This is a genomic window from Pseudomonas sp. 2835 (genome assembly GCF_050435905.1).
Lineage (GTDB): Bacteria > Pseudomonadota > Gammaproteobacteria > Pseudomonadales > Pseudomonadaceae > Aquipseudomonas.
Genome location: NZ_JBNDLE010000001.1, coordinates 115,344 through 173,014, shown reverse-complemented (window position 1 = coordinate 173,014; position 57,671 = coordinate 115,344). Strand labels below are relative to the sequence as shown.

The following is a 57,671-nucleotide window of genomic DNA, read 5'->3' as shown; positions in this document are numbered from 1 at the left end:
CCAGCGCACCGCCCCCGGCGAAGTGCGCCGCCTGCAACTGGCCGATGGCAGCCAGTTGCTGCTCAACAGCCGCACCAGCGTCAACATTCGGTTCAGCACCCAGGAGCGGCGGATTCGCCTGCTTGAGGGCGAACTGCTGCTGACCAGCGGCAACGACCCAAGGCCGCTCAAGGTCGAGACCGCGGCAGGTGAAGTGCAGGCCCTGGGTACCCGCTTTGCAGTGCGCGAGCTGCGCAGTGGCAGCCGCGTCGAGCTGTTCGAAGGCGCCTTGATGATTCGCCCAGGTGCCGGCCAGGAGCAGTTGCTCAAGGCCGGTCATGGCCTGTGGTTCAACCGCCAAGGCGGCGGGCCACAGCATGCCGCCGACAGCAACAGCATCGCCTGGGAGCACGGTCGGCTGATTGCCGAGCGCCAGCCGCTGGGGCGCTTTCTCGAGGAACTGGGCCGCCATCGGCGCGGGGTCATCCGCTGCGAGCCGGCCATCGCCGAACTGCCAATCACCGGCGTATTTGCCCTTGCCGACAGCGAGCGCACCCTCGCCGCCCTGCAAGACAGCCTGCCGATCCGCGTGCACTACCTGAGCCGCTACTGGGTAACCGTCACCGCGCGTTGACCGCCCTCGCATCCTCTTTTTGCAAAATAAATTGCGCAAGCCGTTGTCGGTTTGCGCCGCTCGTTCGGGTTAGTCATCAAAGCTAACCAATACGCATTCTCAAAGGAGTCTTCGGAATGCCGAACCTGCCGCCCCCCTGCCCGTCCCGCCTGAGCTTGGCCATCCGCAGCGGATTGCTCGCAGGCCTGCTCAGCAGCGCCTGCTGCAGCCTGGCCATGCCGGCCCAGGCCGAACCTGCCCGCCAGGAACAACGCCTGTACCAGATTCCCGCCGGCACCCTCGACCAGGCCCTGACCCAGTTCGCCGCCAGCGCCGGCCTGCTGCTGTCGGTGGATGCCCGCCTGACCGCCGGCAAGCCGTCGCTGGGCCTGCAGGGCCATTACGCGCCGGCCCAGGCCCTGGGCAAACTGCTGGCCGGCAGCGGCCTGAGCGCCTACTTCAGTGACGACGGCCGGGTGCTGATCGAAAAGGCCGCACAAGCCAGTGATGCCCTTGAGCTCGGCGCCACCCGGGTCAAGGGCCAGGCTGAAGACGACGTCCTCAAGGACTACGGCGTGCCGCGCTCGGTGGAAACCCGCAACCTGGAGCAACTGGAGCGTTTTCGCGGCCGCTCCAATGCCGACATGCTCGCGGGCATCGCTGGCGTGCAGACCTCCGACGGGCGCAACGGTGGTGGGATCGAAGTGAACATCCGCGGTATCCAGGGCCAGGGCCGGGTGCCGGTCAAGGTCGATGGCAGCCAGCAATCGCTGGACGTCTACCGCGGTTACGCTGGCACTGCACAGCGCGCCTACATCGACCCGGACCTGATCAGCAGCGTCACCGTCAACAAGGGCCCGAGCCTGGACGCCGGCGCTTCCGGTGCCATCGGCGGCTCGGTAGAGATGCAGACGCTGACTGTCGACGACATCCTCAAACCCGGCGAGACCACCGGCTGGCGCCTGCGCGGCTCGCTGGCGGACAACAGCAGCGCCGATGTTCCCAGCGATTACCGGGTGCGTCCGCGCACCGATGGCAACGACCTGCTGCACGCGCATGACTGGTCGCGCAGCCTGGCCTTCGCGCACAAGGACGAAGCCTTCGATGTGGTCGCCGCCTACGCCGAGCGGCGCAATAACAACTACTTCGCCGGCAAGCATGGCTACTCGCGTTACGACACCTCGGTGATCAGCGGCGGCGCCCTGGTCGATGCCAACACCGTGGCACGCAACTACTGGCCCGGCGAAGAGGTGCTCAACTCCAGCACCCACAACAAATCCTTCATGCTCAAGGGCACCCTGTACCGCGACAACGGCCTGGAGCTGGGCCTGGGCTACCGCTACATGGATTCAAGCTTCGGCGAAATCATGCCCTCGCAGATTGGTCGCAGCGGCCCGTCGATGAGCTGGCCACTGGGCGACTTCAAAAAAGACATCGACCGCTACGACGAAGCCTTCTGGATGAGCGCCAACCCCGAGTATTACCAGCAGTGCTCGGCCATCGATGCACCGGTGCCGGACGGCGACAACATGTGGGACAGCACCGGCTGCTTTGTGCGCGAGACCCTCGACCCGGTCTACGACTACAGCGACGCCAACCAGATGATCCAGTTCAAGCCCGGCAACATGAAGCTGCACACCCTCACCAGCGAGTTCAAATGGCACCCCGAGGACGACAGCCTGGCGCGCTATATCGACCTCAACGGCCATGCCTGGGCGACCTTCGGCCGCAGCATCATGTACAACAATGTCGGCTTTACCGCGCCGCAACGCGGCCAGGGCTACCAGGACGAGCAAAGCGAGCACTACCGACAATCGCTCAAGTCCGACCTGAGCAACCTCAAAGTCGGCACCGACATCAGCAACACCAGCCGCTTCATTACCGGCAGCGGCGACTATGCCCTGACCTATGGCGCCTCGTACCAATACGAAACCATCGACCCGAGCCGTAAGCCGTGGCAGGACGACCTGGAGAACAACCGCATCGAACGCAACGGCTATCGCCACGAATACAGCCTCAGCACCGCCCTGGAATACAAGCCGGTCCCGCAGCTGACCGTCACCGCCGGCGGGCGCTACAGCGGTTACCGTATTTACGACCGCAACCGCCAGGCGCTGTATGCCGCCCCCGCCGGGGCCGGCCCCGACGAGCCGTGGTGGAACGCCGAGTTTGCAGGCTTCGCCGATAATGCCCAACTGTCTGGCCACGGCTTCGCCCCGGCCTACAGCGTCAGCTATGCCTTTACCCCCAATGTCATGGCCTACGCCCTGTACAACCAGGGCCTGCGCATGCCGTCGCTGTTCGAGACCACCCTGGGCAGCTGGTCGGCAGAACCCAACTACGACCTGCGCCCGGAGCGGATGAAAACCTTTGAAGTCGGCGCATCGTTCAAGGGCAGCAACCTGCTGCTGGACAACGACCAGGCCGGGATCAAGCTGGCCTACTTTCACAACACCATCGACGACATGGTCACCCGCAACTACCGCTACAACCCCAAGGGCCGCCCCGGCTTCAATGGCGAGCTGAAGATCCGCAACGTCGACAGCTTCACCACCCAGGGCATCGAGCTGCAAACTCACTATGACAGTGCCTGGTGGTTCGCCGACGCCTCGTACGTCTACAACATCAAGGCGGAAACCTGCGACCGCGCCTTTGCCCAGGCCCTGCGCGACGGCGGCAAGAGCGAAACGCCGGACTGCACCACCGGCGGTTTCCAGGGCTCCTACACCAATACCCAGAACCCGCCACGCTACAGCGTCAACCTGGTGCTGGGGGCCAAGGCCTTCGAGCAGAAACTGGCCAGTGGCATACGCATGCGCTACACCAGCGGGCCGATGTACGTGCTGGATAAAAGCTGGCACGTGGGCACCACTACCCCGCAGCAGCACTACCTGGAAGCGCGCATCTATGATTTTTTCGCCGACTACCAGGTCAACGATGAACTCAAGGTCAGTTTCAATGTTTACAACTTTACCGACCAGTACTACCTCGACCCGATGTCGCAGAGCATGATGCCGGCCCCCGGCCGCACCTCAAGCCTGGCTGCATCCCTACAGTTCTAAAGGCCTTTGGCCATTAATCTGCTGTACATTGCGTAGCAGGGTTTTAGCGCCCTGCTTCGTTAATATTTTATTTTTCTCCTGAAGGGTTTACACGCGAATGGTAATTCTTATCATTCTCGACTTCCCGAACGGCCCGGCCCTTCCGTCCAGGCCGTTCACCCTTTGTTTCAGGAGAGATCTGACATGGTGTCGCGCTTCAACCTCAGCCGCATGAGCATTGCCTTGCTGGCCACCCTGGGTTCCACGGCACTGGCCGCAGCGCCCCTGGAGCTGCAGCCGGACGAAGTCCAGGTGCAGCCCACCGACCTGCCCGTGGACGGCAGCCGGCAGGCGATCGAGCTGGAGAACACCCGGGTGCTGGGCACCGCCGAAGAGGAACTCAAGCAGGCGCCAGGCGTGTCAATCATCACCGCTGAAGACATCAAGAAGCGTCCGCCGGTCAACGATCTTTCCGACATCATCCGCCGCGAGCCGGGGGTCAACCTGACCGGCAACAGCAGCAGCGGCGCACGTGGCAACAACCGCCAGATCGACCTGCGCGGCATGGGCCCGGAAAACACCCTGATCCTCATCGATGGCAAGCCGTCGACTTCGCGCAACGCCGTGCGCTACGGCTGGAGCGGCGACCGTGACACCCGCGGGGAAACCAACTGGGTACCGGCCGAAGAAGTCGAACGCATCGAGATCCTCCGCGGTCCGGCCGCCGCGCGCTACGGTTCGGGCGCCATGGGCGGTGTGGTCAACATCATCACCAAGCGCCCGACCCAGGACCTGCGCGGCTCCATGACCCTCTACACCATGCTCCCCGAGGACGACTCCGAGGGTACCGGCAAGCGGGTCAACTTCAGCCTCAGCGGGCCGCTCACCGACAGCCTGATCTTTCGCGTGTACGGCAACCTGAACAAGACCGACGCCGACGACATGAAGATCAACTCGGCGCACCAGGCCTATGCCGAATCCTTGATGGCCGGCCGCGAAGGCGTGCGCAACAAGGACATCAACGGCCTGCTGAGCTGGAAGATCGACCCGGCCAACACCGTCGACCTGGAGTCCAGCTACAGCCGCCAGGGCAACATCTTTGCCGGCGACACCATGCTCAACGCCGGCGGCGAGTTCGTCGAAAGCCAGGTGGGCAAGGAAACCAACGTCATGCAGCGCTCAAGCTTTGCCGTGACCCACCGCGGCGACTACGACTGGGGTACCTCCACCGCCTCGCTGTCCTACGACCTGACCCGCAACGGGCGCCTCAATGAAGGCCTGGCCGGCTGGGGCGAAGGTGCGCCATCGGGTGGTGCCGGGCGCTTCGAGTCGCGCCTGCGCAATACCCGCGCCACCGGCGAGGTCAACCTGCCGCTGAGCATGGGCCTGGAGCAGGTACTGACCCTGGGCGGCGAATACCTGTACGAGTCGCTCAACGACCCGGGCTCGCTGCGCCCGCAGAGCTATGACCCGGGTGCCGAACTGCCGAATTTCGACCGTACCCAGACCAAATCCACCGCGCGCAGCTTTGCCCTGTACGCCGAGGACAACATCGAAGTCGGTGAAAACACCATCGTCACCCCCGGCCTGCGCCTGGACCACCACGAAGACTACGGCGACAACTGGAGCCCGAGCCTGAACGCCTCGCACCAGATCACCGAAGCCCTGAGCATCAAGGGTGGCATCGCCCGTGCCTACAAGACCCCCAACCTGTACCAGGCCAACCCCAACTACCTGCTGTACAGCCGCGGGACGGGCTGCAACTCCGGTGAAGTCAACAACGGCGGCTGCTACCTGCTGGGCAACGCCAACCTCGACCCGGAAACCAGCGTCAACAAGGAGCTGGGCCTGGCCTACGACAAAGGCACCTGGCGCACCAGTGCCACCTACTTCCGTAACGACTACAAGAACAAGATCGAGGCCGGCAACCAGACCTTGTTCCGCCTGCCCAACGGCCGGCGCATCCTGCGCTGGGAAAACACCGGCAAGGCCGTGGTGCAAGGGGTCGAGGGCAACCTGTTCGTCGAGCTGACCCCGGCGCTGGACTGGAACACCAACTTCACCTACATGATCGAGTCCAAGGACAAGAAAACCGGCGAGCCGTTGAGCATCATCCCCGAGTACACGGTCAACTCGACCCTGGACTGGAATGTCACCGACAAGCTGTCGTTCCAGCTCAACGGCACCTACTACGGCAAGCAGGAAGCGCCGACCTACAACGCCCGGGCCAATGAAACCCTGGACAAGAAGGTGCAGAAGGACGTCGATCCCTATGGCATTGTCGGCATTAGCAGCGGTTACGAGTTCAGCAAGAACCTGAGCATGCGCGTGGGGGTCAACAACCTGTTCGACAAGCGCCTGTACCGCGAGGGCAACTCGGATGAAGCCGGGGCGCTGACCTACAACGAAGCGGGCCGGGCGTACTTCGCCTCGTTTACCACGTCGTTCTGAATCAGCGGGCCGCTTCGCTGCCGTCGCCGGCAAGGCCGGCTCCCACAATAGATCGGTGTACACCGAAACGGTGGGAGCCGGCCTTGCCGGCGATAGGCCGGGCAGCGGCCTTTATCTAGCAGAGGCGTAGGAATTTTCTACAATTCCTACCACAATTTTCAACGCTTCTATACTTCCCATACTTTTGCAACCTGATTCGACGTATCGTTGGCGGCTCGCCGGCTCCGGCCCGACTCGTCTTCCTGAATGATTCAGGAAACGGCTTACCCTCTTCGTCAAGGAGTTGCGCCAATGCCTTCGGTACTGATCGTCGATGATCACCCCACGATTCGTCTTGCGGTGCGTATGCTGCTCGAACGTGAACGCTACGAAATAGCCGGTGAAACCGGCGACGGCGTGGCCGCCGTGCAGATGGCCCGTGAGCTGCGCCCGGACGTAGTGATCCTCGATATCGGCCTGCCCGGCCTTGATGGCCTGAGCGTGATCAAGCGCCTGCACCTGCTGGAAAACACCCCTAAAATCATGGTTCTGACCGGTCAGCCGGCCGCCTTGTTCGCCCGGCGCTGCCTGGATGCCGGCAGTTCCGCCTTCGTCCACAAGGACGAAGACCTGGAAGCACTGATCTTCGCCTTGAAAGCCATGGTCAAGGGCTACTCGACCTTCCCTGACATGTCGGCCAACCGCGGCCCGCTGGGCAGCGAAGAGGAACGCCTGGCCAGCCTGTCGCACCGCGAAATGGAAGTGCTGCGCATGCTCGCGGCGGGGCTTTCAAACAATGATATCGGCGAACGCATGCTGCTGAGTCCAAAGACCATCAGCACCTACAAAAGCCGGATCATGGAGAAACTCCAGGTAGGATCTTTCGTCGACCTTATGGGTCTGGCCACTCGCAACCAGGTGATCTGAGCTGGCCATGAACATTCGCCCCGCTCTGCTGGCCCTGGTGCTGGGCTGTTTGCCGGTGTTGCTGCTCGACAGCAGCCTGGCCGATGAGCCCGGCGAGCCGCGCACCCTGCTGGCCCGCTCAGTGGTGGGTGGCGAAGGCGTCGCTCTGTCGGCGGTTGACAGGCGCTGGCTGAAGGAAAAAGCCGTGCTGCGCCTGGGAACCTCGAGCCCGGACTACCCGCCCTTCGATATCAATGTCAGCCAGAGCGAGTACGAGGGCCTGACCGCCGACTATGCCGGGCTGATCAGCGAACTGCTGGGCATCCCCGTTGAAGTGCGTCGCTACAACAGCCGTCAACAGGCGATCGCCGCCCTGCACGCCGGGGCCATCGACCTGCTCGGCAGCTCCAATGGCTTTGAGGCTGCCGATGCGCAACTGGTGCTCAGCCAACCCTATGCCGACGACCTGCCAGTCATCGTCACGCCCCAGGGCAAGACCCGCGCCGTCGATGACGAACTGGACGGGCTACGTCTGGCCATGGTCGATCACTACCTGCCGGATGAAGAAGTCCAGCACCTGTTTCCCAAGGCCCACCTGCAGTTGTATTCCTCGACCATGGCCGGCTTGTCGGCGGTATCGCTGGGCCAGGCCGACGCCTTTCTTGGCGATGCCATCAGCAGCGACTACCTGATCGGCAAGAGCTTTCAGGAAAACGTGCAGATCTCCCACTTCGTCAAACACGAGCGCGAGACCTTCGCCTTTGCCCTGGCCCGTGGCAACGACCGATTGCTGCGCTTGCTCAACCAGTCGCTGGCCGTCACCAGTGAAACCGAGCGTCTGAACATCCTGCGCCGCTGGAGCAGTGGCAGCACCAGCATGCTGCTCAATCGCGGCGCCCTGCCGCTGACCCGCCAGGAGCAGGCGTGGATAGAGCAGCACCCGGTGGCCAGGGTCGTCTTCAACAAGTACTACGCGCCGCTGACCTTTTACGACGACCAGCAGCAACCTCGCGGCATCAGCGCCGACGTACTGGAGCAGATCAGCTTGCGCACGGGCCTGAAGTTCGAGTTCGTCAAAGCCGACCCTGGCGCTGCGACCATCGCCTTGCTCGACCAGGGCAGCGCCGATATTGCCAGCACCCTGGTCCCGAGCAAGCAACGTGAAGCCAGCTTGAGCTTCACCCGGCCTTACATGCTCAGCCCGCGGGTGCTGGTCACCCGTGCCGAGCCCGACGCCGTGAACAGCATTGAGCAACTGCAGGGCAAACGCCTGGCGATCATCCGCGACTATCCGTTGAAGCCGCTGTTGCAGGCGAACTTTCCCGGGGTCCGCCTGATCGAGGTCGATAACCCCCTCTCACTGATGGAGCATGTCGCCCAGGGCCAGGCCGATGCCGCCATCAGTTCGCAGATCAACGCCGCCTACTTTATCAGCCGGCTGTTCAAGGATCGCCTGCGCATCGCTTCGCTGTTCGGCGATCAACCGGTGATCGGTGCCTTCTCTACCTCACGCTCGGCGCCCGAGCTGCATGGAATTCTCGACAAGGCGCTGCTGAGCATCGAGCCGGACGAGCTGGCGCAACTGACCAACCGCTGGCGCACCAACGCGCTGATCAGCGACAGCCCCTGGTACAACTACCGCTCGCTGATCCTGCAGATCCTCATCGTCGCCAGCCTGCTGATCGCCGCCGTGGTGTTCTGGAACCGCTACCTGCGCAGCCTGATCCGCCAGCGCAGCGAAGCCCAGCAAGCGCTGCAACATGAATTGGGCTTCAGCAAGCGCCTGCTCGAAGAACTGCGCCTGGCCAAGGACCAGGCCGACGATGCCAGCCGCGCCAAAAGCACCTTTCTGGCGACCATGAGCCATGAGATCCGCACGCCGATGAACGCGGTGATCGGCTTGCTCGAGCTTGCGGTCAAGGACGCCGAACAGGGCCGCGCCGACCGCGCCTCGTTGCAAGTAGCGTTCGATTCGGCCAACGGCCTGCTGGCGCTGATCGGTGACATCCTCGACATCGCCCGCATCGAGTCGGGCCACATGCAACTGAATGCCGAAGCCACCGACCTGAGTACCCTGGTCGCCGCCACCGTGCGCGTGTTCGAGGGCAATGCACGGCTCAAGGGCCTGGCTTTGAGGACCGACCTGCAGGCCCTCGGCGAAGGCGTCATGGTCGACCCGCTGCGGGTCAAGCAAGTGCTGTCGAACCTCTTGGGCAATGCCCTCAAGTTCACCGAACAGGGCCAGGTAAACGTCACTCTGCGCTATGGCCCGCAACAGCCCGGGCAGTTACGCCGGGTACTGCTGAGCGTGGAAGACACCGGCATCGGCATCAGTGCACAAGACCAGGCGCGCTTGTTCCATCACTTCGCCCAGGTGGGCGAGCAACCGGCGCGCCAGGGCACCGGCCTGGGCCTGGTGATCAGCCGCACCTTGTGCGAGCTGATGGGCGGCCGCTTGAGCCTGAGCAGCAGACCGGGCCACGGCACCCGGGTCGACATCGAGTTGCAATTGCCGCTGGCGGCGGTACCCCACGCCCCCCTGCCGGCAGTCGAGCCTGCGCCGGCCACTGCCGCGCTGAACATCCTGGTGGTGGATGACTACCCCGCCAACCTGATGCTGCTAGAACGCCAACTGACTGTCCTCGGCCACCAGGTCAGCCAGGCCGGCGATGGCCAGGCGGCGCTGGCGCTGTGGCTGCAAGGGACGTTCGAGGTGGTCATCACCGACTGCCACATGCCTGGCATGGACGGCCATCAATTGACGCGCCGGCTGCGCAACGAGGAACAACAACAGCAACGCCAGCCCTGCCTGATCCTCGGCCTGACCGCCAACGCCCAGATCGAAGAGCGCGAACGCTGCCTGGAAAGCGGCATGAATGATTGCCTGTTCAAGCCGATCGGCCTCAACGAACTGCGCCGCCACCTGGCAGGTTTCGACAGCCCGGTTGCACCGGTACCGAGCAGCGATAGCCTTGACGAACACGCCAGCGGCTTCGAGGTCGACAACCTCAGGTACCTGACCCTGGGCGACCCGCACCTGGTCGAACGCCTGTTGCGCGAACTGGCCCAGAGCAACAGCGACGACCTCAAGGCCCTGCGCGCCCTCGGGCCGACACCTGCGCGCGAGGCCTTGCGCACCCTGGCTCACCGCATCAAGGGTGGCGCCAAGATGCTCAAGGCCCGTGGCGTAGTGCAACGCTGCGAAGCGCTTGAGCAAGCCTGTGTCGGCGATGCCGATGTCGAACAGTTGCAGGCTCTGGTCCGCGCCCTGGAGCTGAGCTTGCAGACCCTCGACAGCCAGCTCACCCAGCGGGTCAGTGCAACTGCAAGGTCGAGTTGATCTGGCTGATCGCATCGACCACATGCTGCGACCCCTGCTGGATCTCAAGGATCACTTCGCCGGCCTCGTTGGCCAGTTCCACGCCCAGGCCCGTGCGACTGAGGCTTGACTGCATGCTGGCCACGGCGGTCAGCGACAGGTCGTGGTTCTGACGCACCACTTCGACGATCTCAAGGGTGGCCTTGCTGGTGCGCGCCGCCAGGTTGCGCACCTCATCGGCAACCACGGCAAAGCCGCGCCCGTGCTCGCCGGCGCGGGCCGCCTCGATGGCAGCGTTGAGCGCCAGCAGGTTGGTCTGGTCGGCGATGCTGCGGATGGTCTGGACGATCTGCCCGATCAGCTCCGACTGCTTGCTCACCGCATCGATGCTGCGTGCGGCGGCGTTGAGGTCCTGGGATATTTCCTCGATCACCTGCACGGTCTGCTGCACCACCTGCGAGCCCTTGCGCGCGCAGGCGTCGTTCTGCACCGAGGTGGCATGGGCCGATTCGGCAGCGGTCTGCTGGGTGCTGACTTGCCGGGTAATATCACTGGCGAACTTGACCACCTTGTACAGGCGCCCGCGGGTGTCGAAGATCGGGTTATAGGAGGCTTCCAGGTAGACCATCTGCCCGAGTTTGTTGACCCGTTCAAAACGGTGGGAATGGTACTCGCCGCGGTTGAGCGAGGCCCAGAAGGCCTTGTACGCCGCCGACTCGCTTTCGCTCTTGTGGCAGAACAGGCTGTGGTGCTTGCCCACCACCTCGTCGAGGCGGTAGTGCATGGTGTTGAGGAAGTTCTGGTTGGCTTCAATGACCTTGCCATCCGGGGTGAACGCGATCATCGCCATGGAGCGGCTGATCGCGTTGATCAGGCTTTCGGTCTCGTGCTCGTGCTGCACCCGCTGGGTGATGTCGGAGGCGACCTTGATCACGCTGGTGACCTGTTGCTGGGCGCCGAGCACCGGCATGTAGCTGGCCTCGAGCCAGACTTCGCGGCCCTGCTTGTCGACCCGGGCAAAGGTGCCGCTGCGCGGCTCGCCCCGACTCAGGTCACGCCATAGCTGGCGGTATTCCTCGCTCTTGCTGAAGGCTTCCTCGCAGAACAGGCGGTGGTGCTTGCCGCGAATCTCTTCGACGCCGTAGCCCATGGCCTTGCAGAAGTGTTCGTTGGCGTCGAGGATGACCCCGTCGGGGCTGAATTCGATCATCGCCATCGAGCGACTGATGGCGGCCAGCTTGGCGGTCATCTGGCCCAGGGCCTGGGTGCAACGCTCGATTTCAGCCAGATCGGACTTACGATGCAAATCAAACATTTTGCAACACTCCATGCTCGGGATTTGCTGAGCATAGATGGCGATTGGCACCGTGCAAGCACTCTGATATCACCTTGCAGCGCCCGCCGACTGGCGGTTTCAGCTGCTTTCGCGAACCATCAGCTCAAAGCCCAGGTCCTGGCACTGCAACTGCCCACGTTTGCCATCGAGCAGGCCCAGCAGCGCCTGCGCAGCGCAGCGGCCAATGGCTGCACGCGGAGTGCGGATCGAGGTCAGGCGCGGGACCATGTGCGCCGAGGCCGGCAGGTCGTTGAAGCCGACCATGGCCACCTGCTGCGGCACCTTGATGCCCTGGCGCAAGGCTTCGAGTATCGCCCCCTGGGCCAGGTCGTCGTTGCAGAAGAAGATGCCATCGACGTCGGCATGACGCTGCAGCAACTGCGCAAACAGCTCCCCGCCCAAGCCGATCGACGACGGCTGCGGTGCCAGCAGCTCGCGAGCGTGGGCATTCAGGCCGACTTCAGCCAGGGCCTGGCGAAAACCCTCGGCGCGCTGCATCACCCGTGGGTCGAGTTGCGCGGCAATAAAGCCCGGGCGCTTGCAGCCGCGCTCGAGCAGATGCCGCGCCGCCGCCCTGCCCGCTTCCTGCTGGGAGAAGCCCACCGACATGGCCTGGGCTTCACCGCCCAGCTCCATCATGTGCACGCACGGCACGCCACTGGCGGCGAGCAGCTGCTTGGCGGCGTCGCTGCGATCAAAGCCGGTGAGCAGGATACCGCGCGGCTGGTAGGCCAGGTAGTTGCGGATAAGGTTCTCTTCTTCGGCAATATCGTAGTGATAGTTGCCGATCAGCACCTCAAGCCCACGGGGGCGCATGACCTCGTGGATGGCTTCGAGGGTGTCGATGAACAGGTGGTTGGACAGCGACGGGATCAGCACCACGATCGACTGGCTTTGCTTGGACGCCAACGCCCGTGCAGCCGGGTTGGCCACATAGCCGAGGCTGGCGGCGGCGACCTGGACTTTTTCCACCAGCTGCGGGGCAACCGTGCTGACCCCGCGCAGTGCCCGCGAAGCGGTAATCGGGGAAACCCCGGAGAGCCTGGCCACTTCAGCCAGGGTGGGACGACCGGTAGTACGAGAGCCGATGCGGGTCATGACGGGTTTTATTTTCGACTTGCAAAGAATGGGGAACGGGCACTAAGGTAGCGCTGTCTCAGACCACAGGCAATGCAAAACTGCATGAGGCCAGGAATGAGCATCCAGACTGCTTTTACAAGATCAATAACATCTGGGTGGGAAGCGCTCGAGACGTTAGCCGTCTCGCTTCAAGATAGCGCTATCTTGCCCTGCAGGAGGTACCGATGAACCCACCCCTCTCCGCGATTGTGGTCATGGGCGTCGCTGGCTGTGGCAAGAGCTACGTCGGTGCTGCCATTGCAGGCCTGAGCGGCGGTCGCCTGATCGAAGGCGACGACTTCCACCCCGCTGCCAACATCAAGAAAATGAGTGCCGGCATCCCCCTGGACGACGACGACCGTGCCGGTTGGCTGATTCGCCTGGGCGAGGAACTGCAAGCCTGCCTGAAAGCCGGCGAGCGCCCCATCCTCACCTGCTCCGCGCTGAAGAAGCGCTACCGCGATGCCCTGCGCCATGCCGTGCCGGACCTGGGCTTCGTGTTTCTCGATCTCTCCCCTGAAGAAGCCAGCCGCCGCGTGCTCGCCCGCCCCGGCCACTTCATGCCCGCCAGCCTGATCGACAGCCAGTTCGCTGCTCTCGAACGGCCCAACAGCGAGCCATTGACCCTGGCGCTGGACGCCACCCTGGCGGTAGACAAGCTGGCCATCGAGGTAGACCAGTGGCTAAAGCCCTGCGGTGAACCGCTGCTGGCGCGAACGGCCTGACCCTGGCTGTTTTTTCGGCTCACCCAAGATAGCGCTGTCTCGACCCGTAAACGCTGTAATAGTTCCGCCCACAAAAATGACAATACGAGGCACTGAACCATGTTTGGTTTGGCAACTGATACCTACCTGCTGCTCGATGCGGTGGTCACCATCATCGGCCTGGTGCTGCTGATCACCCACTTCAAGGTCCACCCTTTTGTCGCCCTGACCCTGGCGGCCGGTTTTCTCGGCCTGACCTCGGGCATGCCGGTGGCCAAGGTAATGAAATCGTTCCAGGACGGTTTTGGTGGCGTGCTCGGTTTCGTCGGCATCGTCCTGGCCCTGGGCACCATGCTCGGCAAGCTGATGGCCGACTCCGGCGGCGCCGACCAGATCGCCCAGACGCTGATACGCGCCTTCGGCAAACAGAAGGTGCATTGGGCAATGATGTTCGCCGCCTTCCTGGTCGGCATTCCGCTGTTCTTTGAAATTGGCTTCGTCCTGCTGATTCCGTTGGTGTTCATCGTCGCCCGGCGCTCCGGGGTGTCGCTGATCAAGATCGGCATTCCGCTGCTGGCCGGCTTGTCGGTGGTCCACGGCCTGGTGCCGCCGCACCCGGGGCCGCTGCTGGCAATCGGCATCTTCAATGCCGACATCGGCAAGACCATTTTCTACGGGCTGATCGTCGCCCTGCCGACGGCGATCATTGCCGGCCCGCTGTACGGCAACTTCATCTCCAAGTACATCCCGGGTAACCCGAACAAGGAGCTGATGGAGCAGATCACCCGCGAATCCGACCAGCAGAACCTGCCCAGTTTCAGCATCACCCTGATCACCGTGTTGCTGCCGGTGTTCCTGATGCTGCTGAAAACCTTCGCCGACGTGGTGCTGCCGGCCGAGCACATCGTACGCCAATGGATGGACCTGATCGGCCACCCGATCACCGCCCTGCTCGCCGCCTTGCTACTGGCGTTCTACACCTTTGGCGCGGCGCGCGGGTTCTCTCGCCAGCACATCATGAAACTGCTCGACCAAAGCCTGGCGCCGACGGCGGCGATCATCCTGATCGTCGGTGCCGGTGGTGGCTTCAAGCAGATGCTGGTGGATACCGGGGTGGGTAACGTGATCGGGCAGATGGCCGTGCAGGCCGAGATTTCGCCGATCATGCTGGCCTGGCTGGTGGCGGCGGTGATTCGTATCGCCACTGGTTCCGCGACGGTGGCGACCATCACCGGTGCCGGCATCGTCGCGCCGGTGATCGGCATGATGCCGGGGGTCAACCGTGAGCTGCTGGTACTGGCGACCGGCGCCGGCTCGTTGATTCTGTCGCACGTCAACGATGCCGGCTTCTGGCTGGTGAAGCAGTACTTCAACATGACCGTGGCTGAGACCTTCAAGACCTGGAGCATGATGGAGACCATCCTCTCGGTGGTCGGCATCATCTTTATCATGCTGTTGTCGTTGGTGGTTTGACGGCCTCATCGCGGGGCAAGCCCGCTCCTACACTGTAGGAGCGGGCTTGCCCCGCGATGCTGTTAAAAGGCTGCTTTAAAGATCGCCTCGATCTCTGCCTGACTGGCCACCCGCGGGTTGGTCAGGCCGCAGGCATCCTTCAGGGCATTGCTGGCCAAGGTCGGAATATCGGCCTCCTTGGCCCCCAGCACCGCCAGCCCCGGCGGAATATCAATGGCCCGCGACAGCTGCTCGATGGCCGCCAGGGCGGCATCGCTGCCCTGCTCAGCGCTCATGGCGCTGACATCCACGCCCATGGCCTTGGCCACATCGCGCAGGCGCGCGGCGCTGACGCTGGCGTTGAAGCGCTGCACATGGGGCAGCAGCACCGCGTTGCACACGCCATGGGGCAAGTCATAGAAACCGCCCAACTGGTGGGCCATGGCATGCACGTACCCCAGGGAGGCGTTGTTGAAGGCCATGCCGGCGAGGAACTGGGCGTAGGCCATGTTCTCCCGGGCCTTGAGGTCGCTGCCCTCGGCCACGGCCTGGCGCAGGTTGTCGCTGATCAGCTCGATGGCCTTGATCGCGCAGGCGTCGGTGATCGGCGTGGCGGCAGTGGAAACGTAGGCTTCGATGGCGTGGGTCAGGGCGTCCATGCCGGTGGCCGCGGTCAGGCCCTTGGGCATGCCGACCATCAGCGCCGGGTCGTTGACCGACAGCAGTGGCGTGACGTTGCGGTCGACGATGGCCATTTTCACGTGGCGCGCTTCGTCGGTGATGATGCAGAAGCGGGTCATTTCGCTGGCGGTGCCGGCGGTGGTGTTGATGGCAATCAACGGCAACTGGGGCTTGGCCGACTGGTCCACCCCTTCATAATCACGGATGTGCCCACCGTTGGTGGCGCACAGGGCAATGCCCTTGGCGCAGTCATGGGGCGAGCCGCCGCCCAGGGAGATCACGCAGTCGCAGCGCTCGCGCTGCAACAGCGCCAGGCCCTGTTCGACGTTGGCGATGCTCGGGTTGGGCTTGGCGCCATCGAAGATCGCCGAGTCGATGTCGCGCATCGCCAGCATTTCGGCAATCCGCTCGGCGATCCCGGCCTTGGCCAGGCCCGCGTCGGTGACGATCAGGGCCTTGCGCAAGCCATATCCGGCAATGGCAGCCATCGCCTCTTCGAGGCAATCGATGCCCATGATATTGACGGCAGGGATGAAAAACGTGCTGCTCATGGCGAGATCCTCATGCAATGTTCCTTTGCCTTGAGGATCCGCCTGTCTGCCCTGCCCCGTGTTGATCTGAGTCAGCCGAGGAACAGCCGGTAGGCCGGGTTGTCGCTTTCGTCCCAGTAGCGGTAGCCCATGGCGTCCAGCGCCGCAGGCAGGCCTGGCTGCTCGTCCTGCGGCACTTCCAGGGCAGCAAACACCCGCGCCTCGGCAGCGCCGTGGTTGCGGTAGTGGAACAGGCTGATGTTCCAGCGCTTGCCCAGGCGCTCGAGAAAGCCCAGCAAGGCCCCCGGACGCTCGGGGAATTCAAAGCGCAGCACGCGTTCGTCCGCGCCCGGCCCGGCATGCCCGCCCACGGTGTGGCGCACATGGGCCTTGGCCAGTTCGTTGTCGGTCAGATCGAGTACGCTGTAGCCCTGCTCGCGCAGGCTGGCCAGCAACTGGTCGCGCGGGTCGGTCTGGGGGTGGGTCTGCACGCCAACGAACAGCCGCGCCTCCTTGCCGGGGTAGTAGCGGTAATTGAACTCGGTGATCTGACGCTTGCCCAGAGCCTGGCAAAAAGCGCGGAAACTGCCCGGCTGCTCGGGGATGGTCACGGCGATGATCGCTTCGCGCTGCTCGCCCAGCTCAGCGCGCTCGGCAACATGGCGCAGGCGGTCGAAGTTGACGTTGGCACCGGAGTCGATCGCCACCAGGGTCTGGCCCTGCACGCCTTCGCGGGCTACGTACTTCTTGATCCCGGCTACAGCCAAAGCACCGGACGGTTCAGTGATCGAGCGGGTGTCGTCGTAGATGTCCTTGATGGCCGCGCACAGTTCGTCGCTGCTGACGGTGATGACCTCATCGACATAGTGGCGGCACAGCTCGAAGCAATGGGCGCCGATCTGCGCCACCGCCACGCCTTCGGCAAAGCTGCCGACCTGAGCCAGTATCACCCGCTCGCCGGCGGCCATGGCCGCTTGCAGGCAATTCGAATCCTGCGGTTCGACGCCGATGACCTTGACCTCGGGGCGCAGGTATTTGACATAGGCGGCGATGCCGGCGATCAGCCCGCCGCCACCGACCGGGACGAAGATCGCATCCAGCTCACCGGGTTGCTGGCGCAGGATCTCCATGGCCACCGTGCCTTGGCCGGCGATCACGTCGGGGTCGTCGAACGGCGGCACGAAGGTCGCGCCCTCGCTGTCGGCCAGTTTCAACGCATGGGCCAGGGCGTGGGGAAAGCTTTCGCCATGCAGCACCACCTGGCCGCCGCGCGAACGCACGCCTTCAACCTTGAGTTCCGGGGTGGTGGTCGGCATGACGATGGTGGCGCGCATGCCCAGCTCACGGGCGGCCAACGCCACGCCCTGGGCGTGGTTGCCAGCGGACGCGGTGATCACCCCGCGCTGGCGCTGTGCCGGGCTCAGGCGGCTGAGGCGGGTATAGGCACCGCGGATCTTGAAGGAGAAGGTGGGTTGCAGGTCTTCACGTTTGAGCAGCACCTGGTTGCCGAGGCTGCGTGACAGCGCCGGCGCCGCTTGCAGGGGCGTTTCGATCGCCAGGTCGTACACCGGCGCTGCAAGAATGCGCCGCACGTAGTCGGACAGCAGGTTCGACGGCGCGGTCGGTGTGCGGGGGCTAACGGCAAGGCTGGTCATCGGTGACTCCTGGTTTTTTTAAAGTGCCCAGGAGAGAGAGAAAGAACCCGCCTCCAGGGCGGGTTCGGTGCAAGTGCCAGCTAGCCCGCCAAAACGATAATGGCGGTAATAATGCTGTGCTGAGGCGACTGCAGGAATGTGTTCATGCCAGCGAAACTAGCGCAGCCGCCCAGGCAAAGTCAAGCAGGTTCGCGGGCAGAATCGGGCACATCGAAAACCCGGTCGAAGGCCCACTGGAACACGAAGGCATAGACAAAGAAAAACGCAAACAGCGCAAGGTTAGTCAGCAGCGCCTGCCACAGGCTGATGCTCAGCCAGCCGGCGACCACCGGTAAGAGGATCAGCACCAGCCCGCCTTCAAAGCCCAGGGCGTGGAGAAAACGCCGCCACAGGGTACGCTGGCGCTGGGCCTGGCGGGCTTCCCAGTGCTCGAACGCCCAGTTGTAGAACATGTTCCAGGCCAGGGCCACCGCCGACAGGATCAACGACAGCACGGTGGAGTGGGCCATGCCGGCATCAAAGGCCCAGGACAGCACCGGCGCCACGCACAGCACGGCGATGGTTTCGTAGAGAATGGCCTGGACGATCTTGCGTGCCTTGCCTTGCATGTCGAGCTCCCTGAACGTCAATGAAACCCTACCCTAGCGGCGTTGAGGCGGCGGTTCAATTGAGCTAAATTGAGCCTCCCTCAATTGGCGTGAGCACCGTGTTCGGCAAACTGCCCCTGACTGCCCTGCGCACCTTCGAATCTGCGGCCCGGCTGGGCGGCTTCAAGGCTGCCAGCGACGAACTGGCAGTCACGCCTGCGGCCGTTTCGCACCAGATCAAGCGCCTGGAGTCGCAACTGGGCCTGCTGCTGTTCGAGCGCAGCAGCCAAGGTGTCAGGCTCAGCGAAGCCGGCGAGCGTCTGTACCTGCAGGTGCATCAGGGCCTGGCCAACCTGCAGCGCAGCGTTGATGCATTGCAACCGCCGTGCGATCGCCAGCAACTGGCCTTGACCACTACTGCGGCCTTTGCCAGCGCGTGGCTGATCCCGCGGCTGGGTGATTTCCATCGCCGCCACGCTGATATTCAAGTGCGGGTGCTGACCGGCAGCGAGGTGGTCGACCTGCAGCGCGAGCACCGTTTCGACCTGGCTCTGCGCGCCGAATTCAATCCTGACCCGGCGTTGCAGCGGTTGCCGCTGCTGGCCGAGCATTTCTCGGTATACACCCCGCCCGGTTGGCAGCCGCCACCTGCCAATCTGCCCCTGTCGTTGATCGAGGTGCCGTGGGCTTCGGTCAGTGGCGTGGTCATCGACTGGGCCCGCTGGTGCGCCCTGGCCGGGTGTGAAGACTGGCTGCAGCGGGCGCGTTTTCATCACTATGACGATGAGCACCATGCCCTGCAGGCGGCCGCTGCCGGCTATGGGCTGGTGCTGGCCAGCAACGTGCTGGTGGCCGACAGCGTGCGCCAGGGTTTGCTGCAGCCGTGGCGCCCTGAAGTACGCTTGCCGGCCGCGCAGTACAGCGCCGTGTGGTTGCCGGGGCGCGAGCGCGAGCCTGCGCTGCGGGCGTTTCTGGATTGGCTGGGCAGCGCTATTTGCTCCGCACCGAATTAAATCCGTTCAAACTCGCGCACAAATTGATTACCCTGCTGCGCCCCTCGGCTTGCAACCCCTATCCCAGCCCCTTGGCAGAAGGAGGAGACCCGGCTCATGCTCGCGGTTCTCGACATGCATCAAGACGATGCCGCGCTACCAAAGCGGGTCAGTCATCACTTTGTCAACCAGCACCTGCGTGGGCCGATGCAACTGGCCAGCGTCCTGCTGTGGTTTTACGCCGCGCCCAGCCTGGCCGACAGCGGCCCGTGCGAGCACCTGCGTCAGACGGCGCCCGCTTACCCTGTCGACATCAGCCAGTTGCGCGCCCTGGGCGACTGCGCCATGCCCGAGCGCCCCGGTGAAGCGGTGGCCTACTACCAGGCCGCCGAAGACCTTGGTGACAGCGGCAGCCGCCTGCCGTTGGCCCAAGCCCTGGAAGCCTCGGGTGATTCCATTGCTGCTTTGGCGATCTGGAAGAGCCTGGCCGACAGCGAGTGGACCGCCAGCGCCCGCCTTGCTGCGGCGCGCAGTGCGCTGAATGCCGACAACGCTTACCTGGCAAACACCTACTGGAAGCAGGCAACGCCTGTAACGGCCGATGACTGGGCGCTAGGCGCCGCCATCGCCCAACGCGAACTCCAGGAGCAGGATGCCATGGATTACCAGCGCCAGGTCCTCAAACTCCAGCCGCGCGCCGATCGTTACTACGCCGCAGCGGTAACCGCAGCGCAATATGGCCACCTGCGCCAGAGCACCGCCTGGCTCGCCGAAGCCGTGCGCCTGGCACCGCAGCAGCCGCGCTACAGCGCCGACTACGGCATGCGTCTGGCAGGCTCCGAGGATCAAGCGACCCGAGCCCGCTCGATCCCCTACCTTGAGCGTGCCAACCGCGCCTTCCCCGAGGACTACCGGATCGGCGAAGCCCTGGCCTGGCGTTATGTCGAAGTGGAAAACAACGGCGCTGCACGCAAGGCGCTGCGCCGGGTACTGGATGTCGCGCAGGAACTGGTCGACGGTGACCAGGTGTTCGGCAGCCTGCCAGCGCGCACGTACCATCAGCGCCGGGTTCACGAGGCATTGTCGCGGCGCGACAGTATTACTCTGGCAAGCACCTGGGCACCCGCCGGCACACCGACCAACGACAACGTCCGCGATGACCGTAAAGACCGCCGTGGCACCTCGCAGAACGTGCAAATGGCGATGTGGGATCACGCCCTGGGCGAGGAGCCGAGCCGCAACGGCAGGACGTTGTCGGTCTATGCCCGGGTGCTGTTCGCCGGCACTGGCCGCAGCGACTACGGGCAAACCATGGGCACCGGCGTCGGCCTGCGCTACAAGCCTTTCGGTAGCCGCAACATCAACCTGTACAGCGAGCTTTATCACCAGCGCCAGAGCGACAACTATGGCGACCTGCGCGGCCATGCCCAAACGAGCAACGACCTGCTGCTGCGCGCAACCGCCTCGTTCCTTGACCAGGGCAAATGGCGCAACGACTGGCGGGCTGACGAGGAGCAGTGGGACGAGCGCTTCCTTTACCACGATGCCGCCTGGTGGACCCGCGCAGGCGATCGCCAATGGCTGTCGCGCTACCAGCGCGGGCACACCTGGAAGCTGCCCGGCTACGCCGCACAAACCCTCATGCCTTACGGCTTTCTCGAGTTCTCAAGCCAGGACCCGAGCAACGACTGGCGCCAGGACCTGCGCACCGGCCTGGGCCTGCGCTGGCAGTGGTGGTTCGACGATGACCGCTACAACGCCTACCGCGGTTCGCTGAAAGTACGCGCCGAATACCAGCAGTCGCTGGGCGGCAATCTTTATGAACATGCCAACGGCCTGTTGCTGGGTGCGGAGTTGACCCTTTGATGCGCCGCTTGATCGCTGTGCTGCTGTTCGCCCTGAGCCTGGCGGCAACGGCTGACGAACACCTGTTCTACCAACCGCTGGAGCGCGACGCGCAGTTGAGCCAGGCGCAATGGCGCACGCTGTGGGAAGCCGCTACGGCCCAGGGCGGCAAGACCCTGATCGTGCAATGGAGCGCCTACGGCGCCAACGACTTCGGTGGCGCCCAGGGCTGGCTGGCCAACAGCCTGCGTCTGGCCCACGAACAAGGCCTGCAGTTGGTGCTGGGGCTGTACCGGGACGCAGACTACGACCAGCGCATCGGCGAACCGGACGGCGTCGGCCTTATGGCTTACTGGCAAACCCAGCTGGGCAACGCCCTGGCCCAGCAGCGCACGCTACGCCACGACTGGCAGTTGCCGGTGGCCGGCTGGTACCTACCGATGACGCTGGACGACCTGCACTTTCACAGCGCCGATCGCCGCCAGGCGCTTTACACCCAATTGCAGGCCTTCAGCCGCCGCCTGGATGCACCACTGCATATCAGCGCATTCAGCGCCGGGCGCCTGAGCCCGGCGGTCAATGCCCGCTGGCTCGAACAACTGGCCAGCCTTCAACTGCAGGTCTGGTGGCATGACGGGCACGGCACTCGACGCCTGGCGCCGCTGGTGCGCCAGCGCTACGCAGATGCCCTGCCCTGCAGCATCGGCATCGTCAATGAAGCCTTTCGCCAGCCCCACGCAGCAGGCCAGCCCGTCAGGGCCGTGGCGGTGCAACCGAAGCTGCGCAGCGCTTGCCATCCACGGGCGGTATTAACGGATCAGGTCAAGCCGCCAAAGCGCTTGTAGAAGTTCTCGCCGGCATCCGGCAGCGGCCCGTCGGCGGTTTCCATCGCGCTTTCCAGCCATTGCTCGGCCGGGGCGACGATCAGCCGGTACAGGTTGCGGCACAATTGCCGGGCTGCGCGGCCTTCCCAGTCCCCCGGAAGCAGCTCCTCGGGGAGCTGCGGGTCACGTAGCAACAGCTTGCGGTACTCGTGAATCAACAGGATACGGGCCAGGAAGCAGTCCTGAGGATCGAGCGTGGGTTGCTCGCGCAGGCTCTGCCAGAGCGGCCGAAACAGCTGGATGAACTCGCTGTAATGGGCCGCCAGCTCCTCAAGGTTCCAGCTTTCGCGCACCTGCATGCGCAACGCCCGCGAGGCCAGTACATCCTGGGTGGTGGTCTCGAACAGGATGGTGTCTTCCTGCACGCCAAGCTCCAGCAACGTGGCATTGACATCGCCGCGGTCAAAACGCGGCGAGGCCAGTACCGTGGGGGCAATCGCGCCAAACCCCTGCCATTCGAGCTCTTCGCGCACCTGCTTGCGCTTGTCGGCAGGCAGTTGGGTCAGCATCGCCAGGCACCATGAGCCATCCCAGACCGACAGATTGGCGCTGTACACACGCTTGAAAGCCTTGTCGAAACGCCGCCGGCCGGTGCCGGTCAGGCTGTAATAGCTGCGCCTGCCAACCTTCTCTGCGGTCAGCCAGTTTTCTTTGCTCAGGCGAAAGATCGAGGTACGGATCAGCCGCTCGTTGATGCCCATGGGCTCGAGCAACTGAATCAGGCTGCCCAGCCACACGGTGCCACCATGGGGCTCGATGGCATCGCCATACAAGGTAATGATCAGCGAGCTGGCCCGTATGGGTGTCTGTTGCTGAAAACGGTTGATCAGCTGATTGAGCGGTGTCAGGGACGACATAGACGGTCCATCGAAAAAGTTGAAATATACCCCGCCGCCCAGCTCAAGACTACGCCGGCCCTGTTGCCCGAAGGTTTCAGGTGCTGCTGGCAGCCTTGGGGCGATGCTCGCTGAGGCTGATCCGTGGCCGGTCGGCTTCGACAGCCGACAACGGCGCGCACTCCACCAGGCTGATGCAGCGCTGGCCGAGGAGTTGGTATTCGCGGGTGCCGGCTTGCTTCCAGGCCACTTCCTCATCGCTCAAGCGCCGGGTAACCCGGGCTGGCGAACCGACCACCAGCGATTGCTCGGCGCAGGTGAAGCGCGCCTTGACCAGGGCGCCAGCCGAGACGATCGAACGCGCGCCGATGCGCGCGTAGTCCAGGACCACGGCATTGATACCGATCAGCGCATCAGCGCCTACACGGCAGCCATGCAACACCGCGCCGTGACCGATATGGCCGTCGCGCTCGATCACCGTATCACTGTCGGGGAAACCATGCATGACACAGGTGTCCTGCAGGTTGGCGCCCTCCTCCAGCACGATCCTGCCGAAATCACCGCGCAAGCTGGCCAAGGGACCGATGTAGCACCGCGGGCCGACAATCACGTCGCCGATCAATACGGCGCTCGGGTGTACATAGGCACTGGGGTCGACCACCGGCGTGAGGCCATCGAGACTGTAGCAGGGCATGGCGAATCTCCTCGCAGTATTTAACTGAAATCACCTGTCATCAATATCATTTTATGTATCGTTTTACCATGTCACCATCAGTGCATCCACTCCCATATCTCTCTGCTATTTGTTGGATTTGGCCACACCACAGGCATAAAGCCACAAACAATTAGACACGCATTGTTATTTTTTATGTTGTTTTTTCGTATCGCGTCATGCCTATACTTTGACGAAACGGCTCACGCCCGCCCAATAAAAATCCCGGCCTTGACGCCCGACCGCCCTGCGAGACCTTCGCCATGCCGCATACCCTTGCCGTGCACACCCACCAGGCGGTTTGCCTGATCACCCTGCAGCGCCCACAAGCACTCAATGCATTGACCAGTGAACTGCTGGCCGAGCTCGCCGCGCAACTGCAGCGCTGCGCCAGCGACGACAGCATTGGCGCCGTGGTCCTGACCGGCAGCCGCAAGGCCTTTGCCGCAGGCGCCGACCTCAACGAAATGGCCGGGCGCGACCTGGTCGGCATGCTCAACGATCCGCGTCAGGCGCACTGGCAAACCATCACTCAGTTCGCCAAGCCTCTGATTGCTGCCGTCAATGGCTACGCCCTGGGCGCCGGCTGCGAACTGGCGATGCACGCCGACATCCTGATTGCTGGCGAGAACGCCCAGTTCGGCCAGCCGGAAATCAACCTCGGCATTATGCCCGGGGCCGGAGGCACCCAGCGCCTGCTGCGGGCAGTGGGCAAGTCGCTAGCCATGCAGATGGTCCTCAGCGGTGAGCCGATCAGTGCCAGGCGCGCCCTCGAGGCCGGCCTGGTCAGTGAAGTCACCCCGCCGGAGCTGACGGTCGAGCGCGCCTTGCAGATAGCCCAGCGCATTGCCAGCAAAGCACCGCTGGCCCTGCGCCTGGCCAAGGAGGCACTGCTCAAGGCCCAGGATCTGGACCTGGCCAGCGGCCTGCGCTTTGAACGCCACGCTTTCACCCTGCTGGCCGGCACCGCCGACCGCAACGAGGGCATCCGTGCCTTCCAGGAAAAACGCCGCGCCAGCTTCTGCGGCAAATAAGCCCCTTCGATTGACCTGCAACCATAGGCAGATAACATGAGTTTCGAGCACATCCTGTTTTCCATCGATGCAGGCGTCGCCCTGCTCAGCCTCAATCGTCCCGAGCAACTGAACAGCTTCAACGGCCGCATGCATGAAGAGGTTCAGGAGGCGCTGCGCCTGGTACGCCGCAGCAATGACGTACGGGTCCTGTTGCTGACCGCCGAAGGCCGCGGTTTTTGCGCCGGCCAGGACCTTGCCGATCGCAATGTCGCCCCCGGTGCCGAGGGCCCCGACCTGGGCAAATCCATCGAGCGCTACTACAACCCGCTGGTTCACACCCTGCGCGACCTGCCGATCCCGGTCATCTGTGCCGTCAACGGCGTCGCCGCAGGTGCTGGCGCGAACATACCGCTGGCCTGCGACCTGGTGCTGGCTGCTCGCTCGGCCAGCTTTATCCAGGCGTTCTGCAAGATCGGCCTGATCCCCGATTCGGGCGGCACCTACGCCTTGCCACGGCTGGTCGGCATGGCCCGGGCCAAAGCCCTGGCCATGCTCGGCGAGCGGCTGAGTGCCGAACAAGCCGAGCAATGGGGCTTGATCTACCGCTGCGTCGAGGATGCTGAACTGCGCGACGAGGCAATCAAGCTGGCCCGCCACCTGGCCACCCAGCCCACCTACGGCCTGGGCCTGATCAAGCGCAGCCTGCATGCAAGCCTGGACAACAGCTTCGAACAGCAACTGACCCTGGAGCGCGACCTGCAACGCCTGGCCGGGCGCAGCGAGGACTATCGCGAAGGCGTCAGTGCCTTCATGGCCAAGCGTACCGCCCAGTTCAAAGGGCGTTGAGCATGACTGCCCTAAGTCACAACGTCATGGTCGCGGTGATCGGCGCCGGGGCCATGGGTGCCGGTATCGCCCAGGTGGCGGCCCAGGCCGGGCACCGGGTGCAGTTGTACGACAGCCGCCCCGGCGCCGCCGCCCAGGCCATTGCGGCCATCGACCAGCACCTGGTCAAACGCGTGGCCAACGGCAAGCTCGCCGCCAGCGCCCGGGCCGAATGCCTGACTCGCCTGCGGCCCGCCGCGCAGCTGGACGAGTTGGCCGACGCGGGCTTGGTGATCGAGGCCATCGTCGAGAAGCTTGAGGTCAAACGTGAGTTGCTAGGCCAATTGGAGTCGCTGTGCCGCAGCGACTGCATCCTGGCCAGCAACACCTCGTCAATCTCGATCACGCAACTGGCTGCCGGCCTTGCGCACCCGCAACGGCTGGTGGGCATGCACTTTTTCAATCCGGCGCCGGTCATGGCCCTGGTCGAAGTGGTCAGCGGGCTGGCCACCGCCGGCCAGATCGCCGAGTGCATCAAGGACACCGCCCTGGCCTGGGGCAAGCAGCCGGTGCTGACGCGCTCCAGCCCGGGCTTTATCGTCAACCGGGTCGCGCGCCCGTTCTACGCCGAAAGCCTGCGACTGCTCCAGGAGCAGGTGAGCGATTGCGCCAGCCTCGATGCCTTGCTGCGCGAAGCGGGCGGCTTTGCCATGGGCGCCTTCGAACTGACCGACCTGATCGGCCACGACGTCAACTACGCCGTGACCTGTTCGGTATTCGACGCCTACTACCAGGACCGGCGGTTTACGCCGTCGCTGGTACAAAAGGCGCTGGTCGACGCCGGGTACCTGGGGCGCAAGAGCGGCCGGGGCTTCTATGACTATCACCAACACGCACCGCGCCCGCAACCGCTGAGCCTGGAAAGCCAGGCCGTGCCCGACACCCTGTTCGTCGAGGGCGAGCCTGGCTTGCTCGCGCCCTTGCTTGAGCGCCTGAGCAGCGCAGGCCTGGCGCTCAGCCACCGCCCTGGCAACGGCCTGTTGCGCATTGGCCAGGCGACACTGGCCCTGAGCGATGGCCGCCTGGCCAGCCAACGGGCCAGGGATGAGGGCCTGAGCAACCTGGTCCTGCTCGATCTGGCACTCGACTACGCCAGCGCCAGGCGCCTGGGCATCAGCTGGGCAGCCGACACCTCGCCCGCCGCCATCGACCAGGTGGTGGCGCTGCTCAATGCCGCCGGCATTGCGCCAACCGCTCTGCGCGACAGTCCGGCCCTGTGCGTGCTGCGCACCGTGGTCTGCCTGGCCAACGAAGGCGCCGACGCCCTGTTGCACGGGGTGGCTTCGGCCGCAGATATCGACCTGGCGATGTGCGCCGGGGTCAATTACCCCTGCGGCCCACTGGCCTGGGCCGACGCCCTGGGCATCGACTACACGGTGCAGGTGCTGAGCAACCTGCAAGCCGCCTACGGTGAAGAACGCTACCGCCCCTCCCTGCACTTGCGTCGGCTGCTGGCCGAAGGAGCCTGCTTTCATGAATGAACGATTGGACCTCGCCAGCCGCTGCGCCCAGGCGCTGTTCGAACGCGACCCGGCCAGCCAGGGCATGGGCATGCGCCTGCTGGCCGCTGGCCCCGGCTGCGGTATCGACTACGTCACCCCGGCGCACCTGGACGACACCCTCACCGCCACCTGCCGCGAGCAAAGCCGCAGCGGACGTACCGGCAACTATGCCGTACGCATCGAGAACCCACGGGGCCAGTTGATCGCCCTGTTTCACGGCAAGCCCTACAAAGTACGCGGCACTGTGTTGCCCGAGGAGCCCCAAGCATGACCGACGCCCTGATAATTGACGCCTTGCGCACCCCGATCGGCCGTTACGCCGGCGCCCTGAGCAGCCTGCGTGCAGATGACCTCGGTGCCCTGCCCTTGCGCGCCCTGTGCCAACGCCACCCGCAGGTTGACTGGAGCGCCGTCGACGATGTGATCTATGGCTGCGCCAACCAGGCCGGCGAAGACAACCGCAACGTCGCGCGCATGTCGGCGTTACTGGCCGGCCTGCCGCCCAGCGTACCCGGCACCACCGTCAACCGCCTGTGCGGTTCGGGGCTGGATGCAATCGGTAGCGGCGCCCGCGCCATCCGCTGCGGTGAGGCCGGGCTGCTGCTGGTAGGGGGCGTCGAGTCGATGTCACGGGCGCCACTGGTCATGGCCAAGGCCGAACAGGCGTTTTCCCGCCAGGCTGAACTGCATGACACCACCCTGGGCTGGCGCTTCGTCAACCCGCTGATGCAACAGCAGTACGGTATCGATTCCATGCCGGAAACGGCCGAGAACGTTGCCGCGCAGTTCAACATTTCCCGGGCCGATCAGGATGCCTTTGCCCTGCGCAGCCAGCAGCGCGCCGCAGCGGCCCAGGCCAGCGGACGCCTAGCCAGGGAGATCGTGCCGGTGACCATCGCCCAGCGCAAAGGGCCGGCACACGTGGTCGTGCATGATGAACACCCCCGCGCAGAAACAACCCTCGCGCAATTACAGAAACTGCCTACGCCATTTCGGGACAACGGCACGGTGACAGCCGGTAATGCTTCAGGCCTGAATGACGGGGCTTGCGCCCTGCTGCTGGCCAGCCGCGAACAGGCCGAGCGTTTTGCTCTCAAAGCCCGCGGACGGGTACTGGCGATGGCCACGGCCGGGGTCGAACCACGGATCATGGGCATCGGCCCGGTGCCGGCGACACGCAAGGCGTTGGCCCTCGCCGGGTTGAGCCTGGCCGACATGGAGGTTATCGAGCTCAACGAAGCGTTCGCCGCCCAGGGCCTGGCAGTTCTGCGCGAGCTGGGGCTTGCCGACGACGACCCGCGGGTCAACCCCAACGGCGGCGCCATTGCCCTGGGGCATCCGCTGGGCATGAGCGGTGCCCGCCTGGTGACCACGGCGCTACATGAACTGGAGCAACGCCAGGCGCGTTATGCCCTGTGCACCATGTGCATCGGCGTCGGCCAGGGCATTGCCTTGATTATCGAGTGCCTGGAGGACTGAAGCCGTATCAAAGATCCACACTCAAGCCACGCAAGACGGCTACAAACAACAATTAGAGTGAAGCCATGAACATGCAGATCCCCAATGCCCCCGTGCTCGACCCGCTGGAAACCGCCAGTATCGACGAACTGCGCCAGCATCAACTGCAACGCCTGCGCTGGAGCCTGAGCCATGCCTACCAGAACGTGCCCATGTACCGGCAACGTTTCGATGAGCTGCGCGTGCACCCTGATGACATCCGCTCGCTCGACGACCTGGCGCGTTTTCCCTTTACCTGTAAAGCCGACCTGCGCGACAACTACCCCTATGGCCTGTTTGCCGTACCACTGCACGATGTGGTGCGCCTGCATGCCTCAAGCGGCACTACTGGCAAGCCGACCGTGGTCGGCTATACCCAGAACGACATCGACACCTGGGCCAATGTCGTCGCCCGCTCGATTCGCGCCGCCGGCGGGCGGCGTGGCGACAAGGTCCATGTTGCCTACGGATACGGCCTGTTTACCGGCGGGCTGGGGGCGCACTATGGCGCCGAGCGCCTGGGTTGCACGGTGATCCCCATGTCCGGCGGCCAGACTGAAAAACAGGTGCAGCTGATTCGCGACTTCCAGCCCGACATCATCATGGTCACCCCCTCGTACATGCTCAACCTGGCCGACGAGATCGAGCGCCAGGGCATCGACCCGCATTCGCTGGCCCTGCGCCTGGGGATTTTTGGCGCCGAACCCTGGACCCCGGAACTGCGCAGCGCCCTGGAGGCACGCCTGGGCATTGAAGCCCTGGATATTTACGGTCTGTCGGAGATCATGGGCCCCGGGGTGGCCATGGAGTGCGCCGAAAGCAAGGATGGCCCGACCGTCTGGGAGGACCACTTCTACCCCGAGATCATTGATCCGGTGAGCGGCGCGGTACTCCCCGACGGCGAGCTGGGCGAGCTGGTGTTCACCTCGCTGAGCAAGGAAGCCCTGCCGATGATCCGCTATCGCACCCGCGACCTGACTCGCCTGCTGCCAGGCACGGCGCGGCCAATGCGACGCATCGACAAGATTACCGGCCGCAGTGACGACATGCTGATCATTCGCGGGGTGAACGTGTTCCCGACACAGGTCGAGGAACTGCTGCTTAAAATCAAACAGTTTTCAGAAACTTATGAAATACATCTGTATCGCAAAGGAAACCTGGACAGCGTCGACGTGCATGTCGAACTGAAAAGCGAACACCAACACCTGGACCCGGCTCGCCAGCAGGACCTGTGCAGCGAGCTGAGCCGGCATATCAAGACGCATATCGGTATCAGCTCGCGAGTGGTGCTGCAGCCCGCCTACTCGATCAAGCGCTCGGAAGGCAAGGCCTGTCACGTCGTCGACAAGCGCAAGTAATACAGCCGCGGGCCGCCTCGCGGCCCATTACCCGCAACCTCTTCGCAGGTCACGCCCCGCACGGCCGGGGCTTTTTCATGTCCGGATAAAGCGACACACAAGACAAACTCGATACACATTTTTATGTTTGATATTTGTCCATGTATCACATATAACTGTCTTCAGCCTCAAAGCCCCCCTTCATAAAAGGCTGGAGAACCCCATGTACGCACAACTGGTAGAAACCGGCGTCAAGCGCCTCAAGAGCCTGGATGAGATGTCCGCGCACGAGCGCGCGTTCCAGCAACGGATCGATGACGAAATCAAGATCGAAGCCAAGAACTGGATGCCCGACGCCTACCGCCAGACCCTGATCCGGCAGATCTCGCAACACGCTCACTCGGAAATCGTCGGCATGCTGCCGGAGGGCAACTGGGTAACCCGCGCCCCGACCCTCAAGCGCAAGCTGCAGCTGATGGCCAAGATCCAGGACGAAGCCGGCCACGGCCTTTACCTGTACAGCGCCATGGAAACCCTGGGCGCCGACCGCGACAGCGAAATCGCCAAGCTGCACAACGGCAAGGCCAAGTACTCGAGCATCTTCAACTACCCGACCCTGAGCTGGGCTGACATGGGCGTGGTGGGCTGGCTGGTGGACGGCGCCGCCATCGTCAACCAGGTGGTGCTGCAGCGCACCAGCTACGGCCCTTACTCGCGGGCGATGATTCGCATCTGCAAGGAAGAGAGCTTCCACCAGCGCCAGGGCTACGAAATGCTCCTGACCATGATGCGCCACGGCACCCAGGTACAGAAGGACATGGTCCAGGACGCCATCAACCGGCTCTGGTGGCCGGCGCTGATGATGTTCGGCCCCAGCGACGAGCACTCGCCCAACAGCGCCCAGTCAATGGCCTGGAAGATCAAGCGCCAGAGCAACGACGAACTGCGCCAGCGCTTCATCGACCAAACCATCCCGCAGCTCGAACTGCTCGGCTGCATCGTCCCGGACCCGGCCCTGAAGTGGAACGCCGAGTGCGGCCATTACGACTTCGGCCAAATCCAGTGGGACGAGTTCTACGAAGTGCTCAAGGGCAACGGCCCGTGCAACCAGGAACGCGTCGCCACCCGACGCCAGGCCATCGAGGATGGCGCCTGGGTCCGCGCCGCCGCCGTCGCCCATGCCCGCAAAAAACACAACAAGATCGCCGCCTGACCGGAGAGCCCGTCATGTCCGAATGGACCCTGTTTGAAGTATTCGTGCGCAGCAAGCACGGCCTGAACCACAAGCATGTCGGTAGCGTCCACGCCGCCGACGCCACAATGGCGATCGAGAACGCCCGCGAGTTGTACACCCGCCGCAACGAAGGGGTCAGCCTGTGGGTGGTGCCCTCGGCGCTGATCATCGCTTCCTCGCCCGACGAAAAAGAGCCGCTGTTCGATCCGTCCCAGGACAAGGTCTACCGCCACGCCAGCTTCTATGAGCTGCCGGCCGAAGTGGGGCATATGTAAGATGACCCAGGACCTGATCCCCTACCTGTTGCGCCTGGGCGACAGTGCCATGATCCAGGGCCAGCGGCTGTGCGAATGGTGTGGCCATGCACCGGCGCTGGAAGAAGAACTGGCGCTGATGAACGTCGGCCTCGACCTGGTCGGCCAGGCCCGTAACTGGCTGGACTACGCGGCCGAAATGAGCAACGACGGCCGCGACGCCGATCATCTGGTGTTTCGTCGCGATCAGCGCGACTACCGGAACCTGCTGCTGGTCGAGCAGCCCAATGGCGATTTCGCCGTGACCATGCTCAAGCAGTTTCTCTACGACGCCTGGCACTTCCAGGTGCTTGAGCAACTGAGCCAGTCGCTCGACCCGCGCATCCAGGGCATAGCCGCTAAGGCGCTGAAAGAGGTCACCTACCATTTGCGCCGCTCCGGCGAGTGGGTCGAACGCCTGGGCGATGGCACCGAAGAAAGCCACCAGCGCATGCTGGCTGCCATCCCTCAGGTGTGGCGCTTCACCGTTGAGCTGGTCAACAGCGACACGCTCGAACAACGCCTGTTCGCGGCCGGCATCATCGGTGATCCGCAAGCCATCGCCGCCGCCTGGCAGCAGCAGGTGGCCAGCACGTTCGCCAGCGCTACCCTGCCCGTCCCGGCCGCCGCCAGCCCGTTCTATCTGGACAGCCGCCGTGGCATTCACAGCGAGCACCTGGGCCTGTTGCTGGCCGAAATGCAGTTCCTGCCACGAGCCTACCCCGATGCAACCTGGTGAGCTGATTGCCAGCGATGACGGCGCCCGGGCGGCGCGCGGCGACGACCTGAGCCGGGCCTGGGCGGTACTGGCCCAGGTCATGGACCCGGAAGTGCCGGTGGTCAGCGTGGTGGAGCTTGGGATCGTTCGCGAGCTGAGCTGGCAAACCGGCCACCTGCAGGTGGTGGTCACCCCGACCTACTCCGGCTGCCCGGCCACCGAGGTGATCGAGCAGGACATCTGCCAAGCCCTGGAGGACGCAGGCTTTGTCACGCCGCGGCTCAAGCGCCAATTGTACCCGGCCTGGACCACCGACTGGATCAGCGCCAGCGGCCGTGAACGCCTGCAGGCCTACGGCATCGCGGCGCCCCAGGGCAGCGCCAGCAAACGCAGCCTGCTGGGTGACAGCCCGCTGATCAGTTGCCCGCAATGCGGCAGCAGCCATACCGAACTGCTCAGCCAGTTCGGCTCGACCGCCTGCAAGGCGCTGTATCGCTGCTGCGACTGCCGTGAACCTTTCGATTACTTCAAATGCATCTGAGCGCACATTGCTGCGCCTGATGGAGAACGACCATGAGCCAGTTCCATAGCCTGACCGTCAAGCAAGTGCGTAATGAAACCCGCGATGCGGTGTCGATCCTGTTCGACGTACCGGATGACCTGCGCGAACAGTTTCACTTCGTCCAGGGCCAGTACCTGGTCATGCGTACCCAGCTGGACAACGAAGAAGTACGCCGCTCCTATTCGATTTGCACCGGGGTCAACGATGGCGAGTTACGGGTGGCGGTCAAGCGCGTCGCCGGCGGGCGCTTCTCGGCCTTTGCCAACGATGTGCTGGCGGCGGGCGACGTACTCGAGGTCATGCCGCCGGCCGGCAGCTTCAATGTCCAGCTCAACCCCGCGCGCCAGGGCAACTACCTGGCTGTGGCGGCCGGCAGCGGTATCACGCCGATCCTGTCGATCATCAAGACCACCCTGGAGCACGAACCGCACAGCCGCTTCACCTTGCTCTACGGCAACCGCGCCAGCACCTCGGCACTGTTTCGCGAGCAGCTCGAAGACCTGAAGAACCGCTACCTGCAACGCCTGAACCTGATCTTCGTGTTCAGCCGCGAGCAACAGGACATCGACCTCTACAACGGTCGTATCGATGCCGACAAATGCAACCTGCTGTTCAGCCGCTGGCTGGATGCGCCGTGCCTGGATGCCGCGTTCATCTGCGGGCCACAGAGCATGACCGAGAGGGTGCGCGACAGCCTCAAGGCCAATGGCCTGGCAGCTGAACGGATTCATTTCGAGTTGTTCACTGCCGCTGACAATGAGCAACGCCGCCAGCAGCGCGAAGCGGCCCGGGTCGAGAACCCGCAGAGCAGCCAGATCACCGTGATCAGCGACGGCCGCGCGCTGGCCTTCGACCTGCCGCGCAACACCCTGAGCGTGCTGGATGCCGGCAATGCCATCGGCGCCGAGCTGCCCTACTCGTGCAAGGCCGGGGTGTGCTCGACCTGCAAGTGCAAGGTCATCGAAGGCGAAGTGGAGATGGACAGCAACCACGCCCTTGAAGACTACGAAGTGGCCGCCGGCTATGTGCTGTCGTGCCAGAGCTATCCACTCAGCGCCAAGGTGGTGCTGGACTTCGACCAACTCTAAGCCCAAGGAGCAGAAGAGGCTTTCCCTGTGGAACCTCGCGTGTCCTGACAACAACCAAAAAAAACAAGAGTACGGCCATGACCCCCAATGACATCGAAAGCATCAGCCAGCACCCTGACTTCCAGCAACTGGTCAAACGAAAACGGCGTCTGAACGGGGTCCTGACCCTGATCATGCTGTGCATCTATTACGGCTTCGTCCTGCTGGTGGCGTTCTCCCCCGAGACCCTTGGCCAGTCATTGAGCGGTGGGGTCACCACGGTCGGCATGCTGGTCGGGGTGCTGATCGTGCTGGCCTCGTTTGCCCTTACCGGGATCTACGTGCATCGCGCCAACAACGTGCTCGACCCCTTGAACCACAAGGTCAAGCGGGAGTGTGCACAATGAACTGGACCGCGATCGCAATGTTCCTGCTGTTTGTGCTGTTCACCCTTGGCATTACCCGCTGGGCAGCGCTGCGCACCCGTTCGGCGAGTGACTTCTATACCGCCGGTGGTGGCTTGAGCGGCTTTCAGAATGGCCTGGCCATTGCCGGCGACATGATCAGCGCCGCCTCCTTCCTCGGCATCTCGGCGATGATGTTCCTCAATGGCTACGATGGCCTGCTGTATGCCCTGGGGGTGCTGGCCGGCTGGCCGATCATCCTGTTCCTGATTGCCGAGCGCCTGCGCAACCTGGGTAAATACACCTTCGCCGACGTGGTGTCCTACCGCCTGGCACAGACGCCGGTGCGCCTGACCTCGGCCTTCGGCACCCTGACCGTGGCGCTGATGTACCTGGTGGCGCAGATGGTCGGTGCCGGCAAGCTGATCGAACTGCTGTTCGGCATCAGCTATTTCAATGCGGTGCTGCTGGTCGGCGTGCTGATGGTCTTTTATGTGACCTTCGGCGGCATGCTGGCGACCACCTGGGTGCAGATCATCAAGGCCGTCCTGCTGCTCTCGGGCACCAGCTTCATGGCCTTCATGGTGCTCAAGCATTTCGGCTTCAGCACCGAGGCGATGTTTGCCGGCGCGGCGGCGGTGCACGCCAAAGGCACGGCGATCATGGCCCCCGGGGGCTTGCTGTCCAACCCGATAGATGCCATATCCCTGGGCCTGGGGATGATGTTCGGCACGGCGGGGCTGCCGCATATCCTCATGCGCTTCTTTACCGTCAGTGACGCCAAGGAAGCGCGCAAAAGCGTGTTCTATGCCACCGGTTTCATTGGCTACTTCTACCTGTTGCTGATCGTGGTCGGCTTTGGCGCCATTGTCATGGTCGGCACCGAGCCGGCCTACCGCGATGCCAGCGGCGCAATCATCGGCGGCGGCAACATGATCGCGGTGCACCTGGCCCAGGCGGTGGGCGGCAACCTGTTCCTCGGTTTCATTTCGGCGGTGGCCTTCGCCACGATCCTGGCCGTGGTCGCCGGCCTGGCGCTGTCCGGCGCCTCGGCGGTGTCCCATGACCTGTATGCCTGCGTGATCCGCAAGGGCCAGGCCAGCGAGAAGGAAGAGATGCGAGTCTCGCGCCTTGCCACCTTGGGGATTGGCGTGCTTGCGATCATTCTCGGCCTGATGTTCGAGTCGCAGAACATTGCCTTCCTCTCCGGCCTGGTGCTGGCCATCGCCGCCTCGGTCAACTTCCCCGTGCTGTTCCTGTCGATGTTCTGGAAAGGCCTGACCACGCGCGGCGCGGTGGTCGGCAGCATGAGCGGATTGATCTCGGCGATCGTCCTGCTGGTGCTCAGCCCGGCGGTGTGGGTCAACGTCCTGCATCACCAGCAGGCGTTGTTCCCCTACAGCAACCCGGCGTTGTTCTCGATGAGCCTGGCCTTCTTCGGCGCCTGGCTGTTCTCGGTCACCGACACCTCGGCGCGGGCAACCGAGGAACGTGGCCGTTATCTTGCGCAGTTCATTCGCTCCATGACCGGGATCGGCGCCGCCGGCGCCAGCAAGCACTGACACCAACAAAAAACGATTGTCGGGTATAAAAATAATGAACCACGTTCGCCTCAAGCCAGCCTCGCTGCCGGGCACCCTGCAGCCGTTGTTGCCGGGGCCATCGACAACGGCCGTGAGCGCAAGCGCGATACCGATATCACCTACGTGATCCAGAGCGACCCGCTGAAAAACGTCAGCCTGCGCGGGCGCAATGTCATGTTTCGCTCGCTGGACGAGAACCGCCTGATCATCGGCTACACCCTGGCACTGTGCTAAGCGCCAAACCCGTTTGCAATCGATTACCTGAAACCGGAGGACATCCGATGTCTGCTGCCCCTACCTTGCAAAGCTTCATTGCCGGCCGATGGATCGGCCAACACGGCGCCACGCCGCTGCGCAGTGCCCTGGACGGCCATATCATTGGTTACAGCCACGAGGAGCGCCCGGACTTTGCCGAGGCCATCGAGCATGCCCGGGCTCAGGGCCTGCAGGCCCTCATGGCCATGGACTTCCAACAACGCGCGGCCCGCCTCAAGGCCCTGGCCTTGTACTTGAGCGAACGCAAGGAGCAGCTCTACGCCCTCTCCCACCACAGCGGCGCCACCCGCGCCGACAGCTGGATCGACATCGAAGGCGGCAACGCCACGCTGTTCGCCTACGCCGGCATCGGTGCGCGGGAGCTGCCCTCGGGCAATATTTTTCACGAAGGCCCGGCCATCCCCCTGGGCAAACAGGGCTCGTTCGTCGGCAGCCATATTCTGGTCCCGCGAGCGGGCCTCGCGGTGCATATCAACGCGTTCAACTTCCCGATCTGGGGCATGCTGGAGAAATTCGCCCCGACCTTCCTGGCCGGCATGCCCTGCATCATCAAGCCCGCTACCGCCACCAGCTACCTGACCGAAGCGGTGGTGCGCCTGATGGAGCAATCCGGCCTGCTGCCGGCCGGTAGCCTGCAACTGGTGATTGGCAGCACCGGCGACCTGCTCGAGCGTCTCCAAGGCCAGGACCTGGTGACCTTTACCGGCTCCGCCGACACCGCGGCAAAACTGCGCGTGACCCCGAACCTGATCCGTCACTCGGTCCCCTTCAGCGCCGAAGCCGACTCGCTCAACTGCGCGATCCTCGGCCCGGACGTCAAGCCGGGCGATCCGGCGTTCGAGCTGTACATCAAGGAAGTGGTCCGCGAAATGACCACCAAGGCCGGGCAAAAGTGCACCGCGATCCGTCGCGCCATTGTCCCGGCCCGGCACATCGACGCCGTCGCCAGCGCCCTGCGTGAGCGCCTGAGCAAGGTGGTGGTGGGCGATCCGTCGGTCGAGGGCGTGCGCATGGGCGCCCTGGCCTCCCATGAGCAGCAACGCGATGTCGGTGAACGGCTGCACAGCCTGCTGCAAAGCTGCGACCAGCTGTTCGGCGCCAGCGATGGTTTCACCCCGCGTGGCGAAGGGGTCAGCGAAGGGGCTTTCTTTGCCCCGACCCTGCTACAGGCCCGCGACCCGCATGCCGAAGGCGGCGCCCATGACATCGAGGCCTTCGGCCCGGTCAGCACCCTGATGGCCTATGACGACCTCGACGAAGCCCTGGCCTTGGCTGCACGGGGCAAAGGCAGCCTGGTCGCCAGCCTGGTGACCTGCGACCGCCAGGTGGCGGCCAAGGTCATCCCGGCAGCAGCCGCCTGGCACGGCCGGCTGCTGATCCTCGACCCGCAGGCGGCGCCGGAGTCCACCGGCCATGGTTCGCCGCTGCCGCAACTCAAGCACGGCGGCCCGGGGCGTGCCGGCGGCGGTGAAGAGCTCGGCGGCCTGCGTGCGGTCAAGCACTACCTGCAACGGGCGGCGATCCAGGGTTCGCCGAGCATGCTCACGGCGGTCACTGGCGAGTACGTGCGCGGCGCCGAGGTGATTGAAACCGAGGTGCATCCGTTTCGCCGTTACTTCCAGGACCTGCGCATTGGCGAGTCGCTGCTGACCCACCGACGTACCGTCACCGAAGCCGACCTGGTGAACTTCGGCTGCCTGTCGGGCGATCACTTCTACATGCACTTCGACGAAATCGCCGCCAGGGACTCGCAGTTCGGCAAGCGCATCGCTCACGGCTACTTCGTGCTGTCGGCCGCGGCCGGGCTGTTTGTCAGTGCCGCTCCCGGTCCGGTACTGGCCAACTACGGCCTGGATACCCTGCGCTTCATCAACCCGGTGGGCATTGGCGACACCATCCAGGCCCGGCTGACCTGCAAGCGCAAGATCGACCAGGGCAAGAGCAGCCCGCAAGGCATCCCACAAGGGGTGGTGGCCTGGGATGTGGAGGTGACCAACCAGTTGGGAGAGCTGGTGGCCAGTTATGACATTTTGACCTTGGTGGTCAAACGTGAGGTCAGCCCCGTGGCAACCTGATCTTGAACTGCGCGCCGCCAAGCGCCGACTGCCCTACCGTCAGCGTGCCGCCCTGGCCTTCGATGGCCCGGCGGCTGATCGCCAGGCCCAGGCCGAAGCCGCCGGTGGTGCGGTCGCGGCTGCGGTCCAGGCGGTAGAACGGCTGGAAGATCAGCTCGCGCTGGTCGTGGGGGATACCGATGCCATTGTCCTCCACGGTCAGCAGGCAGTGGCCCTGGGGGTCGAGGCTCAGGCGCAGGAGAATCTGCCCGTCGCAGTAGCGCATGGCGTTGCGTACCAGGTTCTGCAAGGCACGCGCGGTCAGGCGCGGGTCGAGGATGAAACGCGGCAGGTTGTCGTCGGCGCGCACCTGCCATTCGATGCCGCGGCCATCGAGCTCCTCGGCAAAGCTGCCGAGAATGCTGTCGACCAGCTCCAGCAGCGACACCTCGACCCGCTCGCGGGCCTGGTCGGCGTTCTGCAGGCGGCTGTAGGACAACAGCTCGAGCACCAGTTCATCCAGCTCGCGCACATGCCCGACCAGCTCCAGCAGGCGCTTGCGGCAGTTCGCCGGTACCTCGTCGAACAGCAGCACCAGGCCGAAATCCAGGCGCGTCAGCGGCGTGCGCAGTTCATGGGAGACGGCATTGAGCAGTTCGCGCTGCTGGGTCAACAGGCGCTCGACGTCCTGGGCCATGGTGTCGAACACCTGCGCCAGTTCGCCGATGTTCGAGCGCGGCGGAATATGCGTGCGCTGCGACAGCTCGCCCTGGCCCAGGCGCCGGGCGGTTTCCTTGAGGCGTTCGAGGTCGCGCCAGTGCGGCCAGACCCAGAACAGCAGGCAGCCGAGCAAGGCGGCGCCGATCAGCACCGTCACCCCCCATGACAGCAGGCTGATGTCCATGGGATCGGGCGGGTTGCTCAGTTCTACCAGCCAGGTGTCATCCAGTGGCGCCAGGGCCGTTTCGTAGTAGCCCCAATCACCCAGGCGCACCACGAACTGCCCGGCTTTGAGGCGATCGCGTTCCTCATGGCTGAGGCCGATCTGATCCTGGCGGCGCAGCTCTATTTCCAGCGGGGCGAAATCCGCCGCCAGTTCCTTGGCCTTTGCCGGCCATTGCGTGCTCGGCAACTGCTCGAACTGCTTGACGATCAAGCGTTGCACGCCACGGGCCTGGTCAAGGTTATAGGCGATGAAGCGCTGGTGAAAGGCGCCAACGATGGCGTCCGGGATCAGGAAGATCGCCCCGGCGTAGGCAACGATGGTGATCAGGTACAGGCGGATGAGGATTTTCAGCATGAGCCGCTAGAACTCCCACTCGACCCGACTGAACAGATAACCCTTGCCCCACACGGTCTTGATCTTGCGCGCTTCGCCGGCGCTGTCGTCGAACTTGCGCCGCAGCTTGGAAATCGCCACGTCCACCGAGCGGTCGGTGCCGTTGAACTCGATGCCGCGCAATTGCTGGAGGATACGGTCGCGGCTGAGCACCACGCCGGCATTGCGCGCCAGCACCACCAGCAGGTTGAACTCGCCGCTGGACAGCTCCACCGGCTGCTCGCGCCAGAACACGTTGCGCTCGGCCAGGTCGATACGCAGGCCGCCGACCACGATCAGGTCGCTTTCAAGGCGCGGCTCGTTGATGCAGCTACGGCGCAGCAAGGTCCGCACCCGGGCCAGCAGCACCCGTGGCTCGCAGGGTTTGGTCACGTAGTCGTCGGCGCCCATTTCCAGGCCCAGCACCTGGTCGTGGCTGTCGTCGCGGGCGGTCAGCATGAGGATCGGCAGGGCCTGGGACTCGGCGCGCAGCAAGCGGCACACTTGCAGGCCATCGAGCCCGGGCAGCATCAGGTCGAGGATCACCAGGTCCGGCTTGTTGCGCCGCGCTTCAGCCAGCACATGATCGCCACGGGCAATCACGCTGACGCTGAAGTCGTTGCGCTGCAGGTAGCTGGCGATCAGTTCGGACAAGGCGCAGTCGTCTTCGACCAGGAGGATATTGGGCATGGGTAGTTTGACAGGCTGGGAAAGTCAGGCAGGATATAAGAGCTCACGCGCTCGCAGGATAAAGCTTCACACTTTTTTACACATGGCCTACACAGCTTAACTGTTGCCCGTCGGTCGCCTGCCTTAGCATTGCCGGGTCATTTTCGGAAGATCCGCATGTCCACTTCAAGTCCCGCCCGTCTGCGCGCCCTCGCGCCGCTGTTGTTGATCACTTTCGCCCTGAGTGCCTGCGACGACAAATCGCCTGCCGAAGAGAAGGCGCCGCCCAGCGCCGTGCGGGTCGAGACCGTGCGCGTGCAGCCGCTGGCGATCACCACCGAACTCAATGGCCGCATCCTCGCCCCGCGTACGGCCGAAGTGCGCGCGCGGGTGGCCGGCGTGGTGCTCAAGCGCGTGTACCGCGAAGGCAGCGACGTCAAACAGGGCGATGTACTGTTTCGCATCGACCCGGCGCCGTTCCAGGCCGATTTCGACAGCGCCCGCGCAAGCCTGGCCCGCGCCGAAGCCACACTGTTCCAGGCGCGCCTGCAAGACCAGCGCTACCGCGAGCTGATCGGTATCAATGCGATCAGCCGCCAGGAGCATGACAACGCCCGCGCCGCCTTCCTGCAGGCGGATGCCGACGTTGCCGCGGCCAAGGCGGCGCTTGAACGGGCCAGGCTCAACCTCGGCTACGCCACTGTTACCGCGCCGATTTCCGGGCGCATCGGCCGTGCCCTGGTGACCGAAGGAGCACTGGTTGGGCAGAACGAAACCACGCCGCTGGCGACCATCCAGCAGCTCAACCCGATCCACGCCGACGTCACCCAGTCGACCCGCGAACTCAATGCCCTGCGCCGCGCCCTGCGCGCCGGCGAGCTGCAGCAGGTGGGCCAGGACCAGGCCAGCGCGACGCTGATCCAGGACGACGGCACGCCCTACCCGCTGCCGGGCAAGCTGCTGTTCTCGGACATCAGCGTCGACCCGAGCACCGGCCAGATCACCCTGCGCAGCGAGTTCCCCAACCCCGACCTCGACCTGCTGCCGGGCAGCTTTATCCGTGTGCGCCTGGAGCAGGCGGTCAAGCAGCAAGGCATCAGCGTGCCGCAACGGGCCATCCTGCGTGACAGCGCCGGCAAGCCGAAGGTCATGCTGGTCGATGGCGAGCAGCGCATCAGCGAACGCCCGGTGGTGCTGGGCAGCGTGCAGAACGACCGCTGGATCGTCAGCGAAGGCCTGGCCCCCGGTGACCGGGTGGTGGTCGAAGGCCTGCAGCACATCAGCCCCGGCGACCAGGTAGAGGTCGACAACGCGGGCAAGCAAGCCCTCCCCATCGTTCAGTCCAACGGCCAGTGAGGGCCTGATTCATGCCGCAGTTTTTCATTGACCGCCCGGTCTTCGCCTGGGTGGTCGCCTTGTTCATCCTGCTTGCCGGCGCCCTGGCCATCCCGCAGTTGCCGGTGGCCCAGTACCCCGACGTGGCGCCGCCGCAGGTGGAAATCTATGCCGTGTACCCGGGCGCTTCGGCGCAGACCATCGACGACAGCGTGGTCAGCCTGATCGAGGAAGAGCTCAACGGTGCCGACAACCTGCTCTACTTCAGCTCGCAGAGCAGCCTGGGCAGCGCCACCATCACCGCCACCTTCGAGCCGGGCACCAACCCCGACCTGGCCCAGGTCGATGTGCAGAACCGCCTGAAAGTAGTCGAGTCGCGCCTGCCGCGCCCGGTCACCCAGCAAGGCCTGCAGGTCGAGAAAGTCTCCACCGGCTTCCTGCTGATGGTGACCCTCACGGCCATGGACGGCAGCCTTGACGAAGTCACCCTGAGCGATTTTCTCGCCCGTAACGTGATGAACGAGATCCGCCGCCTCAAGGGTGTCGGCAAGGCCCAGCTGTATGGTTCGGAACGGGCCATGCGCATCTGGATCGACCCGGCCAGGCTGATCGGCTTCAACCTCACCCCCGATGACGTCAACGAGGCCATTGCCGCGCAGAACGCCCAGGTGGCGCCAGGCAGCATCGGCGACCTGCCGGGCACCGGCACCCAGGAAATCACCGCCAACGTGGTGATCAAGGGCCAGCTCAGCACGGTCCAGGAGTTCCAGGACATCGTCCTGCGCGCCAACCCCGATGGCTCGACCGTGACCATTGGCGATGTCGCCCGGGTCGAGATCGGCAGCCAGGAATACCAGTACGGCACCCGCCTCAATGGCAAGCCGACCAGCGCCTTCAGCGTGCAGTTGTCGCCGGGCGCCAACGCCATGGAAACCGCGACCCTGGTGCAAGCCAAGCTCAGCGAGCTGTCGCGCTTCCTGCCGCCGGGGGCCAAGTTCGACATCCCCTACGACACCTCGCCGTTCGTCAAGGTGTCGATCCAGCAGGTGATCACCACCCTGCTCGAAGCCATGGCCCTGGTGTTCGCGGTGATGTTCCTGTTCCTGCAGAACATCCGCTACACGCTGATCCCGACCCTGGTGGTGCCGGTGGCGCTGATGGGCACCTTTGCGGTGATGCTGTCGCAGGGCTTCTCGGTCAACGTCCTGACCCTGTTCGGCATGGTCCTGGCCATCGGTATCCTGGTGGACGACGCCATCGTCGTGGTGGAGAACGTCGAGCGGATCATGAGCGAAGAAGGCCTTGCCCCGCGCGAGGCAACCAAAAAGGCCATGAGCCAGATCAGCGGCGCCATCGTCGGCATCACCCTGGTGCTGGTGGCGGTGTTCCTGCCGATGGCCTTCATGAAAGGCTCGGTGGGGGTGATCTACCAGCAGTTCTCGGTGTCGATGGCGGTGTCGATCCTGTTCTCGGCGTTCCTCGCCCTGAGCCTGACCCCGGCCCTGTGCGCGACCCTGCTCAAACCGATCGCCAAGGGTTCGCACCACGAAAAAACCGGCTTTTTCGGCTGGTTCAACCGCCGCTTCGAGAGCATGACCAACGGCTATCAGCGCTGGGTGATCCAGGCGCTCAAGCGCAGCGGCCGTTATTTGCTGGTCTACGTGGTGCTGGTGGCCGGGCTGGTGTACGGCTTCAGCCAGCTGCCCTCCTCGTTCCTGCCCACCGAAGACCAGGGCTACACCATTACCGACATCCAGCTGCCGCCGGGGGCCAGCCGCGCCCGCACCGAACAGGTGGCGGCGCAGATCGAGGCGCATAACGCCACCGAACCTGGCGTGGGCAACAGCACGCTGATTCTGGGCTTCAGCTTCTCCGGCAACGGCCAGAACGCGGCACTGGCGTTCACCACCCTCAAGGACTGGTCCGAGCGCGGCAGCGACGACAGCGCGCAATCGATCGCCGACCGTGCCAACGCCGCCTTCAGCCAGCTCAAGGATGCCATCGCCTATTCGGTGCTGCCGCCGCCGGTGGATGGCCTGGGTACCTCCAGTGGTTTCGAGTTCCGCCTGCAGGACCGCGGTGGCCTTGGCCATGCCGGGCTGATGGCGGCGCGTGACCAGTTGCTGGCGGCTGCCGAAAACAGCCCGGTGCTGGTCAATGTGCGCGAAAGCGCCCTGGCCGAAAGCCCGCAGGTGCAGCTGGAAGTCGACCGCAAACAGGCCAATGCCCTGGGTGTGTCGTTTGCCGATATCGGCAACGTGCTCAACACCGCGGTGGGCTCCAACTACGTCAACGACTTCCCCAACCAGGGCCGCATGCAGCGCGTGGTGGTGCAGGCCGAAGGCGACCAGCGCAGCCAGGTCGATGACCTGTTGAAAATTCACGTGCGCAACAGCAGCGGCAAGATGGTGCCCTTGTCGGCGTTCGTCCAGGCCAAGTGGATCACCGGCCCCGTGCAACTGACCCGCTACAACGGTTACCCGGCGATTGCCGTGTCGGGCGAGCCGGCACCGGGCTACAGCTCCGGCGAGGCGATGAACGAGATCCAGCGCCTGGTCGACCAACTGCCATTGGGCATGGGCCTGGAATGGACCGGGTTGTCGCTGCAGGAGCGCTTGTCCGGCTCCCAGGCGCCGATCCTCATGGCCCTGTCGCTGCTGGTGGTGTTCCTGTGCCTGGCGGCCTTGTACGAGAGCTGGTCGATCCCGACCTCGGTGCTGCTGGTCGTGCCGCTGGGGGTACTCGGCGCGGTGATTGCGGTGAGCCTGCGCGGCATGCCCAACGACGTGTTCTTCAAGGTCGGCCTGATCACCCTGATCGGCTTGTCGGCGAAGAACGCCATCCTCATCATCGAGTTCGCCAAGAGCCTGGTCGATGAGGGCCACGACCTGGTCGAGGCCACGGTGCAGGCGGCGCGCCTGCGCCTGCGGCCGATCGTCATGACCTCGCTGGCGTTCATCCTCGGCGTGGTGCCCCTGGCAATTGCCAGCGGCGCAAGCTCAGCCAGCCAGCAGGCGATCGGCACCGGGGTGATCGGCGGCATGCTCAGCGCCACCCTGGCGGTGGTGTTCGTGCCGGTGTTCTTTGTCGTGGTAATGCGCCTGACCGGCAAGCGCCGGGCCAAGGCTCAAACCGCTGCGCCAGAGGCCAGCGACAGCTGATCTGGACAGACCGCGGCGTGCATGGGAAGGTGAGCGGCTGATACTGCCAGGAACCCTGACCATGCCCGCCGCCCCGCCTCCCTGCTCCATCCTCATTCTTGCCGGTGGCCGCGGCCAGCGCATGGGCGGTCAGGACAAAGGCCTGCTCGACTGGCAGGGCCAGCCGCTGATCGCCCACATCCACGCTGTGGTGCGGCCGCTGACCGACGACCTGATCATCTCCTGCAACCGCAACCAGGACCGTTACCGGCCCTACGCCGATCAACGGGTGGGCGATGCCGAGGCGGACTTTCCCGGCCCGCTGGCCGGGGTCTTGGCCGGGCTGGCAGTGGCGCGCCACGACTGGATGCTGGTGCTGGCCTGCGATGCCCCCTTGATCGACCAGGCCCTGATCCTTGAGCTGATGAACCTGGCCAATGACCAGCAGCAACCGGCGATGGTCCGCCAGGGTGGTTACTGGCAGCCGATGTTCAGCCTGATCCCCTGCGCCTTGCGCAGCGACTTCCAGCAGGCCTGGGATAACGGCGACCGGGGTGTGCAGCGAACCTTGCGCCGGCACCCGCTGCGGGCGCTGGAGTGCGCCGAGGGAGACCCGCGCCTGAGCAATTTCAATACCCCGGATTTTTTGCGCGGCTGATCGCGGGGTAAACTCAGTAGTCCTGCCCCGCCACCACCGTCGCCTGTTTACCCGGCTGTACGACGCGCTGGAATGCCGCCTTTACTTGCGCAGGCGTTACCGCCTCAAGCTGCTCGCGCCAGGTCACCAGACTGTCGTCCGGCAGCTGGTTCAAGGCGACCTGCGCCACGTGTTCAAGCAGACGCTGGCGGCTGGTACCGTCAAAATGGGCTAGCAAACGCGCCTTGGCCTCGTCCAGCTCCTCCGGGCTCGGGCCTTCGCTGACAAAGCGTGCCAACGCTTGATGAACCGCCTGCTCGGCCTGCTGCTGGTACCCGGCGCTCACTTCCACAGAGATCACAAACGCCCCGGCTTGCTGGCCCATGGCGAAATAGCTGGCCGACTGCCAACTGACATCACCGCCAAGCGCCTGGCCGATGGCCCGATTGAGCCGCGTCGGCCAGTGCTCGCCACCGAGAATGTCGCTGCCCAGCAGCAACGGGAAAAAGTCCGGGTCGCTACGCGGCACCGCCGGCTGGCCGATCTGAATCCAGATCGTGCCTTTCAGTGGCTCGATCTGCTGCTGGCTGGCCTGGCTCAACGCCTGCACCTTGGGCAGCGCTGGCAAGGCTGGGCACTGACCGCTCGGCAAGCGCCCGAGCACCGCGCTGGCCACGGCATCGGCCTGGGCCCGGTCAAGGTTGCCGACCAGGCTGACCGTGGCCCGGCATGGCAACATCATTGCCGTGTAATGGCTGCGCAGATCTTCCATGCGGGTGCGCTCGACCATGGCCGGGGTCAGGGCATAACCAAACGGCAGCGCGTATTCGTATAGATCGATCTGCTTGTTGCGCTGCAGCCCCGGGCGGGTCAGCTCGCGGCCATAAGGATGGTCGCCGTAGACCGCCTGGGCAAAGCGATGGCCCACCCCGGGGAAACGCTTGGTGGTTTCACCGTTGACCTGGCGAAGGTAATAGGGCTTGGCCCGCAACCAGATACTGCCGGCAAAGGCCGGCTCGGCAATCTGCCGACCAAGCAATGCGCTGGCCTCGGCCTGGCGCTGGGGGCTGTTGTCGGTGATGGTCAGCAGGTAGCTGAAGCGGTCGGCATCGACCTGGGTAACGAGTTGGCTGTCAAGGCGCATCCAGTTCATTCGCAGCGCGTTGCCGTTCAGTTCCGGGGCGTCGCCCTGGGCGTGGACGCCTTCCACCGCCAGGGCTGCACCGAGCACCGCCAGGCCCGGTTGGTCCTGTGGGTCGCGGCGGCTGCCGGCATCGAAGTCGACCTGGATCTGCAGGTCGCTGGCCTGGCTTTGCGCCAACAGGTAGATCCGCGCGCCGCTGGGCTGGGTCCAGTGTTCAATGGCCAGGTTGTCGGCAGCCACGGCCGGGGCGATTGCGCTCAATCCCAACGCGCAGGTGAAGAGTCGTTCCATCAGGGTCATAGCAATTACTCAAAGGACCAAGGCGCGGACGCTACGCACTTGGCTCGCGCAGATCAAGCCCGGGCAACGGCTGACACTGGCGCCGGCAGGCTTTATGCTCAGTCGCCACCTTTTCAGGGTGAAATAAATGGTTCTTCACGGAATCCCGGGGGCTATGATCCTTGGGTTGGGTTGGGTTGTTGCGGTTACGGCTGCGGGCTTATCCATTTGATGTGGCGCGGCAGCCGGCCCCACACTGAATGGATAAACTCACAGCCTCAACATCCCAACCCTGAATTCCGTGAAGAGCCATAAAAAATGCCAGCCCTGAGTGCCCGCGAGGTTTGCCAGCAACTGCGTGACGCCGCCCTCGGCGTTCGCCCGTTGCGCCGTGTCGGGGTTGAGATCGACATCGATGGCTGGCGCCTGCGCCTGGATTTCGACGGCAGCCACTTGCACCATTGCCTTGCCTGCCGCAGCAGCGATGGCCGTGAAGGCACGCTGGACAGCTGGCAATGGGGCACAGATCCAGTGAGCTTGCTTAGCACCTGGGAGCTGGCGCAGGTCGAGCGGTTGCTGCGCCTACACACAACAAATTCAACAGATTGTTGATATTTAAAATTCTCGTTGATAGCCTGTCTTCACCGCCCAACGCCCACGAAGGCTCCGATGAAGGTTTGCCCAGCAGAAAACCACGAACACCAACTCATCCTCGGCGTGCTGCGCAGCACCCTGAAAATGCTCAGCCAGGTCGTCGGTAACCATACCGAGATTGTCCTGCACGACCTGCTCAACCCCGAGCGCTCGATCCTCGCCATCGCCAACGGCCATGTCACCGGGCGCCGGGTCGGTGATTCGCTGCTCGGCAGCCCGCGCCATGACCTGGGCTTTGCTGCGGTGCGCCGGGCCATGGACGATCGCAGCAGCTGCGAGCCGATGGTGGTCGACAACTACGCCACCCTCGCCCCCGACGGGCGTACCTTGCGCAGCGCTACCGTGGTCTATCGCGACAGCAGCGGGCAGCCGTTTGCCAGCCTGTGCGTGAATGCCGACCTCAGCGCCGTCGAAGCTGCACACCAGTTGCTCGGCGGGCTGCTGGGCCTGGCCAGTGCTGCCGCGCCGGTGGCGGACGAGACCAAGGACCTGCAACAGCTGATGGCCGAGATCATCCACGACGCCTGCCCCGGCGGCGTGCTCGGTATGAAGAAGGCGCAAAAGCGCGAAGCGGTGCGGCTGATGCAGGAACGCGGCCTGTTTCTGGTCAAGGGCGGCATCGAAAAGGCCGCCGCCTCGCTCGGGGTGACCCGCTACACCATCTACAACTACCTGGAGCAGCTCCGGGCAACAGACAACGGACAGGAATGACCCATGCAACTTGAAATGTTCCAGGTAGACGCGTTCTCAGCAACGGCGTTTGGCGGCAATCCGGCGGCGGTGTGCCCGCTTGAAGCCTGGCTGGCAGACGCGACGCTGCAGCAGATTGCAGCCGAGAACAACCTCTCGGAAACCGCGTTTGTGGTCGCCAACGGCGAGCTGTTCGAGCTGCGCTGGTTTACCCCGACGGTAGAAGTCGACCTGTGCGGCCACGCCACCCTGGCAGCGGCCTGGGTGCTGTTCGAGCAGTTGGGCGAGCAACGCGACACCCTGCGCTTTACCACCCGCAGCGGCGAGTTGCGCGTCCGGCGTGACGGCGCTCGCCTGGCCATGGACTTCCCCGCCCGCCAGCCACAGGCGCTGGCGGTGCCCGAGGGCTTGTTGCACGCGTTGGGGCTTGAGCGGATCGAAGCGCTGTACCGCACCGATGACTACCTGGTGGTGGTCGACGACCCGGCGTTGGTCGAAGGTCTTGCCCCCGACTTCGCCGCCCTGGCCGCCTTTGACGTGCGCGGCATCGCCGTCACCGCTCCCGGCCGTGAGGTAGACTTCGTCTCGCGCTGGTTTGGCCCGCGGGTAGGCGTCAATGAAGACCCGGTCACCGGCTCTGCCCATACCTCGCTGGCGCCCTACTGGGCCGCGCGCCTGGGCAAGCGCAGCCTCAGCGCCGAGCAAGGCGGCCTGCGCAAGGGCCAATTGCATTGCCAAGTGCTCGACAACGGCCGGGTGATCATCAGCGGCCAGGCGGCGCTGTACCTGCGTGGCACGATTTTTATCTGAGCAGGCTCAACCACTGCCCACCCAGGCCACAGGCGATCACCACCAGCCAGGGCGGCAGCTTGAAGGCCATCAGTGCGACCAGGGCCAATAGCGCCAGGGCGACGTCCAGGGGCTGGAGAATCGCGCTGGTCCACACCGGCTGGTAAAGCGCTGCCAGCAACAGCCCCACCACCGCCGCGTTGACGCCGCGCATCGCCGCCTGCATGCGCAGGTTGCTGCGCAGGCGCTCCCAGAATGGCAGCGCACCGAACACCAGTAAAAACGACGGGGCGAAGATCGCCAGCAGACACAGTACCGCCCCCAGCCAGCCGGACTGCGGCCCGTGCATCGAGGCGCCGAGAAAGGCGGCGAAGGTGAACAAGGGGCCGGGGACTGCCTGGGTGGCGCCGTAACCCGCCAGAAAGGTCTCGTTGCCAACCCAGCCGTTGGCGACCACTTCGGCCTGCAGCAGCGGCAGCATCACGTGCCCGCCACCGAATACCAGGGAGCCGGTGCGGTAGAAGGCATCGATCATGTTCAAGGTCGGGCTGGCACCGAGTCCGGCCAGCAACGGCAAAGCCAGCAACAGGGCGAAAAACAGCAGCAACCAGAGGCTGCCCGCACGATGGCTGACGGAGGTCGGCAAGGGATCGTGCTCGACGCTTTTACCCGGTTTGAACAGCATCAGGCCGGCAACACCCGCTGCCGCAATGACCGCGACCTGCGCCCAGGCCGCAGGCGCCAGCAGCACCAGGCAGGCAGACGCCAGCATCAGCAAAATCCGCGGCGCATCCGGGCACAACGTGCGGGCCATGCCCCACACCGCCTGGGCGACAATCGCGACCGCCACCACCTTCAGGCCATGGAGGATGCCGGCCGGGACCGACTCGGCATAACCGGCCAGCCCCAGGGCCAGCAGCGTCAGAGCCAGCGCCGAAGGCAGGGTGAATCCCAGCCAGGCCGCCAGCGCCCCGGCGTAACCTGCGCGTGACAGGCCCAGGGCGATACCGACCTGGCTGCTGGCAGGGCCCGGCAGGAACTGGCAAAGCGTCACCAGGTCGGCATAACTGCGCTCGCTCAGCCAGCGGCGGTGACTGACGAATTCGTCGCGAAAATAGCCGAGGTGGGCGATGGGGCCGCCGAAGGAGGTCAGGCCCAGGCGCAGGAAAATCAGGAAAACCTGCCATGGCGTGTGATCGTTGGCGTGGGGCATACAACGCTCGTTCTTCTGGACTGCGCCCATCTTGCCAGCGATGGGCTTTGTGCAGCCAGAAAATTACCAGCGCTGCGCACTCGATCGCGGGGCAAGCCCGCTCCCACAGGTTCAGCGCTGCCTTCAGCATTGGATTGATGCCGGCTCAGAACGCCTTGCTGGCACTCACCACCACAGTCGCCGAGCACAGGTCGTCATAGCCATACCAACTGCTGCACTCGCTTTTGGACAGGTCGGTGTCGATGTAGCTCACCGCCCAGGTCACGCCGACGAACTCGCGGCTGAGCTTGGCTTCCCATTCATGGTACGCATTGCGGTCATCGCCACTGGCCGACCAGAACGCCGGATCCTTGACATCGTTGCGCCCTGCCCTCAGTTCCAGGCCGACCTCGGCCGGCAAGGTGAAGCTGTAGGCAACATAGCTGTACAGGGTGTCCTGGTCCTTGCCAAAGGCGTTGGGCGCATCGCTGGAGTAATAGGCGCCCAGCTTGAGGCCATAGAGGTCAAGGATGGCGTAGACCTCGCTCATGTTGAACTGGCCTTCCTTGGGGTAGCTGTACTTGAGGTAACCAATATCCAGGCTGATGGCATCGCTGGCCTGCCAGTACCAGCCGGCGTAGTACTCGATCTCCTGACGGGTCTTGTAGTCGAAGCCGTAATCCACCGTCGAGGTCCAGGCGCCCAGGTACAGGCCACTGCTGTGCATCAGCGTGGCGCCGGCCTGCAACGCCGGGTCGCCGAGGCTTTGCGAGATGCCTCGGGAGCGGTAGTCGCTGGTGGCGGCCAGGCTCATGTCGAGGCTGAAGTCAGCGTTGAGTGTCAGTGCCTGGGCCGTCAGCGGCGCCAGGCAGGCGAAAGCAATGAGCAAGCGTGTGTTCATACCAGACCCTTGTTGTTATGACTGTGCGGGTAACGGCGGTGTCAGGACTCGCTGGCGTACACCTGCTTGCCGGCGAAGTAGGTCTTGAGCACCCTGGTGTCGAACAGCTCCTGGGCACTGACCTTGAACACATCACGATCGAGCACGATCAGGTCGGCCTGCTTGCCGGGCGCCAGTGAGCCGATCTGCCGTTCCAGGCGCAGGGCCTTGGCGGCGTTGAGGGTGTAGGCCTGGAACATGACCTGGCGGTCGACGCTTTCCTTGGCATTGAGCACACCCAGCGGGCCCTTGCGGGTCATGGCCTGGGCAATGGCATTCCAGGGGTTGGGGCTGGACACCGGCCAGTCGCTGGCGCCGGCGATCAGCGCACCGGCCTGCTGCAGCGAATGCGCCGGGTATTGATAGGCGTAGCCCTGGGCGCTGACGTAGGGTTTGACCAGCTCGACGGTGTAGTTTTCAGCGGTCGCCCACAGCAGTTGCATGGAGGCGATCACCCCCAGTTGCTTGAAGCGCGCAAAGTCCTTGGGGTCGACCATCTGCAGATGGCTGATGCTGTGAGCCTGCGGCCTGCCCTGCAACTTGCGTGCATAGGCCACGCCGTTGAGCGACTCGCGCACCGCCCGGTCACCGACCGCGTGCATGTGCACGATCCAGTCGTGCTGCTCGGCCGCGGCCACCAGCTCGCCGAAATGCTCCGGGTCGATCAGCAGCTGGCCGTTCTTGTGGCTGTTGCTGTACGGGGTGATGACCGCCGCCGACTGCCCGGGGTACTCGAGCACGCCATCGACAAACACCTTGATGCCCGGGAAGCTCAGGTTGGGCACGCCTTCGAACTGCTTCACGACCTGGGCCAGCACCTCAAGGTCGGCCGGCCGGCTCTTGGGGTTGGTGATCAACAGCGCCGCGACATGGGCATTGAGCTCGCCACGTTCGGCCAGCGCCCGGTACAGCGGCAGCACGCCAACGGTCTGCGCCGTGGCCTTGAAATCGAACAGCGAATCGCCGCTGCCGGCATTGGCTGCGGCATCCATCCAGGCGGTGACGCCGTACTGGTTGTTGACCCTGACCGCCTCGCGCGCGGCCTTGAGCATCACTTCCTGGCTGGCCGCGGGGATCTGGCTGCGGACCTGGTCCCAGCGCGCTTCGGCGAAGTAGCCGTTGGGGCTGAAGTCGGCCTCGTGGCCGACATAGCTGCGGTCTTGCTCGGACAGGCTTTTGACCCACGCCGCGTCGATCTGCAAACGCTTGAGCATGGCCTGGTTGGCCCAGCCGGTATGGCCGTCGATGCCACTGAGCACCAGCGGCTGAGTGGCCCAGCGGCCTTGGTTGAACAACTGGCCAAGCTCGCGGCTGTTGTCCCAATAGGCTGAACTCGCCCCGGCGACACTGATCACATCGCCAGCCTTGCCACGGCCTTGTTCGACTTCGGCGAGGATCCACTGCTCAAGCTCGGGCAGCGGCTTGACCTCATCCTGCAGGTTGGCGCCGAGGCTGTCGTAGGCTGCCACTACCGGATGGCTGTGGCTGTCGATCATGCCGGGCATCAGCACCTTGCCGGCCAGGTCGATGCGTTGCGTGTGGGCGTCGGCCAGGGCCTGGATCTGTGCGTCGCTGCCCACTTGCAGGACCTTGCCATCCTTGACCGCGACCGCCTGCACCAGGCCCTGGCCGGGTTCGCCGGTGTACACCTTGCCGTTGAACAGTACCAGGTCGGCGGCGGCCAGGGCCGGCAGCGAAGCACAGGCCAGCGCAGTGGCCAACAGCGTGGGGATCAATCGTTGCATTGCAGCGCTCTCTTGTTGTTATAGGGCTGGTGACACCCTATAGAGCGCAGCGCGGCAATGGACCTCTGCAAATGAGGAGGGTCAGGCAGTTTTTTCCGCCAGCGGCATCGACAGACGCAAGGCCGCACCCAGCTCCACCTTGCTCTTGACCCCCAGTTGCACATAGCAATTGCGCAGGTAGGTGCGCACCGTCGCCGGGCTCAAGGACAGCATGCGGGCGATTTCCTTGTAGGAGTGGCCGGCGGCAAACAGCATGGCTGCGGTGCGCTCGCGGGGCGCCAGCAGCACCCCTGGCGTCGGCGCTTCCAGCGACAGAATCACATGCTCGCCGTTGGCGCTGAGGGTCAGGCTGCTGCGGCCCAGGCGCATCACGCACGGCGCCCTGGCCAGTTGCGCGCACACCGGGGGCGGCAGCAGCGAGCCACTCCAGCCTGGCAGCGCCTGCTCGATTGCCGCACATACCCGCGCGCCCACATACAGCAGGCTGCCATCGAGGCGGGCAATGGCAAAATCGGCGGCGGCGTTGCCGGTATCGAGACGGATCATGTCCTGCACCTGGAAGCGCCATAGTTGCAGCAGGTGCTCGCAAAAGGCGGCGAACAAGCCGTCTTCGCTTTCGCAAAAGGCAGCGTCGTGCTCGCCGCGGTACAGGCAGACGTAGAAGTTCAGGCCGCTTTGCGGCAGCTCGAAGGTGATGCACATCAGGTGGTAGAGGTCGTAGCGGCGGGCGAAGACATTGACCGCTTCGTTGGGGTCGGTGAACTCGCTGTCGCGCACTACCTGCCCTGGCCGCGCCAGGGTGGTATGGGCGAAACAGTCGATGTCGGCGACCTCGCTCCAGTCGCGGGCAAAGGCCGGCGGCAGGTCGATGCGCCCGTGCATCCAGCTTTGCGGTGCAGCGCTGGCGCCAGCGCCAGCGCCAGACATCTCGCCCCACCAGGCCGAGGCAAATGGCACGATCGCGCGAAACGCCTGCAGGCCCTCGGCGATGAAGTGCGAGCCGCCACCCTCGCGGGCCAAGCTCGCCAGTTGCAGGACACAACGATTGAACGCATTGAACCGGGTACTGCTGAGCATTGGCCAACCCTGTTTGCTGCCGAACGGTGGCGCCGACAGTGACACAGGGGTGGGAGAGCGTCCAGCCTGCGCCGCTATGACTAAACGGTCGTCGGCAAAGCCGATTGCAGTTGCCGCTCCACCCACCAGGACAGCGGCAGGGTCAGCAGCAGGATTGCCGCCAGGCTGATCACCGCCGTGGTGATGCCGGCGCTATCGCCAACAGCGCCAAACACCACCGGTGCCAGGGCGCCGCCGCCGATGGTGCCGGTGTAGAACAGGGCAAAGGCCTGGTCGCGCCTGCCCGCCCCCGCCAGCTCCGGCACCACGCCGTAGAGCACCGACGAGGTGCCGTTGAGCACCAGGCCCAGCAGCGGCAACAGCACCAGCATCGGCGTCAGCGGCAGGTACAGCATCAACACGATCAGCAGTGCCGTCAGCGACTCGGTGCACCACACGGTTTTCATCATACCGATACGCGCGCCCAGGTAGCCGCACAGCAGCTTGCCGAAGGCGCCGCCGACGAACAGCAGCATCAGCGCCAGGCCGATACCGGCGGAGCCTGCGCCCTTGGCTTGCAACAAAAACGGCAGAAAGGTCAGAAAACCCATGCGTACGGCGCTGTCGAGGGTGCCGGTGAGCAGCAAGGCGGCCAGGCCGCTGCTGGAGTCGCTACCAACAGCAGTCACTGCTTTGCGCACACTCGGCGCCGCCGACGGCTGCGGCGCAATCAGCCACCAGAGCAGCGCAGCGGCCGCAAGGCCAAGGAGGCCCAGCACGGTGACGCTGGTTTGCCAGTTGGTCACCACCAGCAGCAGGCCAACCCCGGCAGGCACCAGCATCTTGCCGATATCACCGGCAAAGTTGTAGTGCGCCAGCGCTTCCTTGACCCCGCCGCCAGCCTCATGGCTATCGCTGACCAACGACGATGCCAACGGGTGCTGGGTACTGGCACCGAGGCCGCCCAGCAACAAGGCGAACAGCAGCATACCGACGCCACCGGCCTGCCCGGCCACCAGGTAGGCCAGCCCGGCCAGGGCGGTGCCGCCGACCAGCAGACGCTCGCGGCCCCAGCGTTTTGCCGCACGGCTGGCCAGCAGTTGCAGGCCGGCCATCATCCCGGCGTAGGCGCCACGCAGCAGGCCGACCTGAGCGAAGCTCAGGGCAAACTGCGCCTGCCACAGCGGCAGTAAAACGTAGATGACATCGGTGAGGCCGTCGTGCACGGCGTGGGCCATGCTCGCGGCAATCAGTGGACGGCGGCGGGTGTTCATGCATAAAGGCTCGGGCGGGAAGACCAGAGCCTTTATAGATCACGGATTTTGCGGATGACCAATACCGTTTTCAGACCGATCGATACCCGATCAGTACACCGCCCCCACCGGATAGACAAAGGCATTGACGTCATAGAACGGCGTACGCTGGTAAAACCAGTGCAAGCGGGCGCTGGGGCTGGCGGCGAAGGCCTTGTCGCTTTTGAGCTTGCTGTCGAACTCGGCCTTGAGCTTGGGGCTTTCGGCAAGCATCTTGCGCGCCATCGGCTCCATCACGTACTCCTCCGGTTCTTCCGCCGCCACCAGGGTCGCGTTGAAAAAGCCCCAGGCCCAGAACGAGTCGGGGCTTTCGGGGTACAGCAGGTTGACCGCCAGCACGCCCAGCGGCTGGTCGGTATCGATCACCACCGAACCGGCCGGGAAAGTCTGCAAACGCTCCAGTGGCTTGGCCACGCCGCTGACCAGCAGGCGCCCTTCGTAGCCTGGGATCTGGTTCACCTGGGTGCGATCGGGCTCAAAGCCCCCCGCCACTTTTACCTGATCCATGCGATACAGCGTGACGGCAATCGGCGTCGGCTTGTCGAGGGTGGTCATGTGGATGCCATGGGCCTTGAGCCGGGCGATCACCTCGCGCCACTGGCCCGGCACCACATACTGCCTGGGCCGTTTGACCACCAGGTCGGGCTCGGTGTTACCGGTGACCGGCACGCTGAGCTTTTTCGGCGTGTTGCTCCAGACAATGGTCCTGGCGCCGGTAATCGGCGACTGCTCATAGCGGTAGTCACCGACGGTAAAAGCCGTGGCCTGGGCCTTGCCCGGTTTCCAGGTCAGAGTTACCTGTTCCTGGGCATCGAGGCGCTCACGGTCCTGGCGGATGGCTTCGCTGAGCGACACCGCCTGGTCGCCGATCACCTGGAACATGCTCTTGAGCATCACGTAGTTGCCCAGCACCTGGGTTTGATACGGGTGCAAAGCGTGTTGCTCGATGAGGATTGACGGCACGCTGCGGATGTCGCCGTACTGGTTGGAAAAGCGCGCGTAGTCGGTGCGGTACGGGTAGTAACCCTGGGTCGGGTCCTGGTTGCTGTTGAGGCTGATGCATTCATGCACCACATGGCCGTCGGCCTCCAGCGCCTGGTACACCGGTGCGCGCATGACCTTGTCGATCCAGGCGCTGCTGGCCGGCGACCAGCCGTTGCCATTGTGGCAATAGGAGCTGTCGTAGGGGTACATGGCGCCGTCGGTGGAATGGGTGTCGGCAAAAAAGCTCAGCTGGTAGGTGTTGAACACCCAGGCGACGTTGCGGATCTCGGCGCTGTCGAGCTTGGTGAAATCGCGGTTGAGGTTGTAGTTCAGGCCGTTGACCCGCCAGCCGGTTTCATCCGGGCCGTTCTGGTTGATCCGCCCATAGGCGCTGCGGCGCAGGTCGCCGTCGACGTTGACGGTGGGAATGAAAAGGATGTTGACCTTCTCCAGCAACGCAGCCAGCGGCTTGTCGCCGGTGGTCATGTCACGCAGGAGCATGAACATTGCGTCCTTGCCGTTGGCCTCGCCCGGGTGAATCTCGGCCTCGACGAAGATTGTCGGCTTGCCGGACTCGTTGAGCCCGGCGGGCGACTTGTCGACCTCAAGGGAGGCAATGGCCATCAGCATCGGGTGGCCTTCGGCGCTTTTCTCCGGCAGGTCGTTGAGCACGATGCTGCCACCCGAGGCAGCGGCCAGGCGGGTCATGTAGGCGCGGGTTTCGTCGTAGTTGCTGGTCTGGCGAAATTCGCTGGCTTCGGCCTGGGTGATCAGCGGGTTGTCCGGCTTGGCCAGGTAGCGGGTGCTGGCCAGGGTCTGGGCGAACATCGGTGGCAGGATGCGCTGCTTGGCAGCCGGGGAATACAGGCTATCGTCGATATACGACGGCGCGCTGGGCAACGCCGCCAGGGCTGGTAAGCCAGCGCCCAGCGACAGCGCGACAACGAGGGGCTGCAAAAGCGGGTGTTTCATGATCGATCCCTGTCATGAGAGGCAGGTGCCCACCTTAAACCACAATGTGTAAGCAGACGAGAGCCAGACAGGCTCACAGGTACGGCTGTTCTTCCCCCGGGCTGCGCTGGAAATGGCGCTTGTACTCGCGGCTGAACTGCGAGGTGCTCTGGTAGCCCACCCGGTGCGCCGCCTGGGCCACGCCCGTGCCCTCACCTATCAGCATCTGCTGGGCCTTGAGCAAGCGCAGGCGCTTGAGGTACTGCATCGGCGACAGCAAGGTGCTGCGCTTGAAGTGCTCGTGAAAGGTCGAGGCGCTCATGTTCGCGCACGCCGCCAGGGCTTCGACGCTCAGCGGTTCGGCATAGTGCTCGCGCAAGTAGCTGAGCGCCGCCGCGATGCGGGCAAAGTGGCCCTGTTGCTCGACCAGTGCCCGCAACACCCCGGCTTGCGGCCCGCGCAAGGCCACATACAACACCTCCCTGACCCGCGCCTGGCCCATCACCTGGCAATCCAGCGGGTCGTGCAGGCAGCGCAGCAAACGCTCGACGCTGTCGCGCATGGCCTCATCCAGCGCCGCCGAGGTCATCGACTCCGGGGTTTGCGCCTTGATCGCCCGGTCTGGCGCCAGGCCCATGCTCTGCACCAGTTCGCCGAGCACCACACGGTCGATGGCCACCGACACTCCCAGCAGCGGCTCCTGTTCGGTGGCGAAGGTCTCGCACATGAACGGCACCGACAGCGCCTGCACCAGGTAATGACCGGCGCCGTATTCCAGGGTACGCG

Annotated in this window: 46 protein-coding genes and 3 pseudogenes (2 of these 49 cut by a window edge); 31 read left to right on the top strand and 18 right to left on the bottom strand. The window is 64.4% G+C overall.

Features of this window, described 5'->3' with window-relative positions:
* From ABIE20_RS00640 to ABIE20_RS00620, 5 genes are all read left to right on the top strand, one after another.
* Positions 1–613, top strand: partial view of a FecR domain-containing protein gene (locus tag ABIE20_RS00640; protein WP_429501888.1) — the 3' portion only. It extends 332 nt beyond the left edge of the window; only the last 613 of its 945 coding nucleotides appear in the window; its start codon lies beyond the left edge, outside the window; its stop codon occupies positions 611–613.
* 116 nt (positions 614–729) lie between these two features.
* Complete coding sequence (locus ABIE20_RS00635; RefSeq protein ID WP_429501886.1) at positions 730–3,654, top strand: TonB-dependent receptor domain-containing protein; 2,925 nt, start codon at positions 730–732, stop codon at positions 3,652–3,654.
* A gap of 183 nt (positions 3,655–3,837) precedes the next feature.
* A complete protein-coding gene (locus ABIE20_RS00630; protein WP_429501884.1) occupies positions 3,838–6,084 on the top strand; it encodes a FepA family TonB-dependent siderophore receptor in 2,247 nt (748 codons plus the stop codon).
* Positions 6,085–6,375: 291 nt separating this feature from the next.
* Positions 6,376–6,990, top strand: a complete 615-nt coding sequence (locus ABIE20_RS00625; RefSeq protein ID WP_429501882.1) for a response regulator — start codon at positions 6,376–6,378, stop codon at positions 6,988–6,990.
* Between the two features lie 7 nt (positions 6,991–6,997).
* Positions 6,998–10,309 (top strand): transporter substrate-binding domain-containing protein, encoded by a 3,312-nt coding sequence (locus tag ABIE20_RS00620; protein WP_429501880.1) that lies wholly within the window; start codon positions 6,998–7,000, stop codon positions 10,307–10,309.
* Here the strand turns inward: ABIE20_RS00620 and ABIE20_RS00615 are convergent.
* The 3 genes and pseudogenes from ABIE20_RS00615 to ABIE20_RS00605 all read right to left on the bottom strand — a co-directional run.
* Positions 10,284–10,715, bottom strand: a pseudogene (locus ABIE20_RS00615) (methyl-accepting chemotaxis protein); the annotation flags it as partial. The gene ABIE20_RS00620 and the pseudogene ABIE20_RS00615 overlap by 26 nt on opposite strands.
* A gap of 105 nt (positions 10,716–10,820) precedes the next feature.
* Positions 10,821–11,504 (bottom strand): annotated as a pseudogene (locus ABIE20_RS00610) (PAS domain-containing protein); the annotation flags it as partial.
* A 198-nt stretch (positions 11,505–11,702) separates the two neighbouring features.
* Positions 11,703–12,722: a LacI family DNA-binding transcriptional regulator gene (locus ABIE20_RS00605; RefSeq protein ID WP_429501878.1), complete on the bottom strand. Its 1,020-nt coding sequence runs from the start codon at positions 12,720–12,722 to the stop codon at positions 11,703–11,705.
* Positions 12,723–12,928: 206 nt separating this feature from the next.
* Here ABIE20_RS00605 and ABIE20_RS00600 point away from each other — a divergent pair, with 206 nt between their 5' ends.
* Positions 12,929–13,468: a gluconokinase gene (locus ABIE20_RS00600; protein ID WP_429501876.1), complete on the top strand. Its 540-nt coding sequence runs from the start codon at positions 12,929–12,931 to the stop codon at positions 13,466–13,468.
* A 99-nt stretch (positions 13,469–13,567) separates the two neighbouring features.
* Positions 13,568–14,920, top strand: a complete 1,353-nt coding sequence (locus ABIE20_RS00595) for a GntP family permease (protein WP_429501874.1) — start codon at positions 13,568–13,570, stop codon at positions 14,918–14,920.
* Positions 14,921–14,982: 62 nt separating this feature from the next.
* On the opposite strand, the gene yiaY is transcribed toward ABIE20_RS00595, so the two are convergent.
* From yiaY to ABIE20_RS00580, 3 genes are all read right to left on the bottom strand, one after another.
* Positions 14,983–16,131 (bottom strand): L-threonine dehydrogenase, encoded by a 1,149-nt coding sequence (gene yiaY / locus ABIE20_RS00590; protein ID WP_429501872.1) that lies wholly within the window; start codon positions 16,129–16,131, stop codon positions 14,983–14,985.
* Between the two features lie 71 nt (positions 16,132–16,202).
* Positions 16,203–17,765 (bottom strand): threonine ammonia-lyase, biosynthetic, encoded by a 1,563-nt coding sequence (ilvA, locus tag ABIE20_RS00585; protein ID WP_429501870.1) that lies wholly within the window; start codon positions 17,763–17,765, stop codon positions 16,203–16,205.
* Between the two features lie 179 nt (positions 17,766–17,944).
* Entirely contained in the window at positions 17,945–18,373 is a 429-nt protein-coding gene (locus ABIE20_RS00580; protein WP_429501868.1) for a PACE efflux transporter, read from the bottom strand.
* A 98-nt stretch (positions 18,374–18,471) separates the two neighbouring features.
* Between ABIE20_RS00580 and ABIE20_RS00575 the strand changes: the two genes are divergently transcribed.
* From ABIE20_RS00575 to ABIE20_RS00565, 3 genes are all read left to right on the top strand, one after another.
* The gene (locus ABIE20_RS00575; protein WP_429501866.1) at positions 18,472–19,365 is read left to right on the top strand and encodes a LysR substrate-binding domain-containing protein; all 894 of its coding nucleotides are present in this window, start codon (positions 18,472–18,474) and stop codon (positions 19,363–19,365) included.
* A 96-nt stretch (positions 19,366–19,461) separates the two neighbouring features.
* Positions 19,462–21,210, top strand: a complete 1,749-nt coding sequence (locus tag ABIE20_RS00570; protein ID WP_429501864.1) for an NfrA family protein — start codon at positions 19,462–19,464, stop codon at positions 21,208–21,210.
* A complete protein-coding gene (locus tag ABIE20_RS00565; RefSeq protein ID WP_429501863.1) occupies positions 21,210–22,034 on the top strand; it encodes a DUF4434 domain-containing protein in 825 nt (274 codons plus the stop codon). Before ABIE20_RS00570 ends, ABIE20_RS00565 begins: the two co-directional genes overlap by 1 nt.
* Here ABIE20_RS00565 and paaX read toward each other — a convergent pair.
* On the bottom strand, positions 22,007–22,930 hold the full coding sequence (paaX, locus tag ABIE20_RS00560; protein ID WP_429501861.1) for a phenylacetic acid degradation operon negative regulatory protein PaaX: 924 nt from the start codon (positions 22,928–22,930) through the stop codon (positions 22,007–22,009). The two genes, ABIE20_RS00565 and paaX, sit on opposite strands and share 28 nt — an antisense overlap.
* Before the next feature lie 76 nt (positions 22,931–23,006).
* Entirely contained in the window at positions 23,007–23,603 is a 597-nt protein-coding gene (locus ABIE20_RS00555; RefSeq protein WP_429501859.1) for a phenylacetic acid degradation protein PaaY, read from the bottom strand.
* 281 nt (positions 23,604–23,884) lie between these two features.
* Between ABIE20_RS00555 and paaF the strand changes: the two genes are divergently transcribed.
* The 15 genes and pseudogenes from paaF to paaZ all read left to right on the top strand — a co-directional run bounded on the left by paaF (position 23,885) and on the right by paaZ (position 38,070).
* Complete coding sequence (gene paaF / locus ABIE20_RS00550; RefSeq protein WP_429501857.1) at positions 23,885–24,655, top strand: 2,3-dehydroadipyl-CoA hydratase PaaF; 771 nt, start codon at positions 23,885–23,887, stop codon at positions 24,653–24,655.
* A 36-nt stretch (positions 24,656–24,691) separates the two neighbouring features.
* On the top strand, positions 24,692–25,483 hold the full coding sequence (gene paaG, locus ABIE20_RS00545) for a 2-(1,2-epoxy-1,2-dihydrophenyl)acetyl-CoA isomerase PaaG (RefSeq protein ID WP_429501856.1): 792 nt from the start codon (positions 24,692–24,694) through the stop codon (positions 25,481–25,483).
* Positions 25,484–25,485: 2 nt separating this feature from the next.
* Positions 25,486–27,003 carry a 3-hydroxyacyl-CoA dehydrogenase PaaH gene (gene paaH / locus ABIE20_RS00540; RefSeq protein ID WP_429501854.1) on the top strand — a complete coding sequence of 506 codons (1,518 nt, stop codon included), beginning with the start codon at positions 25,486–25,488 and terminating at the stop codon, positions 27,001–27,003.
* On the top strand, positions 26,996–27,295 hold the full coding sequence (locus tag ABIE20_RS00535) for a hotdog domain-containing protein (RefSeq protein WP_429501852.1): 300 nt from the start codon (positions 26,996–26,998) through the stop codon (positions 27,293–27,295). The genes paaH and ABIE20_RS00535 overlap by 8 nt, the downstream gene beginning before the upstream one ends.
* On the top strand, positions 27,292–28,503 hold the full coding sequence (gene pcaF, locus ABIE20_RS00530; protein WP_429501851.1) for a 3-oxoadipyl-CoA thiolase: 1,212 nt from the start codon (positions 27,292–27,294) through the stop codon (positions 28,501–28,503). Before ABIE20_RS00535 ends, pcaF begins: the two co-directional genes overlap by 4 nt.
* Before the next feature lie 65 nt (positions 28,504–28,568).
* Entirely contained in the window at positions 28,569–29,879 is a 1,311-nt protein-coding gene (gene paaK / locus ABIE20_RS00525; protein WP_429501849.1) for a phenylacetate--CoA ligase PaaK, read from the top strand.
* A 202-nt stretch (positions 29,880–30,081) separates the two neighbouring features.
* Positions 30,082–31,071: a 1,2-phenylacetyl-CoA epoxidase subunit PaaA gene (gene paaA / locus ABIE20_RS00520; RefSeq protein WP_429501847.1), complete on the top strand. Its 990-nt coding sequence runs from the start codon at positions 30,082–30,084 to the stop codon at positions 31,069–31,071.
* Between the two features lie 14 nt (positions 31,072–31,085).
* A complete protein-coding gene (paaB, locus tag ABIE20_RS00515) occupies positions 31,086–31,367 on the top strand; it encodes a 1,2-phenylacetyl-CoA epoxidase subunit PaaB (protein WP_010225256.1) in 282 nt (93 codons plus the stop codon).
* A 1-nt stretch (position 31,368) separates the two neighbouring features.
* Complete coding sequence (gene paaC / locus ABIE20_RS00510) at positions 31,369–32,124, top strand: 1,2-phenylacetyl-CoA epoxidase subunit PaaC (RefSeq protein ID WP_429501845.1); 756 nt, start codon at positions 31,369–31,371, stop codon at positions 32,122–32,124.
* Positions 32,111–32,644 (top strand): 1,2-phenylacetyl-CoA epoxidase subunit PaaD, encoded by a 534-nt coding sequence (paaD, locus tag ABIE20_RS00505; RefSeq protein ID WP_429501843.1) that lies wholly within the window; start codon positions 32,111–32,113, stop codon positions 32,642–32,644. The genes paaC and paaD overlap by 14 nt, the downstream gene beginning before the upstream one ends.
* Before the next feature lie 32 nt (positions 32,645–32,676).
* Complete coding sequence (paaE, locus tag ABIE20_RS00500) at positions 32,677–33,753, top strand: 1,2-phenylacetyl-CoA epoxidase subunit PaaE (protein ID WP_429501841.1); 1,077 nt, start codon at positions 32,677–32,679, stop codon at positions 33,751–33,753.
* Positions 33,754–33,830: 77 nt separating this feature from the next.
* Positions 33,831–34,139 carry a DUF485 domain-containing protein gene (locus ABIE20_RS00495; RefSeq protein WP_429501839.1) on the top strand — a complete coding sequence of 103 codons (309 nt, stop codon included), beginning with the start codon at positions 33,831–33,833 and terminating at the stop codon, positions 34,137–34,139.
* A pseudogene (locus ABIE20_RS00490) lies at positions 34,067–35,698 on the top strand (cation acetate symporter); the annotation flags it as partial. The gene ABIE20_RS00495 and the pseudogene ABIE20_RS00490, both read left to right, overlap by 73 nt.
* A 15-nt stretch (positions 35,699–35,713) precedes the next feature.
* Positions 35,714–35,953, top strand: a complete 240-nt coding sequence (locus tag ABIE20_RS00485) for an OprD family outer membrane porin (RefSeq protein ID WP_429502374.1) — start codon at positions 35,714–35,716, stop codon at positions 35,951–35,953.
* Positions 35,954–36,000: 47 nt separating this feature from the next.
* Positions 36,001–38,070, top strand: a complete 2,070-nt coding sequence (gene paaZ / locus ABIE20_RS00480) for a phenylacetic acid degradation bifunctional protein PaaZ (protein WP_429501837.1) — start codon at positions 36,001–36,003, stop codon at positions 38,068–38,070.
* Here the strand turns inward: paaZ and ABIE20_RS00475 are convergent.
* Positions 38,051–39,349 carry an ATP-binding protein gene (locus ABIE20_RS00475; RefSeq protein WP_429501836.1) on the bottom strand — a complete coding sequence of 433 codons (1,299 nt, stop codon included), beginning with the start codon at positions 39,347–39,349 and terminating at the stop codon, positions 38,051–38,053. The genes paaZ and ABIE20_RS00475 overlap by 20 nt on opposite strands.
* 6 nt (positions 39,350–39,355) lie before the next feature.
* Complete coding sequence (locus ABIE20_RS00470) at positions 39,356–40,057, bottom strand: response regulator transcription factor (RefSeq protein WP_115086479.1); 702 nt, start codon at positions 40,055–40,057, stop codon at positions 39,356–39,358.
* A 156-nt stretch (positions 40,058–40,213) separates the two neighbouring features.
* Here ABIE20_RS00470 and ABIE20_RS00465 point away from each other — a divergent pair, with 156 nt between their 5' ends.
* The 3 genes from ABIE20_RS00465 (at position 40,214) to mobA (ending at position 45,169) form a co-directional block, all read left to right on the top strand.
* Positions 40,214–41,392, top strand: a complete 1,179-nt coding sequence (locus ABIE20_RS00465; RefSeq protein ID WP_429501833.1) for an efflux RND transporter periplasmic adaptor subunit — start codon at positions 40,214–40,216, stop codon at positions 41,390–41,392.
* Positions 41,393–41,403: 11 nt separating this feature from the next.
* On the top strand, positions 41,404–44,532 hold the full coding sequence (locus ABIE20_RS00460; protein WP_429501831.1) for a multidrug efflux RND transporter permease subunit: 3,129 nt from the start codon (positions 41,404–41,406) through the stop codon (positions 44,530–44,532).
* Positions 44,533–44,593: 61 nt separating this feature from the next.
* Complete coding sequence (mobA, locus tag ABIE20_RS00455; RefSeq protein WP_429501829.1) at positions 44,594–45,169, top strand: molybdenum cofactor guanylyltransferase MobA; 576 nt, start codon at positions 44,594–44,596, stop codon at positions 45,167–45,169.
* Between the two features lie 13 nt (positions 45,170–45,182).
* Here mobA and ABIE20_RS00450 read toward each other — a convergent pair whose 3' ends face one another.
* Positions 45,183–46,592: a M16 family metallopeptidase gene (locus ABIE20_RS00450; RefSeq protein ID WP_429501827.1), complete on the bottom strand. Its 1,410-nt coding sequence runs from the start codon at positions 46,590–46,592 to the stop codon at positions 45,183–45,185.
* Between the two features lie 297 nt (positions 46,593–46,889).
* On the opposite strand from ABIE20_RS00450, the gene ABIE20_RS00445 reads away from it, so the two are divergent.
* From ABIE20_RS00445 to ABIE20_RS00435, 3 genes are read left to right on the top strand one after another with little or no spacing between them, the layout of a single operon-like run.
* Positions 46,890–47,183 carry a DUF7693 family protein gene (locus ABIE20_RS00445; RefSeq protein ID WP_429501825.1) on the top strand — a complete coding sequence of 98 codons (294 nt, stop codon included), beginning with the start codon at positions 46,890–46,892 and terminating at the stop codon, positions 47,181–47,183.
* Between the two features lie 57 nt (positions 47,184–47,240).
* Positions 47,241–47,936, top strand: coding sequence for a helix-turn-helix transcriptional regulator (locus tag ABIE20_RS00440; RefSeq protein ID WP_429501824.1), 696 nt, complete (start codon positions 47,241–47,243; stop codon positions 47,934–47,936).
* A 3-nt stretch (positions 47,937–47,939) separates the two neighbouring features.
* Complete coding sequence (locus ABIE20_RS00435) at positions 47,940–48,725, top strand: PhzF family phenazine biosynthesis protein (RefSeq protein ID WP_429501822.1); 786 nt, start codon at positions 47,940–47,942, stop codon at positions 48,723–48,725.
* Here the strand turns inward: ABIE20_RS00435 and chrA are convergent.
* The 7 genes from chrA to ABIE20_RS00400 form a co-directional block, all read right to left on the bottom strand.
* Complete coding sequence (gene chrA / locus ABIE20_RS00430) at positions 48,718–49,917, bottom strand: chromate efflux transporter (protein WP_429501821.1); 1,200 nt, start codon at positions 49,915–49,917, stop codon at positions 48,718–48,720. The genes ABIE20_RS00435 and chrA overlap by 8 nt on opposite strands.
* A gap of 145 nt (positions 49,918–50,062) precedes the next feature.
* Positions 50,063–50,797 carry a TorF family putative porin gene (locus ABIE20_RS00425; RefSeq protein WP_429501820.1) on the bottom strand — a complete coding sequence of 245 codons (735 nt, stop codon included), beginning with the start codon at positions 50,795–50,797 and terminating at the stop codon, positions 50,063–50,065.
* Between the two features lie 41 nt (positions 50,798–50,838).
* The gene (locus ABIE20_RS00420) at positions 50,839–52,581 is read right to left on the bottom strand and encodes an amidohydrolase (RefSeq protein ID WP_429501818.1); all 1,743 of its coding nucleotides are present in this window, start codon (positions 52,579–52,581) and stop codon (positions 50,839–50,841) included.
* Between the two features lie 81 nt (positions 52,582–52,662).
* Positions 52,663–53,658, bottom strand: a complete 996-nt coding sequence (locus tag ABIE20_RS00415; protein ID WP_429501816.1) for a response regulator transcription factor — start codon at positions 53,656–53,658, stop codon at positions 52,663–52,665.
* Positions 53,659–53,738: 80 nt separating this feature from the next.
* Positions 53,739–54,911 carry an MFS transporter gene (locus tag ABIE20_RS00410; RefSeq protein WP_429501814.1) on the bottom strand — a complete coding sequence of 391 codons (1,173 nt, stop codon included), beginning with the start codon at positions 54,909–54,911 and terminating at the stop codon, positions 53,739–53,741.
* A gap of 90 nt (positions 54,912–55,001) precedes the next feature.
* Positions 55,002–56,906: a M14 family metallopeptidase gene (locus ABIE20_RS00405; RefSeq protein WP_429501812.1), complete on the bottom strand. Its 1,905-nt coding sequence runs from the start codon at positions 56,904–56,906 to the stop codon at positions 55,002–55,004.
* Positions 56,907–56,979: 73 nt separating this feature from the next.
* Positions 56,980–57,671: the 3' portion of an AraC family transcriptional regulator N-terminal domain-containing protein gene (locus ABIE20_RS00400; protein WP_429501810.1), read on the bottom strand. It continues 202 nt past the right edge of the window; only the last 692 of its 894 coding nucleotides appear in the window; its start codon lies beyond the right edge, outside the window — the gene reads right to left on this strand; its stop codon occupies positions 56,980–56,982.

Excerpts from the sequence above, each read along its gene's own strand:
- ABIE20_RS00405 (WP_429501812.1), bottom strand. The coding sequence starts at position 56,906 with ATGAAACACCCGCTTTTGCAGCCCCTCGTTGTCGCGCTGTCGCTGGGC.
- pcaF (WP_429501851.1), top strand. The coding sequence starts at position 27,292 with ATGACCGACGCCCTGATAATTGACGCCTTGCGCACCCCGATCGGCCGT.
- ABIE20_RS00620 (WP_429501880.1), top strand. The coding sequence starts at position 6,998 with ATGAACATTCGCCCCGCTCTGCTGGCCCTGGTGCTGGGCTGTTTGCCG.
- ABIE20_RS00605 (WP_429501878.1), bottom strand. The coding sequence starts at position 12,722 with ATGACCCGCATCGGCTCTCGTACTACCGGTCGTCCCACCCTGGCTGAA.
- ABIE20_RS00635 (WP_429501886.1), top strand. The coding sequence starts at position 730 with ATGCCGAACCTGCCGCCCCCCTGCCCGTCCCGCCTGAGCTTGGCCATC.
- paaZ (WP_429501837.1), top strand. The coding sequence starts at position 36,001 with ATGTCTGCTGCCCCTACCTTGCAAAGCTTCATTGCCGGCCGATGGATC.
- ABIE20_RS00425 (WP_429501820.1), bottom strand. The coding sequence starts at position 50,797 with ATGAACACACGCTTGCTCATTGCTTTCGCCTGCCTGGCGCCGCTGACG.
- yiaY (WP_429501872.1), bottom strand. The coding sequence starts at position 16,131 with ATGAGCAGCACGTTTTTCATCCCTGCCGTCAATATCATGGGCATCGAT.
- paaH (WP_429501854.1), top strand. The coding sequence starts at position 25,486 with ATGACTGCCCTAAGTCACAACGTCATGGTCGCGGTGATCGGCGCCGGG.
- ABIE20_RS00595 (WP_429501874.1), top strand. The coding sequence starts at position 13,568 with ATGTTTGGTTTGGCAACTGATACCTACCTGCTGCTCGATGCGGTGGTC.
- ABIE20_RS00570 (WP_429501864.1), top strand. The coding sequence starts at position 19,462 with ATGCTCGCGGTTCTCGACATGCATCAAGACGATGCCGCGCTACCAAAG.
- ABIE20_RS00555 (WP_429501859.1), bottom strand. The coding sequence starts at position 23,603 with ATGCCCTGCTACAGTCTCGATGGCCTCACGCCGGTGGTCGACCCCAGT.
- paaD (WP_429501843.1), top strand. The coding sequence starts at position 32,111 with ATGCAACCTGGTGAGCTGATTGCCAGCGATGACGGCGCCCGGGCGGCG.
- paaE (WP_429501841.1), top strand. The coding sequence starts at position 32,677 with ATGAGCCAGTTCCATAGCCTGACCGTCAAGCAAGTGCGTAATGAAACC.
- ABIE20_RS00465 (WP_429501833.1), top strand. The coding sequence starts at position 40,214 with ATGTCCACTTCAAGTCCCGCCCGTCTGCGCGCCCTCGCGCCGCTGTTG.
- ABIE20_RS00625 (WP_429501882.1), top strand. The coding sequence starts at position 6,376 with ATGCCTTCGGTACTGATCGTCGATGATCACCCCACGATTCGTCTTGCG.
- ilvA (WP_429501870.1), bottom strand. The coding sequence starts at position 17,765 with ATGACCAGCCTTGCCGTTAGCCCCCGCACACCGACCGCGCCGTCGAAC.
- ABIE20_RS00580 (WP_429501868.1), bottom strand. The coding sequence starts at position 18,373 with ATGCAAGGCAAGGCACGCAAGATCGTCCAGGCCATTCTCTACGAAACC.
- ABIE20_RS00600 (WP_429501876.1), top strand. The coding sequence starts at position 12,929 with ATGAACCCACCCCTCTCCGCGATTGTGGTCATGGGCGTCGCTGGCTGT.
- ABIE20_RS00435 (WP_429501822.1), top strand. The coding sequence starts at position 47,940 with ATGCAACTTGAAATGTTCCAGGTAGACGCGTTCTCAGCAACGGCGTTT.
- ABIE20_RS00535 (WP_429501852.1), top strand. The coding sequence starts at position 26,996 with ATGAATGAACGATTGGACCTCGCCAGCCGCTGCGCCCAGGCGCTGTTC.
- ABIE20_RS00460 (WP_429501831.1), top strand. The coding sequence starts at position 41,404 with ATGCCGCAGTTTTTCATTGACCGCCCGGTCTTCGCCTGGGTGGTCGCC.
- paaA (WP_429501847.1), top strand. The coding sequence starts at position 30,082 with ATGTACGCACAACTGGTAGAAACCGGCGTCAAGCGCCTCAAGAGCCTG.
- ABIE20_RS00565 (WP_429501863.1), top strand. The coding sequence starts at position 21,210 with ATGCGCCGCTTGATCGCTGTGCTGCTGTTCGCCCTGAGCCTGGCGGCA.
- paaX (WP_429501861.1), bottom strand. The coding sequence starts at position 22,930 with ATGTCGTCCCTGACACCGCTCAATCAGCTGATCAACCGTTTTCAGCAA.
- paaK (WP_429501849.1), top strand. The coding sequence starts at position 28,569 with ATGAACATGCAGATCCCCAATGCCCCCGTGCTCGACCCGCTGGAAACC.
- ABIE20_RS00630 (WP_429501884.1), top strand. The coding sequence starts at position 3,838 with ATGGTGTCGCGCTTCAACCTCAGCCGCATGAGCATTGCCTTGCTGGCC.
- paaC (WP_429501845.1), top strand. The coding sequence starts at position 31,369 with ATGACCCAGGACCTGATCCCCTACCTGTTGCGCCTGGGCGACAGTGCC.
- ABIE20_RS00475 (WP_429501836.1), bottom strand. The coding sequence starts at position 39,349 with ATGCTGAAAATCCTCATCCGCCTGTACCTGATCACCATCGTTGCCTAC.
- chrA (WP_429501821.1), bottom strand. The coding sequence starts at position 49,917 with ATGCCCCACGCCAACGATCACACGCCATGGCAGGTTTTCCTGATTTTC.
- ABIE20_RS00470 (WP_115086479.1), bottom strand. The coding sequence starts at position 40,057 with ATGCCCAATATCCTCCTGGTCGAAGACGACTGCGCCTTGTCCGAACTG.
- ABIE20_RS00420 (WP_429501818.1), bottom strand. The coding sequence starts at position 52,581 with ATGCAACGATTGATCCCCACGCTGTTGGCCACTGCGCTGGCCTGTGCT.
- paaG (WP_429501856.1), top strand. The coding sequence starts at position 24,692 with ATGAGTTTCGAGCACATCCTGTTTTCCATCGATGCAGGCGTCGCCCTG.
- paaF (WP_429501857.1), top strand. The coding sequence starts at position 23,885 with ATGCCGCATACCCTTGCCGTGCACACCCACCAGGCGGTTTGCCTGATC.
- paaB (WP_010225256.1), top strand. The coding sequence starts at position 31,086 with ATGTCCGAATGGACCCTGTTTGAAGTATTCGTGCGCAGCAAGCACGGC.
- ABIE20_RS00440 (WP_429501824.1), top strand. The coding sequence starts at position 47,241 with ATGAAGGTTTGCCCAGCAGAAAACCACGAACACCAACTCATCCTCGGC.
- ABIE20_RS00415 (WP_429501816.1), bottom strand. The coding sequence starts at position 53,658 with ATGCTCAGCAGTACCCGGTTCAATGCGTTCAATCGTTGTGTCCTGCAA.
- mobA (WP_429501829.1), top strand. The coding sequence starts at position 44,594 with ATGCCCGCCGCCCCGCCTCCCTGCTCCATCCTCATTCTTGCCGGTGGC.
- ABIE20_RS00450 (WP_429501827.1), bottom strand. The coding sequence starts at position 46,592 with ATGACCCTGATGGAACGACTCTTCACCTGCGCGTTGGGATTGAGCGCA.
- ABIE20_RS00445 (WP_429501825.1), top strand. The coding sequence starts at position 46,890 with ATGCCAGCCCTGAGTGCCCGCGAGGTTTGCCAGCAACTGCGTGACGCC.
- ABIE20_RS00410 (WP_429501814.1), bottom strand. The coding sequence starts at position 54,911 with ATGAACACCCGCCGCCGTCCACTGATTGCCGCGAGCATGGCCCACGCC.
- ABIE20_RS00495 (WP_429501839.1), top strand. The coding sequence starts at position 33,831 with ATGACCCCCAATGACATCGAAAGCATCAGCCAGCACCCTGACTTCCAG.